At 62.1% G+C, this 57,157-nt stretch carries 53 protein-coding genes (2 of these 53 cut by a window edge); 12 read left to right on the top strand and 41 right to left on the bottom strand.

What is annotated here, in order from left to right:
* Positions 1-8,376, bottom strand: partial view of a prepilin-type N-terminal cleavage/methylation domain-containing protein gene (locus tag ACZO0A_RS01895; protein ID WP_486845979.1) — the 5' portion only. It extends 2,277 nt beyond the left edge of the window; 8,376 of the gene's 10,653 nt are visible here — the first part of the coding sequence; the start codon lies at positions 8,374-8,376; its stop codon lies beyond the left edge, outside the window.
* A 283-nt stretch (positions 8,377-8,659) separates the two neighbouring features.
* On the opposite strand from ACZO0A_RS01895, the gene ACZO0A_RS01890 reads away from it, so the two are divergent.
* The 8 genes from ACZO0A_RS01890 to ACZO0A_RS01855 all read left to right on the top strand — a co-directional run bounded on the left by ACZO0A_RS01890 (position 8,660) and on the right by ACZO0A_RS01855 (position 16,210).
* Positions 8,660-9,139 (top strand): hypothetical protein, encoded by a 480-nt coding sequence (locus ACZO0A_RS01890; RefSeq protein WP_291210991.1) that lies wholly within the window; start codon positions 8,660-8,662, stop codon positions 9,137-9,139.
* On the top strand, positions 9,126-9,917 hold the full coding sequence (locus ACZO0A_RS01885; RefSeq protein WP_302375839.1) for a prepilin peptidase: 792 nt from the start codon (positions 9,126-9,128) through the stop codon (positions 9,915-9,917). The genes ACZO0A_RS01890 and ACZO0A_RS01885 overlap by 14 nt, the downstream gene beginning before the upstream one ends.
* Positions 9,918-9,985: 68 nt before the next feature.
* Positions 9,986-11,197 (top strand): type II secretion system F family protein, encoded by a 1,212-nt coding sequence (locus tag ACZO0A_RS01880; protein WP_302375838.1) that lies wholly within the window; start codon positions 9,986-9,988, stop codon positions 11,195-11,197.
* A 22-nt stretch (positions 11,198-11,219) separates the two neighbouring features.
* Positions 11,220-12,113 (top strand): type IV pilus biogenesis protein PilM, encoded by an 894-nt coding sequence (gene pilM / locus ACZO0A_RS01875; protein WP_302375837.1) that lies wholly within the window; start codon positions 11,220-11,222, stop codon positions 12,111-12,113.
* Between the two features lie 35 nt (positions 12,114-12,148).
* The gene (locus ACZO0A_RS01870) at positions 12,149-12,715 is read left to right on the top strand and encodes a hypothetical protein (RefSeq protein ID WP_291230737.1); all 567 of its coding nucleotides are present in this window, start codon (positions 12,149-12,151) and stop codon (positions 12,713-12,715) included.
* Between the two features lie 13 nt (positions 12,716-12,728).
* Positions 12,729-13,472 carry a hypothetical protein gene (locus tag ACZO0A_RS01865; protein ID WP_302375836.1) on the top strand — a complete coding sequence of 248 codons (744 nt, stop codon included), beginning with the start codon at positions 12,729-12,731 and terminating at the stop codon, positions 13,470-13,472.
* Positions 13,469-15,157, top strand: coding sequence for a GspE/PulE family protein (locus ACZO0A_RS01860; RefSeq protein ID WP_291209744.1), 1,689 nt, complete (start codon positions 13,469-13,471; stop codon positions 15,155-15,157). Before ACZO0A_RS01865 ends, ACZO0A_RS01860 begins: the two co-directional genes overlap by 4 nt.
* Before the next feature lie 3 nt (positions 15,158-15,160).
* Positions 15,161-16,210 (top strand): type IV pilus twitching motility protein PilT, encoded by a 1,050-nt coding sequence (locus tag ACZO0A_RS01855; protein ID WP_215691461.1) that lies wholly within the window; start codon positions 15,161-15,163, stop codon positions 16,208-16,210.
* 50 nt (positions 16,211-16,260) lie between these two features.
* Here the strand turns inward: ACZO0A_RS01855 and ACZO0A_RS01850 are convergent, their stop codons facing one another.
* The 21 genes from ACZO0A_RS01850 to ACZO0A_RS01750 form a co-directional block, all read right to left on the bottom strand.
* The gene (locus ACZO0A_RS01850) at positions 16,261-16,704 is read right to left on the bottom strand and encodes a phage holin family protein (RefSeq protein WP_291209748.1); all 444 of its coding nucleotides are present in this window, start codon (positions 16,702-16,704) and stop codon (positions 16,261-16,263) included.
* Between the two features lie 20 nt (positions 16,705-16,724).
* On the bottom strand, positions 16,725-17,093 hold the full coding sequence (locus tag ACZO0A_RS01845) for a M23 family metallopeptidase (RefSeq protein ID WP_486845976.1): 369 nt from the start codon (positions 17,091-17,093) through the stop codon (positions 16,725-16,727).
* Complete coding sequence (locus tag ACZO0A_RS01840; protein WP_486845975.1) at positions 17,035-17,322, bottom strand: hypothetical protein; 288 nt, start codon at positions 17,320-17,322, stop codon at positions 17,035-17,037. The genes ACZO0A_RS01845 and ACZO0A_RS01840 overlap by 59 nt, the downstream gene beginning before the upstream one ends.
* Positions 17,319-18,167: a hypothetical protein gene (locus ACZO0A_RS01835; protein WP_302375834.1), complete on the bottom strand. Its 849-nt coding sequence runs from the start codon at positions 18,165-18,167 to the stop codon at positions 17,319-17,321. Before ACZO0A_RS01835 ends, ACZO0A_RS01840 begins: the two co-directional genes overlap by 4 nt.
* A gap of 23 nt (positions 18,168-18,190) precedes the next feature.
* A complete protein-coding gene (locus tag ACZO0A_RS01830) occupies positions 18,191-18,409 on the bottom strand; it encodes a hypothetical protein (RefSeq protein ID WP_215690734.1) in 219 nt (72 codons plus the stop codon).
* Positions 18,406-19,863 carry a hypothetical protein gene (locus ACZO0A_RS01825; RefSeq protein WP_302375833.1) on the bottom strand — a complete coding sequence of 486 codons (1,458 nt, stop codon included), beginning with the start codon at positions 19,861-19,863 and terminating at the stop codon, positions 18,406-18,408. Before ACZO0A_RS01825 ends, ACZO0A_RS01830 begins: the two co-directional genes overlap by 4 nt.
* Positions 19,860-21,443, bottom strand: coding sequence for a hypothetical protein (locus tag ACZO0A_RS01820; RefSeq protein ID WP_302375832.1), 1,584 nt, complete (start codon positions 21,441-21,443; stop codon positions 19,860-19,862). Before ACZO0A_RS01820 ends, ACZO0A_RS01825 begins: the two co-directional genes overlap by 4 nt.
* Positions 21,444-21,500: 57 nt before the next feature.
* The gene (locus ACZO0A_RS01815; RefSeq protein ID WP_302375831.1) at positions 21,501-21,848 is read right to left on the bottom strand and encodes a DUF6711 family protein; all 348 of its coding nucleotides are present in this window, start codon (positions 21,846-21,848) and stop codon (positions 21,501-21,503) included.
* 3 nt (positions 21,849-21,851) lie between these two features.
* Entirely contained in the window at positions 21,852-23,378 is a 1,527-nt protein-coding gene (locus ACZO0A_RS01810) for a phage tail family protein (protein ID WP_302375830.1), read from the bottom strand.
* A 5-nt stretch (positions 23,379-23,383) separates the two neighbouring features.
* A complete protein-coding gene (locus tag ACZO0A_RS01805) occupies positions 23,384-23,956 on the bottom strand; it encodes a Gp15 family bacteriophage protein (RefSeq protein WP_302375829.1) in 573 nt (190 codons plus the stop codon).
* A complete protein-coding gene (locus ACZO0A_RS01800) occupies positions 23,953-24,408 on the bottom strand; it encodes a hypothetical protein (RefSeq protein WP_294779768.1) in 456 nt (151 codons plus the stop codon). Before ACZO0A_RS01800 ends, ACZO0A_RS01805 begins: the two co-directional genes overlap by 4 nt.
* Positions 24,409-24,411: 3 nt before the next feature.
* A complete protein-coding gene (locus ACZO0A_RS01795; RefSeq protein WP_215690723.1) occupies positions 24,412-24,888 on the bottom strand; it encodes a hypothetical protein in 477 nt (158 codons plus the stop codon).
* The gene (locus tag ACZO0A_RS01790; RefSeq protein ID WP_302375828.1) at positions 24,885-25,328 is read right to left on the bottom strand and encodes a hypothetical protein; all 444 of its coding nucleotides are present in this window, start codon (positions 25,326-25,328) and stop codon (positions 24,885-24,887) included. Before ACZO0A_RS01790 ends, ACZO0A_RS01795 begins: the two co-directional genes overlap by 4 nt.
* 174 nt (positions 25,329-25,502) lie before the next feature.
* Positions 25,503-25,910 carry a DUF6751 family protein gene (locus ACZO0A_RS01785; protein WP_215690718.1) on the bottom strand — a complete coding sequence of 136 codons (408 nt, stop codon included), beginning with the start codon at positions 25,908-25,910 and terminating at the stop codon, positions 25,503-25,505.
* The gene (locus ACZO0A_RS01780) at positions 25,903-26,274 is read right to left on the bottom strand and encodes a head-tail connector protein (RefSeq protein ID WP_215690715.1); all 372 of its coding nucleotides are present in this window, start codon (positions 26,272-26,274) and stop codon (positions 25,903-25,905) included. The genes ACZO0A_RS01785 and ACZO0A_RS01780 overlap by 8 nt, the downstream gene beginning before the upstream one ends.
* A gap of 12 nt (positions 26,275-26,286) precedes the next feature.
* On the bottom strand, positions 26,287-27,141 hold the full coding sequence (locus tag ACZO0A_RS01775; RefSeq protein WP_215690712.1) for a N4-gp56 family major capsid protein: 855 nt from the start codon (positions 27,139-27,141) through the stop codon (positions 26,287-26,289).
* 131 nt (positions 27,142-27,272) lie between these two features.
* Positions 27,273-27,431, bottom strand: coding sequence for a hypothetical protein (locus ACZO0A_RS01770; protein WP_215690708.1), 159 nt, complete (start codon positions 27,429-27,431; stop codon positions 27,273-27,275).
* Positions 27,432-27,467: 36 nt separating this feature from the next.
* On the bottom strand, positions 27,468-28,841 hold the full coding sequence (locus tag ACZO0A_RS01765; RefSeq protein ID WP_302375827.1) for a hypothetical protein: 1,374 nt from the start codon (positions 28,839-28,841) through the stop codon (positions 27,468-27,470).
* An 86-nt stretch (positions 28,842-28,927) separates the two neighbouring features.
* Complete coding sequence (locus tag ACZO0A_RS01760; protein ID WP_291209771.1) at positions 28,928-30,172, bottom strand: PBSX family phage terminase large subunit; 1,245 nt, start codon at positions 30,170-30,172, stop codon at positions 28,928-28,930.
* A gap of 33 nt (positions 30,173-30,205) precedes the next feature.
* Positions 30,206-30,391 (bottom strand): terminase small subunit, encoded by a 186-nt coding sequence (locus ACZO0A_RS01755; RefSeq protein ID WP_215690698.1) that lies wholly within the window; start codon positions 30,389-30,391, stop codon positions 30,206-30,208.
* Between the two features lie 142 nt (positions 30,392-30,533).
* Positions 30,534-30,950, bottom strand: a complete 417-nt coding sequence (locus ACZO0A_RS01750) for a sigma factor-like helix-turn-helix DNA-binding protein (RefSeq protein WP_302375826.1) — start codon at positions 30,948-30,950, stop codon at positions 30,534-30,536.
* A 220-nt stretch (positions 30,951-31,170) separates the two neighbouring features.
* On the opposite strand from ACZO0A_RS01750, the gene ACZO0A_RS01745 reads away from it, so the two are divergent.
* Positions 31,171-31,548, top strand: coding sequence for a hypothetical protein (locus tag ACZO0A_RS01745; protein ID WP_302375825.1), 378 nt, complete (start codon positions 31,171-31,173; stop codon positions 31,546-31,548).
* Between the two features lie 25 nt (positions 31,549-31,573).
* Complete coding sequence (locus ACZO0A_RS01740; protein ID WP_302375824.1) at positions 31,574-32,743, top strand: S8 family serine peptidase; 1,170 nt, start codon at positions 31,574-31,576, stop codon at positions 32,741-32,743.
* Between the two features lie 46 nt (positions 32,744-32,789).
* Here ACZO0A_RS01740 and cls read toward each other — a convergent pair whose 3' ends face one another.
* Positions 32,790-34,346 (bottom strand): cardiolipin synthase, encoded by a 1,557-nt coding sequence (gene cls, locus ACZO0A_RS01735; RefSeq protein ID WP_302375823.1) that lies wholly within the window; start codon positions 34,344-34,346, stop codon positions 32,790-32,792.
* Positions 34,347-34,422: 76 nt separating this feature from the next.
* Entirely contained in the window at positions 34,423-34,575 is a 153-nt protein-coding gene (locus tag ACZO0A_RS01730; RefSeq protein WP_215690688.1) for a hypothetical protein, read from the bottom strand.
* A gap of 358 nt (positions 34,576-34,933) precedes the next feature.
* On the opposite strand from ACZO0A_RS01730, the gene ACZO0A_RS01725 reads away from it, so the two are divergent.
* Entirely contained in the window at positions 34,934-35,803 is an 870-nt protein-coding gene (locus ACZO0A_RS01725; protein ID WP_215690685.1) for a transketolase, read from the top strand.
* Positions 35,796-36,752 carry a transketolase family protein gene (locus ACZO0A_RS01720; protein ID WP_302375822.1) on the top strand — a complete coding sequence of 319 codons (957 nt, stop codon included), beginning with the start codon at positions 35,796-35,798 and terminating at the stop codon, positions 36,750-36,752. Before ACZO0A_RS01725 ends, ACZO0A_RS01720 begins: the two co-directional genes overlap by 8 nt.
* A gap of 191 nt (positions 36,753-36,943) precedes the next feature.
* Here the strand turns inward: ACZO0A_RS01720 and ACZO0A_RS01715 are convergent, their stop codons facing one another.
* From ACZO0A_RS01715 to ACZO0A_RS01635, 17 genes are all read right to left on the bottom strand, one after another.
* Positions 36,944-37,501, bottom strand: a complete 558-nt coding sequence (locus ACZO0A_RS01715; RefSeq protein WP_215690675.1) for an HAD family hydrolase — start codon at positions 37,499-37,501, stop codon at positions 36,944-36,946.
* On the bottom strand, positions 37,495-39,438 hold the full coding sequence (locus ACZO0A_RS01710; protein ID WP_302375821.1) for a lysylphosphatidylglycerol synthase transmembrane domain-containing protein: 1,944 nt from the start codon (positions 39,436-39,438) through the stop codon (positions 37,495-37,497). The genes ACZO0A_RS01715 and ACZO0A_RS01710 overlap by 7 nt, the downstream gene beginning before the upstream one ends.
* A complete protein-coding gene (locus ACZO0A_RS01705) occupies positions 39,438-41,069 on the bottom strand; it encodes a hypothetical protein (RefSeq protein WP_294718354.1) in 1,632 nt (543 codons plus the stop codon). Before ACZO0A_RS01705 ends, ACZO0A_RS01710 begins: the two co-directional genes overlap by 1 nt.
* The gene (locus ACZO0A_RS01700; RefSeq protein WP_302375820.1) at positions 41,066-42,673 is read right to left on the bottom strand and encodes a hypothetical protein; all 1,608 of its coding nucleotides are present in this window, start codon (positions 42,671-42,673) and stop codon (positions 41,066-41,068) included. Before ACZO0A_RS01700 ends, ACZO0A_RS01705 begins: the two co-directional genes overlap by 4 nt.
* A gap of 15 nt (positions 42,674-42,688) precedes the next feature.
* Complete coding sequence (locus ACZO0A_RS01695; RefSeq protein ID WP_294825741.1) at positions 42,689-43,441, bottom strand: glycosyltransferase family protein; 753 nt, start codon at positions 43,439-43,441, stop codon at positions 42,689-42,691.
* Positions 43,442-43,656: 215 nt separating this feature from the next.
* Entirely contained in the window at positions 43,657-44,685 is a 1,029-nt protein-coding gene (locus tag ACZO0A_RS01690; protein ID WP_291211167.1) for an NAD-dependent epimerase/dehydratase family protein, read from the bottom strand.
* A gap of 14 nt (positions 44,686-44,699) precedes the next feature.
* Positions 44,700-45,494 carry a glycosyltransferase family 2 protein gene (locus ACZO0A_RS01685; protein WP_486845970.1) on the bottom strand — a complete coding sequence of 265 codons (795 nt, stop codon included), beginning with the start codon at positions 45,492-45,494 and terminating at the stop codon, positions 44,700-44,702.
* 81 nt (positions 45,495-45,575) lie between these two features.
* Positions 45,576-47,327 carry a hypothetical protein gene (locus ACZO0A_RS01680; protein WP_486845969.1) on the bottom strand — a complete coding sequence of 584 codons (1,752 nt, stop codon included), beginning with the start codon at positions 47,325-47,327 and terminating at the stop codon, positions 45,576-45,578.
* Positions 47,324-48,169, bottom strand: coding sequence for a family 6 glucosyltransferase (locus ACZO0A_RS01675; protein ID WP_291211159.1), 846 nt, complete (start codon positions 48,167-48,169; stop codon positions 47,324-47,326). Before ACZO0A_RS01675 ends, ACZO0A_RS01680 begins: the two co-directional genes overlap by 4 nt.
* Complete coding sequence (locus tag ACZO0A_RS01670) at positions 48,166-49,698, bottom strand: oligosaccharide flippase family protein (protein ID WP_486845967.1); 1,533 nt, start codon at positions 49,696-49,698, stop codon at positions 48,166-48,168. Before ACZO0A_RS01670 ends, ACZO0A_RS01675 begins: the two co-directional genes overlap by 4 nt.
* A 217-nt stretch (positions 49,699-49,915) precedes the next feature.
* Positions 49,916-50,905 (bottom strand): glycosyltransferase family 2 protein, encoded by a 990-nt coding sequence (locus tag ACZO0A_RS01665; protein WP_302375816.1) that lies wholly within the window; start codon positions 50,903-50,905, stop codon positions 49,916-49,918.
* 171 nt (positions 50,906-51,076) lie between these two features.
* Entirely contained in the window at positions 51,077-52,027 is a 951-nt protein-coding gene (locus tag ACZO0A_RS01660) for an alpha-1,2-fucosyltransferase (protein ID WP_302375815.1), read from the bottom strand.
* Entirely contained in the window at positions 52,024-53,130 is a 1,107-nt protein-coding gene (locus tag ACZO0A_RS01655) for a glycosyltransferase (protein WP_302375814.1), read from the bottom strand. Before ACZO0A_RS01655 ends, ACZO0A_RS01660 begins: the two co-directional genes overlap by 4 nt.
* Positions 53,131-53,142: 12 nt before the next feature.
* Entirely contained in the window at positions 53,143-54,051 is a 909-nt protein-coding gene (locus tag ACZO0A_RS01650) for a hypothetical protein (protein ID WP_486845965.1), read from the bottom strand.
* Complete coding sequence (locus tag ACZO0A_RS01645) at positions 54,044-55,156, bottom strand: glycosyltransferase family 4 protein (protein WP_302375812.1); 1,113 nt, start codon at positions 55,154-55,156, stop codon at positions 54,044-54,046. The genes ACZO0A_RS01650 and ACZO0A_RS01645 overlap by 8 nt, the downstream gene beginning before the upstream one ends.
* Positions 55,157-56,164 carry a glucosamine inositolphosphorylceramide transferase family protein gene (locus tag ACZO0A_RS01640; protein ID WP_291211139.1) on the bottom strand — a complete coding sequence of 336 codons (1,008 nt, stop codon included), beginning with the start codon at positions 56,162-56,164 and terminating at the stop codon, positions 55,157-55,159.
* Between the two features lies 1 nt (position 56,165).
* Positions 56,166-57,157, bottom strand: partial view of a glycosyltransferase gene (locus ACZO0A_RS01635; protein WP_302375811.1) — the 3' portion only. The gene runs 178 nt beyond the window's last position; the window shows 992 of its 1,170 coding nt (coding positions 179-1,170); its start codon lies off the right edge, out of view — the gene reads right to left on this strand; its stop codon occupies positions 56,166-56,168.

The following is a 57,157-nucleotide window of genomic DNA, read 5'->3' as shown; positions in this document are numbered from 1 at the left end:
GCCTGCCTTGCGCACGATTTCCAGGCCGTCATAGTAGGCGACCGGGTTCGTGCCTCGCTGGGCAATCGCCGCCGTGACTTCCTCCTCGGTAGCTGCCCAACGGCTGTACGAGGGGCCGATGCCGCTTTCGACAGGAGCCGCGACGATTTTCAAATCCTCGTAGTCGCTGGTGAAGGCTTCCTTCGGCAGATTGCGGAAGGTCACGGTGGTGGCCGCAGCCCCAACGCGGGTCTGCTGTGCGGCCAGCGTGATATACTGGCCTGTCAGGCTTGTGCCGCTGGCCGTCGTCTCACTGTCGCCGACGTATTTGCCGACGAGCATGACGCGGTAGATGGGCTGGGCTTCCTGCATCTTGTTATCATCCCGCACAAACGGTGCATAGGACAAATTCAGGCTGATAGTCAGGTCATTGACCGTCGTTCCTGTAACAGTCGGATCTGTGACGGTCACATTGCCCTTAGCCGCCAGGCCGGTGTTCCACTCATTGTTCCTATCCGGATTTGTAAAGGGGCCGGCAATGGCGGTACGCTCGCTGAACTGTTCCGACCGCATGAACGGCGCTGTGCTGGTACTCGGGTTAGCAATAGCAGTCAGGGTTCTGATATTGTCCAAGCCGTTGGTGATGGTCTGCTCACTCTTGCCTTTGCTAAAGCTGCCGGAGCTGCCGCCCACATACTTAAAATCAACTTTCCACTGGTCATTGGCGATTCTGACATATTCGTCATAGTTTGTCAGCACAACTGTCTGATAGTATATGTTGCCCGTGCCGGTACGCTTGAGCCGTACTTCAATTTCCGGCTTGGGCAGTGTCTGGGCGAAGGTCTGCACCGCAGAATCGCGGGATGTACCGCCGCCCTTGCTGTTCATGGGGGTAATGCGCACGACAAAGTTGCCGATCCAGCCGTCGCGGTCCGGGTCGTTATCAAAGGTGTACTTCGTCTCGTAGACCATGGCCGTGTGTATGGGGGTGGCATCGGTCACAATGCCGCTTGCGTCGGTCTTGTACACTTCCAGCTTATAGTACATGGCCGGGCCGTGGGCGGCGTCCTGCTTCGGGGCGGTCCAGCTTACGAGATAGCGGCCATACACTGCACCGGTGCCGTCCTTAGTCTCCTCACTGCGCTGGATCGTGATGGATTCGGGGATCTGGTTCGGTTCATTGGCCTCCAACACATACTTATAATAATTTTGGATGACTTCATCGGTAATATCGCCATTGCTGGGGATGTTCTGGCCGCTTGAGCCCTTGATACTGTCGTTTGTCTCGGTAAAACGGAGCAGGATATTGCCCAACACATCGCCATCTTTTGTTTTCACTGTACGCTTCCATGTATCCGTTGCATCTACATGGATATAAGCCGTGTTGTAGACAACCCGGGACAGGTCATACGTTGTGTTATCATTCGTATTGTTTGGCACCGCCAGCATGGCAAAATAGCTGTTGTCTGTGGTGTCTTTGCCCAGGTTCAAACGACGACCGCCGCAGTTTTTGGTTTCCATGCTTTCCGTAAAGCGGCTGTCTGCACCAGACCATATAAAGTTTGTCAAATTGGTACTTGTGTGGCCCAACCAGCGTTCATTCCGGGCTTGCGCGTTCCAAGCGCTCTTGCCATCCTTACTATATGCGTCAATATAATAGTTATTTGAACCCTTGATGTTCTCTACGGCAGCAACGGGACTGTCATAGGCCAGCGGGTGCCAGTTATCACCGCCTACCAGCGAGAAGCAGTTGTTCAGCGTCGTAGGCTGCGTACTTCTGCCGCCGCCGCCACGGCTGCCGACGATGCCGACTATGTAGCCGGCGCTGGCGCTCATATTCGTACAATAGTTGCGGCAGCGGTCAATATTGACGATAACATTATCGATTGTAGAGCCGCGCGTATCCCACGGCCCCAGATAACCGAAAATACCAACCGCCATAGACTGTGCTTTGATTTCAACCGTACTGCCATTGACACAGTCGTATACATTGATGGTCATGGGGTCGGTCTTATCTGCCATCTGCACCTTGCCAAAGATACCGCCGATATCGTTCGCACTTTTATTATTCGTTCCCTTCATTGAGCCATGGTTCTGGCAGTGCAGGATATTGGCGGAGGTATTCTTGACAGGCGCATCAAAGTAGCCCGCGATACCGCCCATGGTGCCGCAGCTGTCCCAATTATCATTCATATTTGTCAGCAGGTCGCCGAAGTTGAAGCTGTACTCGATCGTGCCGCCATAGTCCGTCCAGTAGGAGACGATGCCGCCGATGTTGTTGGAACGGCTGTTGTAGACCGTGCCGTAGTTGACGCACTTGCTCAGCGCCCACAGGTCGTCGCGGTCGTTACCCTGGTGGCCGATGATGCCGCCGACATGGACCTCAATGCGCGTGGCCTTAGCGCCAATATGTTCATTTGTCGTGTTATCATCGTTTTTGTTGGAGCTGAGCCGTGTATACCGGCGCACCGCCGCGCAGTTGACCAGCGTGGTCAGGTCTTTGCTGGAAATATTGGTGCCGACAATGCCGCCGATGGTGGACGCCTTGCTGATGTTATCGCCGTAGACAAACCAGCGGCCGGTAGCGCTGTCGGTGATTGCACCCGCCACCGAGTTATAGCCGGTGATGCCGCCCAGGTAGCCGCTGCCGCGCTGGCTGTCATTGTTATCCACATTATTATTGCCGCGCAGCACGACGGTCAGGTCGTTGGCAGCCAGGCCCGCCTTGGTGGTGGTCGTCGTCCCCCACCGGCCGCCGGAGGTGGTCGCTTTGTTCTCGGTCAGGTACACACTGCCATAGCCGTAATCATCAGCGCCCACGGTATCCACACCTTTAAAGCCGGTGTAAGTACCGTCCGTCTTTGTCAGTTCGGCCACCATGGCGTTGATGCCTGTGTTGGCGTCGTCGGTGTTCAGGGGGAGCCACTCGTTGTTGACCTTGCTGACAAGTGCCTGCGCCTGCTGGCTGCCGCTGTTTGTGATGCTGCCGCTGTTGGAGCCTGCCACGCCTCCCACAAAGCCGTACCGCGCCGCAATGATGCTCTTGCCGTTTGCGTCGGTCGCCACATAGCTGGCGCTGATGGTGCCGTTGTTGCGGCCCGCAATGCCGCCTACGTGGGTGGCATTGTCCAGCTTCTGCGCGTCGGTCTGCAAAGAGCTTACGTTGTTGGAGCCGCGCGCCTGCAATACGATGGCCGGGACCGCGCAGCTCTGCACCGTGCCGTTGTTGACACCCGCAATGCCGCCGATGGTGTTGCCGTCCCTGCTGGCCGCACCCCAGGCAAAATCGCCGTCAGCCTTGGCGCTGGCCAGGCCCAGCGTGCCCTGATAGGTACACGTATCCAGGGTACCGTCGTTCTGGCCTGCGACGCCGCCCAAATTCTGATATCGTTCCAGTTTGTCGCCCTCGGTCACGCTGAGGGTGACGTTGGTGCCCTTGACCTTGCCCGCGTTGCTGCCCACTGCGCCGCCCAGGGTGACGAGGTTTGCGTTGACGGTCAGGCCGTTCAAGTCCAGTGCTCCCGCGTTGACGGCGGCGTTTTCAATCCATGCCGCGTCGGTCGTGCCCTCGCCCGGCTCATTGCGGCCCGCAATGCCGCCCACGATGGTGGCCGGGCCGTTGAGGTGCACCTTGGCGTCCTGCGCCACCGCCGTGCCGCGGATGATGCCGCCCTTGCGGTTGTAGGTCGCCACCGCGCCGATGGTGCCGCCGGTAAAGTTGATGGTACCGCCGCGGACCGTGCCGTTCTCGATCAGGCCGCTGTTCTCCGACGCAAAGCCGCCCGCCGCGCCGTTGGCGGCGGTGATGGTGGCCCCCGCCGTAATTTCCGCATTGCGGATGGCCGCACCCGCCGCGTTGGTGCCCGCGATGCCGCCCGCCACGCCGTTGGTGGCGTAGACTTCGCGGTTCGTATCCCGGCAGCCGTTAATGACGCCGCCCGCCGCGTTCTGGCCCGCAATGCCGCCCGCCAGCGTATCGTTGGCACGCACCGGGGCCTGGTTGTTGACATTGCGGATATCGGCATAGTTGATGCCCGCAGCGCCGCCCGCGTAGGTCGCAGCCGTGACCTGGGCCATCGGCACGCCGCCGGTGATAAGGCCCCGCGTGCTGCCCCGGGCGTTGTTGCTGCCCGCGATGCCGCCCGCGTAGGTCGTGGCCGTGACGGTGAAGTTCAGCTGGGTAGTGCTGCCCAGCGTGATGGTGCCGCAGTTGACACCTGCCACACCGCCCGCGCAGTAGGTAGCGACCACCGACGCGGCGGGGGTAGCGGCCTGGTCATACGTGACCGCCGCGCCGCTCATGTTGATGCCCGCGATACCGCCGATGACCTGATTGCCGCGCAGCACAACGCCCTGATCCGGGGCCGCGTTGGCGATGCTGCGGGTGTTGACGCCCGCGATGCCGCCCAGGTACAGGTAGCCCGCCTGCTGGCTGCCCAGCGAAGCGCAGGTCATGCCGCCGCTGATCGTGCCGTCGTTCCAGCCGGTCAGGCCGCCCGCCGCGCAGGCGTGGGCAATGTTGCCGTAGCTCGTACAGTTTTCCAGCGTGGTATTTTTGGCGGCAAAGCCGATGATGCCGCCCGCCAGGTAGCCGCGCGTCTCGCCGAACTCGTAGTTCTGGTTCAGGCTCAGCAGCTTGACGCCCTGGTACAGCCGGTGAGCTGTGTCGTCGGTGCCCATGCTCAGACCGCCGACGGCCAGCGCGTTGCTGCTGCTGCCGTTGACGGCATTGCGGACGGTCAGATTCGTCGCTGCATCGTTATAGCCAAGGATGCCGCCGACGTAGGCGTTGGCCTCGAGGTTGAAGGTATTGGTGAAGTTTTCAAGGCAGACCGCTGCGCCGCTGCTGGTCACGGCCGTGCTGTCGGTCAGCACATTATCGTCGCTGAAGGTGGGCAGCATGGCCGCATGGGTCACGTTCTGCGGCAGGGCTGCCAGCAGGCGGTTGTAGCCGATGATGCCGCCCGCCACGCCGTCCGCACGGACACGGCCCGCCGTGACCGTGGTGGTCAGTGCGCCCGCCTTGCCGAGGGTGTCCTGCACGGTGAAGCTGCCCACCGGCATATTTGCGCCGATGACGCCGCCGACGAAGTGGACGCCCTCGACGCGGGTAGCCGCCACGGTGGCGGTGGGCAGGACGGGTGCGGTGTTCAGGCCGATCAGGCCACCCACGGCGTCACCGTCGGCCACGATCTGGCCGCGGATAGTCAGGGGCTTGCCGCTGGTGTTGATGATGGCAGCGTTCCCATCGTTGTAGCCCGCCAGGCCGCCGACGAAGGTGTCGCCGTACAAGATCGCGCCCAGCGTCGGGGTGGCGTACTGATCCCAGGTCACGCTGCCCCTGGTGCCGTTATAGCCCACCAGGCCGCCCACATAATTGGCATACTCGGTGATGCCCGCGTGGGTGCTCAATGCCTGCAAAAGGCGGATGCGGCGGCTGTCGGTGGCATTGTCGCCGGACATACTGTTGGTGCAGTTGACAAGTTGCGCTTCTTCGGCCTGGGCGGCGCCGTCCGCGCCCCAGGTGGCGTCGTTGACACCGACGATGCCGCCGACGTAGGCTGCATTTTTGCCCAGGCCCGCAACGAGGCCGCTGTTGGTGCTGGTCTGGATGATGCTGCCGCTGCCGTTGACCGACACGATGCCGCCCACATAGCGGTTGCCGAACACATCACTGGTGTTGGCGGCGCTGTCTGCGTGGAGCGTGCTGCCGGTGAAGCCGCCCGCCAGGCCGCCGACAAAGCGGCTGCCCAGGACATAGCCTTTCTCGGTGCGGCTGTTCTGCAGCAGGATATTTTTGCCAAAGCCCACAAGGCCGCCGACGAAATCGCCCTTGAGGGGGCTGTTGTCGTTCAGCGTGCCGTCGCTGGCGTAGCCTGCATCCACCTGGCTGCGCAGGTCGGTCTCGGTCATCGTACCGTGGGCAGTGCTGGTGCAGTTGGCCAGCACGACATCCTGGGTGTAGCCCGCAATGCCGCCGAAGAACTGGCCCAGCACCAGGCTGTGCTCGGTCTTAGTGTTGTCGCCCTGATAGTTCACGCCCGCGCTGACCGTGCCGGTGCTGGCGAGCCTGTTTACGATTGTCTTTATCGTGCCGTCGGCAGCGGTATCGGTGCTGTACAGATTGCCCGCAACGCCGCCCACAAAGCCGCTGCCGGTGACATTGGCTGCGTTGGCAATGACCGTTTTATCGTCGGTTTTCAGGTTGCCTGCATCCAGCGTGCCGAACACGCCGCCCACGCCGACACTGCGCCAGCGGGTGGCCGTTTTCGTGTCGCCCGCGTCGGCGGCCACAGCGGTATAGCGGGCCTTTTCCCCTGCTTCGCCGGGTTCGTCGGTGGTGTCGGTGGTATCGTCGTCCACCAGCAGGCCCGCCACCGTAACGTTCTCGCCCACGGTCAGGTTTTCCAGCTTGGTGCCTGCATCGTTTTTGGGTATGGCAACGCCCACGAGGCCGCCAATGCCCTGCGGCTCGTGCTCGTAGTATTTGTTCGCAGCGTCAGGGATGCGAGTCTTTTCGGTCGTATCGTCGTCAAAATGCAGCGTGGCCAGCACCTGCGCCTTGTAGGCGTTGTTGGTGCCGTGGAGCAGCGTGCAGTCCTGCAGTGTGCCGGTGTTGACGCCGCACAGCGCACCCACGGCGCGCACACCGTCGCGGCGGGCGGTGTCGCCTTCCGGCAGTTCGGCTAAGTAGGTCGTGTTCGTCAGGCGGATACCGCCCTCGGGCACGTTCTGCCCGGTGGTCAGCGCCTTGATTTCGGTGTTGACCTGCACGTCGGCGTCGCGCAGCGTAATGTGGGAGATCGTGCCATTGTTCTCGCCCACCAGGCCTACATAGCGGTCCAGCGGGTTCTCATTCGTCTTGTCAACTGCCGCGACCGAATTGCCGCGCAGCTGCAAGTTGAGAATCGGCACGCGGGCCGTGCCGGCCACAGTCGTTTCGCTTTGCAGGGTGATATTTTCCCCCAGCGCGGGGATGGTGGGCCAGGCCACCGGGTCGGTCTGACCGGGGACCTTGGCCTCGGGGTTTTTGCCCACACCCGCCGCCGTGTAGACGGTGACGCCGCCGCCGGTCCAGTTCAGGCCGTTGGCGCCCATGCCCTGGCCTTTCAGGGTGTAGGTGGCTTTCGCATCGCCCCAGTTTTTGGCCCAGCGGACATTGTAAAGGTGGCGGAAATATTTCAGTTCTGCGTCGGTTTTGGTGCCGTCAATGGCAAACAGCGTGTTCTCGGCGTTGGAGTCCTCGCTCTTGCTGGCGGTGTAGCTGTCGGCATACTCGTCCCGCGGGGCAGCCTGCAAGCGGATGATGATATTCTCCGGCTCGGCCAGCAAGCGAGTGATGCTGTACAGGTCGTTGTCGGCGGTGCTGGTATCTTTCTCACAGGCGCGCAGCAGCGAGGCATCGGCCATGGCGTCCAGCGTCAGGACAAAGTTGCCCTTGTTGTAGCTCAGCGGATAGCGCATGGTGCGCTTGGTCTCGGTCCTTGTGCCGTCGGCGCTGTAAGTGTAGACGGTGGTTTCCAGTTCCGCCAGCACCTGCTGTTCGGTGTTGGGGCGCTTGATCTCGATGGAGAACAGCGGCTTCGATTCATCGGCAATTTTGTAGCCGGTCAGGCCGTTTTTCTCGGCCTGGTAAGCCACTGCCGTGTAGACAGTGTCCATGTCGGCCAGGTTGGAGTTGCCGCCCCAGCTCAGGGTCAACGTCTCGCCGTTGGACAGGCGCGGGTTCTTGACTTTCAGCTTCGTCTGCTGCAATTCCACCACGTTGACGCGGTCCTCGGCCGAGTAGTAACCCACCAGGCTGTCATTGCGGCGGTGGTCATAGCTGCGGTCGGTGATATCGGTTGCGTCGGCCACGCCGTCCGCGGCAAAGCGCAGCTTGTCGGAGTTCGTGTCATAGAACACCGAGTACACCTGCCCGCTGGCCCGGTCGATCTCCACGCAGATGGCGGCGTTAAACATCGAATCATCGTAGATATAATCGTCCAGCAGCCGCCGGACCAGCTCGTTCTGGCCCGTGCCGTCGGTCTTATCGTAGTACAGCGCGTAGATGCCGTTGTTCAGCTCACTGGCCGTGCGGCGGCGCACCTCATTCCCGGCGGCATCGGTGATGACAACATCATCGGTAAAGTGCGTGCCCGCCTTGCCCTGATCCTCAACATCGGCGCAGAACGCATCCAGCTCGCCCGCAGTATCCATGCGGGTCAGCGAGATTTGCGCCGCCTGGAACAGCGTGCGGGCGTTGGCCTCGTTTTTCTCAAACCGGGCCAGGCGGGTGTAGGCGATAAGGCCGCCGCCCACCAGCGCAGCCAATATGCCCATAATGGCCAGCACGACCATAAGCTCTACCATCGTAAAACCGCCGGTGCGCTTTTTGTTTTTGCGTTGATGCAGCATAGATGCTCCCTGCATATCTAAAAAATCCTGACAGATAGACACAATAACAGACTATATATGATGTTATTATACTAAGCCTGTGACGTTTTCGCAACAAGGAAGTGCGATATTTCAAAAAAATCACACTAAATATTGTGGTCTGCGGCAATATCCGCATGGATTCGGCCCATTTGGCGTTACTTTGCAACAAAAAATGAGGAAATTTTGCGGATTTTCTTGCAAACAGTGTCCTTCCACGGTATACTGAATAGTGCGTTATTATATAAAGTACAGGGGTGAAACGATGCTGGCAGCACGACTGGGCGCATGGCTGCGCAAAACCGGGGAACGGTGGGCCAAGGCCGCCTTCTCGGAAAAACTGGCTGTTGCGCTGGCATTGGCGGCGGTTATCTATACGGTCGTCACCGGCGCGGCAGAACTGCGCTACCAGGCCCGCGCCCGGGAGGCGCTGGCCCAGGTCAAGGCGGCTCGGCTGGCGGCGGGGGCCGTATCGGCCCAGTATTACGCCACAGGCCGCCCCTATGCCGACCAGACCAGCCCTGACGGCTTTGCCGACGGTGTGGCCGATGCCATTGAGACACTGGGCGCACTGCCCGGTACCGTGACGCTTTTGCAGATCGGCGGCAACGGCTACACGGTGGAAAAACTGCTCTACTGCGAAAACGGTATGTACGCCATCTACGACGCCGCCGAGGGCTACCGCGTGTTCCGCGCGGAGGATCGGCTGCAATACAGCGCGGAGGTCGGCCATGCTGCTTCTTGAGTGCCTGCTGGGTCTGATCCGGTTTCTGCTGGGCGCGGCGCTGTTCAGCTTTATGAATGTTGTGGCCTGGCGGCTGCCCCGGAACATGGACCCGCTGAAAGGCCGCAGCATCTGCCCCCGGTGCGGCCGCACGCTGGACGCGCCGGATCTGGTCCCGGTGTTCAGCTGGCTGTTCCTGCGCGGGCGGTGCCGCCACTGCGGCGCACATATTCCGGCGCGGTATCTGCTGGTGGAAGTTTTGGGCGGCGTGCTGGCGCTGGGGTGTACCCGGCAGTACGGCGCGGCACTCGGCCTGCCGGACGGGCTGTTCGGCATGAGTTGGGCGGCGTTGCTGGCGCTGGCGGTCTGCGGCATTCTTTTAAGCATTGCGCTCATCGATGCCGAGACGCAGACCATCCCCGATCGGCTGAATTTCGCGCTGGCGGTCTGCGGCGTGGCAGGCACGGTGCTCTCCCCCGCCGGTTGGCGGGGGCATATCATCGGTGCAGTCTGCGTCAGCGTGCCGATGTTTTTGCTCTGCCTTGCCATTGACGGTGCGTTCGGCGGCGGCGATATCAAACTGATGGCAGCCGCCGGGCTGTTTTTGGGCTGGCAAAATACCCTGCTGGCGATGTTTTTCGGCATCCTGGGCGGCGGCGTGTACGGTATGTACCTGCTGGCCGCCAAAAAAGCCGATAAAAAAGACCATTTTGCCTTCGGCCCGTTTCTCTGCGCCGGCATCGTGCTTGCCATGCTGTTTGGTGAGCCGGTGCTGGGGTGGTATTGTCAATTTTTGTAATGCAGCGCAGGGGCGGGGCGTCGAGGACGCCGCCCCCTGCCACTCTATCCTTCGGAGGTTTCTCCCCTATGCCACGTTTCCGCTATACTGCCACCAATGCCCAGGGCAAGACCGTCCGCGGCGTGACCGACGCCCCCAGCGAGGAGGCGCTGTACACCAAGCTGCGCGGCGACGGCCTGTACATGACCGACGCGCAGGAGGCCCAGAAAAGCCACTCCGCCTTCCGCCCGCTGAAAACTGCCATGCTGGCGGATTTCTGCCGCAACCTGGGCACGCTGCTGGCCGCCGGTGTGCCGCTGGTACGCGCTATCCGCATCATGGCGGATGAGCGCAACATCGACGCCCGCCAAAAAGCCCTGTATGAGGCGATTTTGGGCGAGCTGCGCAAGGGCGTCCCGCTGTCTGACGCGATGGAGTCCTGCGCCCCGGCGTTCCCGAACCTGCTGCTGGCGATGATCCGCAGCGCCGAGGGCACCGGCAGCATCGACCACGCCTGTATGCGTATGGCGACCTACTACGAGCGCGAGCACAAGATGAACCAGCAGGTAGGCAACAGCCTGATGTACCCCATCATTTTGGGCGTGCTTATCGTGGCAGTCCTTGCGATTTTGATGACATTTGTGCTGCCGCAGTTCAAGCCGATGTTTGACCAAATGGAGACGCTGCCGTTTTTGACCCAGCTGCTGTTTGACATCAGCGACTTTGTGGGTGCGAACTGGCCGGTGCTTATCGTGGTCGTGCTGCTGCTGATTTTGGGCGGCCGCATTTTGCTGGCCCAGCCGAAGGTCCGCCGCCAGTGGGACCGCTTTATCCTGCACGCGCCGGTCGTGGGTGTGCTGAACCGCAAGATCTGCACGGCCCGTTTTGCCAGCACTTTGTCGAATCTTTACGGCAGCGGCGTCCCCATCATTACAACGTTGGGCGCGGCGCGGGACGCCATCGGCAACCGCTGGATCGAGAGCCAGTTCGGCGACGCGCTGGACAGCATCCGTGCGGGCCACAGCTTGTCCCAGGCGATCGCGGGCATTGACGGCTTTGAGACAAAGCTCTCGTCGTCCATCGCCGTCGGCGAGGAGACCGGCAGGCTGGACAGCCTGCTGGCGACCATCAGTGAGACGCTGGACTATGAGGCCGAAATGGCAACCAAGCGCCTGGTTACGCTGCTGGAGCCTGTGATGATCGTGATCATGGGCATTGTGGTCGGCGGCGTTGTGGCGGCCGTTATCGTGCCCATCTACCAGTCCTACGGCACCATCGGCGGCTCGTCCGGGGCGATTTAAACTAATTTTTTCGGAGGTCCACATGGCAACACTTACCTCTTTGTATCTTTGCAGCCGCACGGTGTATGCGGCGGTGGGCAGTCCTACGGCGGGCGGTGCGCGCATTACCGCCGCCGCGCAGATGCAGCTGCCCGAGGGCTGCCTGATCAACGGTGTTATCACCAACGAGGCTGACCTGGCCGACGCGCTGAAGGCGTTTTTCGCCCAGAACAAACTGCCTGCAAGCCGCGTGGCGCTGATTGCGGGCGGCAGCCAGTTTATGCACCGCATCCTGTCGCTGCCCGCCATGAGCGAAAAAAAGCGAATGGCCGTGCTTTCCCACGAGCTTTCCACTGGCGGTGCCGAGACAAAAGCCCCGCTGGATGATTATATGCTGCTCTCCCGCGATGCCAAGACCCGCACCGATACCGTGCTGGCCGCCCGCGTAGAGCAGAGCGTCATTGCCGGGTACGATGCCCTTGCCAAGGCGGCGGGCTTCAAGCTGACCTGCATTGATCTGGGGCTGGCCGCACCCATCAAAGCCGTGCGCACGATTCCCGATTTGCAGCAAAAGACCTTTGTTCTGCTGCAATTTGACGATGATACGATCTCTGCGACCCTGTTTGTGCGGGGGCAGTACAGCTACTCCACCCGCAGCCGCCTGTTTAACCCGCGCGGCTCGGTCGAGTCCGGCACCGAGATTGCCCAGAAGCTCTCGGGTATTCTGCAGTTCCACATCGCCAACAAGAGCGAGCACCAGATCGGCACGGTCTACTTTGCCGGTTCCACAGCGGAGGACTTTGCCGTCTGCCGCCCCGGGTGTGAGGCCCTGGGCCTGGCGGTGGAGATTTTCCCGGATTCACCCGCTGTCAAGCTGCCAAGCGGCACCCACCTGGCCGACGTGCTGTACGCCGCCGGCAATCTCATCGCCCGCTGATACCTTATATAAATAGCCTTGGGGATTTATCGATTATGGCAATGAAACAAAACAACTTTTATCTGCGCTGGCAAAAAGCTGCCGGTGCCGCCAAGACGGAAAGCCGCAGCAAGGATCTGCGCGCCGTTGTGCCCGGCATCGCCGTGGTGGCGGTCTGCATGGCGGGCTGGGGCGTGATGGTGCTGCACACCTCGATGCTGAAAAGCCGTCGGCAGAATATTCTGAACTGGTGCGCCGACAACTCCGCCACCTACCTTTCCTCGACCCTGGACGCCGAGGAGGCCGCGGAGTTCCGCAGCCTGACGGACTACGCCACTGGCATGACCAACCTGCTGAACAGCTACCCCGACGTGACCAGCACGCTGCTCCACCGCATCGAGGCGGCGGGCGGCGCGTCCATCACCATCCAGTTCACCAGCTACAATGCTTCCACCGGCGAGCTGCTGTTCAACGCCAATTCCAGCCAGGTCATTGACATCCCGACCTACATCCGCTCCCTGCAAAACTGCGGGGTCTTTTCCACCGTGAGCTACACCGGCTACACCGCCGATGACAACGGCTATTCCATCGACCTGCGCTGCATTCTGGCAGCGCCGCAGTAAGGAGGGGCGCGCCATGGAAATTGCACCGATGACAAAGCGCGACAAAATTTTACTGTATGTCGTGTCGATGTTCGCCTTTATCGTGCTGTTTGTGCGGTTTTTGCTGATTCCTGGCATCGAGAACCACCAGCAGGCCGCTGCTGATTTGACCGAGGCGCAGGATGCCCAGATCGCCATGCAGGATACCATCCTAAAGGCCGAGTTCAACGCCAACACCAAAAACACCAACTGGGGCGAGCTGCAATCCGCCAATGCCCTGTATTACAGCATCCTGACCAGCGACGAGCTGGACACGCTGGTGACAGGCCTGGAACTGAGCCACAGCTTGCAGCCGACCTCCTTGAACATCGGCCAGCCCGCCACCCAGAATTTGAGCTGGTACATTGCCAGCGAGAGCGCGGGCCAGGGCGCCGCGCCGAGTGCCGGCACCACCGCCGCTGTGACGGCGGACGATGTGGGCACCACCGCCGAGGGCAACGCCATTTTGCAGCAGTTTCTGGCGGCGGACCTCATCCCTGACTATGACCAGCCCGGCTACTTTAAGACGGCAGCCGTGACCTTCAGCTGCACCGGCAGTGATACGGATTTCATCGCCATGCTGGACGATCTGGCCGCAGGGTATCCTTCGGTCCAGCTGCAGACCTTTACCATTTCCACCCGCAGCTACGCCAATCCCGACGGCACGTCGGAGGAAGGCTCTGTGTATACCGTTTCTCTGAATGTGATTCTCTGCGACAAAGGAGGGGTGCAGCCGTGAAGAACATCCGACTGGGCGATCTGCTGATCGAGCTGGGCTACATCACGCCCGATCAGCTGACCGCCGCCCTGGCCTACCAGAAGGAGCACCGCGACCTGCGCGTCGGCCAGGCCCTGCAGGAGCTGGGCTATGTCAACGAGCGCCAGGTGCTGGAAGCCCTTGCCAAGCGTTTGCAGATTCAGCTCATCGACATTGAGCATACGACCGTCGATGTGACCGCCGTGGAAAAGGTCCCGCAGGAGCTGGCGCAAAAGTACGATATGCTCCCCATTGCGCAGAGCGCCCGCACCCTGACCGTGGCCGCCAACGACCCGCTGAACTACTACGCCATCGAGGACATCCGCCAGCTGACCGGCATGGAGCCGGAAATTGTGCTGGCCGAGCTGGAGCCCCTGCGCCGCGCCATCCGCTACTATTACGCCGAGGTCCGCGCCCGCAAGGCCGCCCGCACCGCCAATGACAGCGACATGGCCGCCGCCCAGACCGAGGATTTAGCCATCGACATGACCGCCGAGGGCGGCGATTTGGACGCCCCCATCATCCGCCTTCTGAACAGCCTGGTCCAGCGCGCCGTCACGACGACCGCATCGGATATCCACATTGAGCCGTTTGAGGGCGAGACAAAGGTTCGTATGCGCATCGACGGTGTCATCATCGATTATGTGACGTTACAGCGCGCATTGCATCAGCCGCTCATCGCGCGTATCAAGATCATGTCGAATCTTGACATTGCCGAGCACCGCATCCCGCAGGACGGCCACTTCCGCGCACGTCTCGAGACCGGCCCCGACGTCAACGTCCGTGTCTCGATTTTGCCGACGGTCTTTGGCGAAAAGGCCGTGCTGCGTATTTTGTCGTCGAACACCTACATTAAAAACGCCGACCACTTCGGCATGAACGACGCGACCTACAAGCGGTTCCAGCCGCTGCTCAACCGCCCCAACGGCATCGTCTACCTGACCGGACCGACAGGTTCCGGCAAAACGACGACGCTGTACATGGTCTTGCAGGCCATCGCCGAACGGCAGGTCAATATCTCGACGATTGAGGACCCCGTGGAACGCAACCTGGCCCGTATCAACCAGACGCAGGTCAACAACATTGCGGGCCTGACCTTTGAGAGCGGTCTGCGCGCCCTGCTGCGCCAGGACCCCGACGTTATCATGGTGGGCGAGACCCGCGATGCCGAGACGGCGTCCATTTCGGTCCGCGCGGCTATCACGGGCCACATGGTATTCTCGACCCTGCACACAAATGACGCACTATCGTCCATTGTCCGTCTGGAGGATATGGGCGTGGAGCGCTACATGATAGCGAACTCCGTCGCGGGCCTCGTCGCCCAGCGTCTGATGCGCCGCGTCTGCCCGCACTGCGCCAGGCAGATGCCCGTCACCGAGGAAGAACGCGCCTACCTGGGACCTGCTATCCCGTTTGTGCGGCGCGGCACCGGCTGTACCCAGTGCAACGGCACGGGCTACCGCGGCCGTGTAGCGATCCACGAGCTGGTCATCATCAACCGTGAGCTGCGGGAGATGATATCCGCCGGGGCCACGCAGGAGGAACTGACCGCCGCCGCCCGCCGCAACCAGGGCATGACGAGCCTGCGCGAAGCCGCCCTGCAGCTGGTGCGTGAGGGCGAGACCACCCCGGAAGAGCTGCTGAAAATTACGTTCTATGAGGAATAAGTGATGCAAATCCACGAACTCACCGCGCTGGCGCGGCAGATGAAGGCCAGCGATATCCATATTTCCGAGGGGCTTCCCCTGATGTTCCGCATCGATGGCCGCCTGGTCAACGCGCCGGTGCAGATGAGCGCCGACGAGACCCGCTCGCTGATTCTGGGCCTGATGGATGAGGCCCACCGCGAGGCTGTCATCACCGAGCGCATCGACGCGGACTTTGCCCTCGTCGCGCCCGACGGCACCCGCAGCCGTGTGAACGTGTTCTACCAGCAGAACAAGGCCGCCGCGACCCTGCGTCTTTTGAACAACAGCATCCCGACACTGGCCGAGCTTTCGATGCCTCCGGTGCTGACGAAACTGGCCGACGAGCCGCGCGGGTTGATCCTCGTCACAGGCCCCACCGGCAGCGGCAAATCCACGACGCTGGCCGCCATGATCGACCACATCAACGAGACACGCAGCGACCACATCATCACGATCGAGAATCCCATCGAGTATGTCTATCAGGGCAAGCAGGCGCTCATCCACCAGCGCGAAGTCGGGCAGGATGTGTCCAGCTTTGCCGCCGCCCTGCGCAGCGCTCTGCGTGAGGACCCGGACGTCATTCTGGTCGGCGAGATGCGCGACTATGAGACGATCTCCGCCGCCGTTACCGCCGCCGAGACCGGCCACCTGGTCATGAGCACACTGCACACCATCGGCGCGGCGCAGACCATCGACCGTATCATCGATGTCTGCCCGGCCGGGGCACAGAACCAGATTCGCGGTCAGCTGGCCGCCGTGCTGCGGGGCGTTATCACCCAGCAGCTGCTGCCGCTGGCAAGCGGCCAGGGCCGTTGCGCCGCCACGGAAATTCTTGTGGGCACCGACGCCGTGGCAAACCTGATCCGCGAGGGCAAGTGCTACCAGATCCCGAGCGTTTTGCAATCCGGCGCGGCGCTGGGTATGCACAGCCTGAACGCTGACCTGGCCCGCCTGGTCAGCCTGGGCCGCATCACCCGCGAAACCGCCGAGCGCTGCGCGACAGACAAGAGCGATCTGCGGAATTATTTGTAATAGCAACCGAAAAAAGGGTATCTGCCGATTCGACAGATACCCTTTTTGTTTTATTTCTCCACTTTTTCCTTTCCTTCCGCCAAGATCTTTACCAGCCAGCCTGGCACCGGGGCGCCCATGGCGGCGGCGTTCTCGGCAATGGAGCCTAGCTCGGTAAAAATATACCACACCAGCACTACCGGCAGCACAACGCCGTCAAAGGGCAGTTCCAGCCCCGGCAGGTTGGCAGCGGCCATGCCCAGCACCGCATCGGTCAACGCGCTGACCAGCACGACCACCAGCATTCCGGCCTTGTGCCAGATGCCCGCCCGCGCCGCTGCGCTGGACCACTGCCCCCGGCTGGCCGCAGCGGCACTGCCGCTGAGCCAATCCAGCGCCATGCAGGCCGCCCACGCTGCGATGAGCCACCCCAGCCAGCCGAAGGCCGCCGTAAACGCCCCGCAGGCGGCGCAGACCGCCGCCTTGCCCCACAAAAACACATTGCGTTCTTCCACTCCTTGCTCCTTTCCGGGCGTTACGCCCACTTGCTTGTGTACAGCCCCGCCGCCGTCAGACCCCGGGCGTCGCACAGGGCTTTCACCGCGTCGGCGTCACCCTGGCTGACGGGGCCGATCGTGATGGTTTGCAGCTTTGCCGCCACGCCGTAGATTCCCACCGCGTTCTCACACCCGGCGTAGGCCGTGGGGTCCAGCCCGGTGCCGCACGCCGCGGCCCGCACTTCCAGATGGCAGTGCTTGTAGCCGCCTGCCGCATTGCCGGTATTGCCCATCACAGCCAGCGCGTCGCCGCTGGTGACCGTTTGGCCCGCCTGCACCAGCAGTTTTTCACAGTGGGCAAAGCACGGCGTCGGGCGTCTGGGCGCTGTCCAGCTGCACGCAGACATACCAGCCCCACTCCCAGGTTTTGTCGCGGCGGTCGGTCACAATGCGCGCCCGCACCACGCGGCCGGTGATGCGCTTACCCTTATAATAGGGCATCCGCACGGTGGTGTCGTCCAGCCCCACCAGGTCCAGCCCGCCGTGCCAGACTTTGCCGCCGCCCCGGGTCCAGCCGTAGCGGCCATAGGGGTACACCACCTGGGCGCGGCCCGCAAAAATACCGGTCTGCCTCACGCCTTCGCCTCCAAAGCGGCAATGCGCTTTTCCAGGGCGCGGCGGGTGGCGCGGGGATCCTCGTACCCGGTCACGGTCAGGGTGCCCCCGCCCTGCACGGTACACAGGCCATCGGCATCCGGTACGGCGCACAGCGGTTCGGCGGTGCGTTTTGTCACCGTCGGCGTTTCGGTGGCGGGCGTCAGCTTGTACACAAACGTCACCGGCGTGCCCGCGTCGGCCTGGGCTTTCAGGTATTCTTTGAACAGCGCCAGCGTCTTGAAGCCGTGGCGCAGGATGACTCGCGTTTTGCCCGGCTCGGCGGTTGTGTTGGTGCTGACCGTGTACAGCCCCGCGTCCGAGGACAGCGTGCCCGCCAGCGGGCTGTAATGGCTGCACAGGATGTCCCCCAGGCTGCCGATGGTGCCGGGCACGGTGATATCCGCCGTGTCCCGCGGGTTCGTCCAGGAGATCCAGTTCTCGCTGCCGTCCACGGTCAATTTTACGGCGCGGTGCGTCTCGGTCACGCTGCCGTCTGCCGCCAGCGCCACCATGTCCCCGGTGTACAGCGGTCCGGTCAGCGGGATTTCCACTTCCCGCGTCTCGCCGCCTGCGGCGGTCAGGGTCAGGCTGCCGTTCTCCCCCACGCCGCCCAACGCGCGGATGTTCCCGGGGGCGGCGGTGCCCCCGCCCGCCTGGGTCGTCGCGCCCGCCGCCGCCACGGTCAGGGCACGCCCGGCCAGCGGGCTGCAAACGACCGTCCCGCCGCTGGCGGTGAACGGCGCACAGACAGCCTCGGCCCAGTCGCCGCCCGGGCCGCTTTGGCCGCCAAACAGCAGCGCGGCCTGTATCGCTTTCAAATCCATGTTACACACTCCTCTTCCGGGCTTTATTGGCCCACGAACCGGCCGGACTCGTCGGCCACGTAGAACTTATGCGCTGCCGCCGGGTCCACCACATACAAAACCGACATCGGTGCAAAGGTGTGGGCGTCGTTCATGCCGTCCACGTCCTTGCCGCTGGCGGGCAGTGCTGCCGGGGCCTTGTCTGCCACCAGCAGCACCTCATAGGCGGTGCCGGTTTTCCAGGTTTCTTCGATCAGTTTCATGCGTCTTCTCCTTTCCGCAGGGTGTAGATTACTTTCATCGTCTTATCGGCGGTTTTCTCCACCGCCTTGGGCAGGTCGTTGATGGTGGCCAGGTAGTTGGCCCGCAGCACCCGTTCCGTGCGGATGCGGTTGTCGCTCAAATAGCGGCGCAGCGGTGCGGCAGGCTCCCCCAGCACCGGCACGGTGGTCGAGAACCCCGAACTGGCCGTGTCATACCCCGCCGCCTCGCAGGAGAACAGCTCGTTCTTCTCGGTGTTCAGCACGATGCCGCGGGTGCGGTAGTAACAGTAGAGCCGCCCGTCGTGGGCGTCGCACAGCGGCTGCATATAATCGCTGTGCATCGTGACGGCCTGCACGTCGGTGGGATCGCTAAGCGGGAAGCGGTAGATCTGGTAGGTCGCCGGATCCGTCATGTACAGGCTGCCGCCGTAGACCGTACCGTTCAGCGGCGTGGCCCGGCTCTCGCTGACCAGGCCGCGCAGCGTGCCGCCGGTGTTGTTGGGCACGGTATAGTCCTTGGCGGCCAGCGTCTTTCGGTCGTACTCCCGCACTTTGATACTGGCCCCCACCGCAATGCTGCTGCCCGCCGGGATGGAGACAAGATACAGCTTGTCGGCCTCGGCGTCAAAGCAAAGACGGCAGTACCGCCCGGCGTTGGCCGAAACATCCTGCAAAAATTCGGTGATATCCAGCGTCTCGGTGCGCAGCAGGCTGTCCCAGGTGCCCGCCGTATCGCGGCGGAAGAGGTCCAGGGTATGCAGCCCCAGGCAGTGGTGGCGCAGTTCCAGCGCAGCGTTCTCCACATCCACCCGGCCCGCCACGGCCTCATCTGCCGCCGGGTCCGCGTAGAGCAGCACCCCCTTCTCGTTCGTGGGATAGCAATCGGTCGCCAGCAGCCCGGTCAGCAGCTGGTCGCCGCCCAGTGCCCCGCCGAAGGCCAGCCGATCAATGTTCGTCGGGCTGGCGTCGGGAGCCTCCGTCATCTCGGAGTAGAGCGCTCCCATCGGGTGGGTCAGGCAGACCGAGCGGATGATGCCGTTGGCCTGGTTCGTGGCAAACTCATAGACGTAGCTCACCACGCCGCCCGCCGGGTCGATGTTCGTCTCGGTCAGGTTGGCACTGCCGCGGGTCGTGTTTTTGGTGGTGTTGACGACATTGCACCGCGCCGTGCCCACCACGCCCGCAGCCGCCGGGGCAAACAGGGTGCCCGGCTCGGTCCCCAGCGCGGTATCGTACAAAAGCAGCCCGCCGTAAAACATCGAGACCAAATCCTTCGGTGCGTCGGTGTAGCCGGTATCGCCGCGCCACAGCAGCATGGCCTTGTTCAGGCTGCCGCCGTAGCCGTTGAAAATATCGCTCACCGCGTTCGTGATGAGGTTGTCGCTCTCCACCACCTCTACTTCCCCGGTGTGCACATCCGTCAGTTCCAGGCGGGCGTGGCCGTGCAGTTTCATTCCAAAATCACCTTTCTTTCTGTCAGTTGCAGCGGCATCAGCAGCTCCTCAAATTGCAGCGTGCCGTCCCAGGGCAGCTCGCTGGCCATGCCCTGGCCGGTCACGGTGGCCTTGATGTTATAGGGCGCAATTTTTACCGTGCCGCCGGTGCAGACCAGCCGCACCGAAAGCCGCTTGGCCGCATTGGCTTCAACACTGGCGAAGGGGTAAAACAGCGCCAGCGTGTGCGCCCCCGCCAAAAGCCGCTGCTGCGGGGTAAAGTTTTCCACCCGCACTTCATTTACATAGTACCGCACTTCCAGTGTCAGCGGGTCGTTGCCCTCCGGCTCGGCGGTCAGCAGCAGCTGGGCCAGGAACATGGCGCTCGTGTCCTCCACCGCCGCAAAAGCGATGGACACAGCCGGGGCCTCTGCTGTGCGCACGGTCAGCGCCGCCGTGTTCGTAAAACTGTAATACACCAGCCGTTTGCTCTCGGCGCTGTTCTGCACTTTGCGCAGCAGCTTTTCCGTCGTACCATCGCTGTTGTTGGTCAAGTAAGGGTTGCGCCCCACGCTTTTCAGTGTCTGGCGGCCATGGTAGTGCCAGACAAAATGCGTCACCAGCATTTCGGGGGCCGTACCGTCAGCCTGGGGCAGCGCCACCCGGTCGCCCGGTTCCAGCGCCGGGTCGCCGGGCATCGTCACGGTGGCCGGGGTGTAGTCCAGCTGCCGCAGCTCGGCAAACAGGTTGTCGGTGATGCCCTGCCGCGTGTCGGGCAGGCCCTTCTCGGCCAGCGGCATATCGGCAATCGCCATCGTCAGGCCGGTGTCCTGCCCGCCGCCTGCGGCGTAACTGCCGCTCTGCGTTGCCACGGTCAGCGCCGCATAGTGGCAGCGGAAGTCCGACACGCCCGCCTCGCTGCGGGCATCGGCCCCCAGCGAAACGCAGCTTGTCTTGGCAAACTGCCGGATAACGAGCCGCCCGGCGCGGTCCACCGTGCCAAAGCCGCCCAACAGCTGGGCGATGGCCGCCACGCAGTCCCGCCAGGTCGTCAGGCCGTCGGCGGCGCTCAACTGGCAGGCTAGGGCAGCGTTGGGGTTCAGCGCGGCGATTTCCTCCGCCGTCTGGCCCAGTTCCAGCCCGCAGCCGTCGGCGATCTGCGCCAGCATCTCATAGGCATTGCCCTGGATGGCCGTGCCGTCCCAGCGGCTTTGCAGCGGCAGGATGTTGTCATACGCCTTGATGCTCACATACAGCGCCCTGCGTTCGGCCTCGGCCACCGTGTAGACGCCCAGAGGGACGGCCTCCCAGCTGCCGCCGGGCAGCTGCAATTCGTACCGCAGCACAAGCTTGGCATCGTAAAAGGCGTAACGGCTCAAACTCGTGCGCAGGCTGAACGCCGCCTGCCCCAGGTAGACGCAGCCGAAGGCCAGTTCCTCCCCGGTGACGCACTGGTTATCCAGCGTGAGCGATCCGCTCATGAAGTCCTGCACGCCCAGCGCCAGCACCGTGCCGTCGGTCAGGGTCAGCGTGCCGGCCACCCGGTCCGTCCGCGCCCGCGCCCGGATGGCGGTTTTGTATCGTTCCGATACAGGGTACATGATGGTTCACCTCCCGTTTGGTTGCAGGGGCGGATGCTTGCATCCGCCCCTGCAAAATCAGTATTCGATCAGATTCACCGCCACCTCCCACACGGCCCGGCCCTCACGGGCGGCCTTCAGGTCGGCGGTGCGGTCGCCCGCGTACATCTTGGCGGTGCGCGTCCCGCCAAAAAAGTAGGCCACCTGCATACTGTCCGGGGCGGTGGCGTTCAGCACCCTGGCGCAGTCCGCCGTGCTCAATGCGGCCCAGCTGACGCTGATTTTCGCCACGCCGCCGCGCACCCGCTCGCGCACCAAAATTCCATCTTCGGTGCGGCCGGTGCCGCTGCTGTCCAGGTCGGAGAGCTGCACCTTGTACTCGTTGGGCGTGGGCATCGCCACGCCGTCAATGACCAGAATATCCATGAGTTACCTCCCACCGCTGCGCAGGGCACGGCGGTTCTGGCTGTTGGCGATGACGCTGTCCAGCAGCTCCTCGCCAATATAGATGTTGATGGGCTGGCCGTCGCCGCCCTGCCACCCGGCCAGCGTTTCCGCCACGGCCTGCTTGATGGTAGACAGCGGCGCTTCGACGTTCGTGCCACCGGTCTGGTCGCCCAGCATGGCGAGAAAGCGGCGGTTGGGCGGGATGACTGCGCCCTGCGCCAGCGCCGGGATGGGCATCGACGCAGCATACCCCAGCCCGGGCAATGCCGCCTGCGCCGTAAGCAGCTGCCCCGCACCGTTGAGCACACTGCCCGCCATCGACTTGGCGCGCCCGATGGCCGACAGCAGCCCATTGATGGCCGCCGCAATGGCGCTGACCATGCTGCGCACGACGCCCAGCACCGTGGAGACCGCCGTCTGCACAATGGAGACGATGCGTCCCCACACGGTCGAGACGGTCGCGGCCATGGCGTTCCAGGCAGCATCCCACTCGCCCCGCAGCACAGCGGTCAAAAAGTCGGCCAGGCCGCGCAGCACCGCCAGCGCAAGGGTGATGGCATCGGCAATGATACCCGCCGCGCCGGTCACGGCAATGCCCACCGCCGTGAACACCTGCACGGCCACCGGGGCCAGCGTGGCAATAAGCCACTGCACCAGCGGGGCCAGGATCGTGTTCCAGACCGTCAGCAGCAGCGCTGCCACCGCGCCCAGGCAAGCGGTCAGCTCGTTCCAAAGCGGCTGCAGATGCGCCGACCAGAGCGCCGCCAGCAGGTCAAGCAGCTGCAAAAACACAGGCTGCACCACGCCGCCCCACAGCGCCGAGAGGATGCTCACCACGTTCTGCCACCCCTGGGCCAGCCCCTCCAAAATCGGCTGACCGTAAACGGCCCAGGCGTTTTGCACCCCCTGCCAAAGCCCCTGCCAGACTGTGTCCAGCAGCTCCACCGCAGGCGTGACCACGGTGGAAAGCTCGGCCCAGAGCGGCTCCCAAGCGCTGCTCACCGCCGCGCCAAGGCCCGCCCACACCGTCTGCCAGGCCGCGACGAACGGCGCGAAAAAACCTTGCAAATAGGCCCAAAAATCCGCCCAGATACCGCGCAGCTGGGTGAGTACCTGCTGCCACACGGCGGAAAACTCGGCTGCATCCGTCCCAGCCTTACCGCTGCGGCGGGTGCTGCCCGCCGTGGTGCCGGCGGTGGATTTTTCCGCTCTGGCGGCGGCTTGGGCCGCCTGTTTTTCTTTGGCGGAAGCGGCGGTCTTTTCCGCCGCCGGGGCGGACAGGCGGTTGATCTCATCAAATTTGGCAAGGCTGCGGGCAGACTTTACGCCCTGCACGGCGGCTGCCTGCAAGGACGCCCGCAGCTCGTCCACTACCTGCCGCGCCTGCTGCCCGGCATCCCCCACGCTGCCCAGCGCCGCGGCCACCTTATCCAGCGCCGTCTGCAAGCTGCCGGACGGCAGCCGCAGCGTCGATAGTTCGTCAAAAATTATATTTGTCGTTTTGTTCACTCCTTTCACCCCAACATTGCCAACAACCGCCGCTTCTCAGCCTGCTCCTCTGCGGTGGCCGCCGGGCGCAATTCCACCAGGGTGCGGTGGGTGCGGTAAAAATCCAGCTCCCAGTTTTCCAGCCGTCTGCCGCGCCGCAGCTTGTCCCGGATGGCCACCACCGTGGCAAAGCTCCCCTCGCCGATGGCGTCAAACAGCGCAAGGAAGCTCCACCAGTGCAGGTAGGGCAGCGTACGCACATCCTGCCCCGCCGCCCGGCCAATGCCGGCCGCAATCAGCGGCGCGTCCTGCTGCCAGTCCATCAGCGCGGGGCCGGGGCGGGGTTCCTCTCTGCGGCCCGCCGCCAGGAACTCCGCTAAAAAGCGCGTTGCCTCCGGCCAAACATCCTGCGTCATGGCGTCAAATTCCGGGTAGAACAGCTCCATCGCCACGTACCACCGCTCGGCCTGATCCAGCGCCGGGTCGGCCTGGCCGCCCAGCCAGCGCAGCAATTCCAAAATGTCCCGGTAGTCGGTGCGGATGGCATATGCCCCGCCGCCCAGCGCGGCCTGCGTCGGCAGCGTCCAGGGGCCTGTCATACCGCGCCCCGGGCCGCGCGGGCGGCAGCGGCCTCACGTTCTGCAGTGTCGGCGGCGGCTTTCAGGCGGCGTTCAGCCCCCTCACGCAGAATCGGCGTCAGGGCTTCCAGCAGGTTTTGCACCACGCGCTTGCCATTGGCCCCCACGCCCGCCAGGTTCACACCGCCAAGAATCGCGTCAAAGTCGTTCTCGGGGCCAAAGATGCCGGTCAGCAGCGCCTTGATTTTGCCGTCGTACTCGTTCAGCAGGCGCAGCCCCGCCGCGGCGCAGGCCTGCTCGTCGCCCTCGACAGCCTGCAAGGCCTTCGTCAGGGCGGCATCGTAGTCGTTCAGCGTCCGGCCCGCCGCAAAAAAGCGGTGGTAGAGGTTCGGGTCAGCCGGGTTGAACCGCAGTACGCCCTGCCCATTGACGGAAAATTCCTCCACGCCGGTGTCAATGTTCAGCTTTTTCATTCATCATGCCTCCGTAAATTTCTTGCTTGCCGGGTCAAACGTGCCCTTGGTCTTGACGCCGGTGTAATGGATGTTGAAGGGGATCTGGTAGCCGGTGGTATCGCCGCCGTAGCTGACGATCTCGATGTAGCATTCCTCGCGCACGGCGGGGTAGGCCCCGGCCGTGTCCTTGCTCCAGAGCTTGACCTCGACGATGTCGGTTTTCAGGTCGTCCAGTACCAGGTCGCCGTCGATGATCCCCTGCAATTTTTCAAACAGCGGGTCGCCCTCCTCGGCGTAGTAGGGGCTGACCTCACCCTGCTTCTGGTAGCCGTCGATGACCACCGACGTCTGGCCCAGGATGTTGGACTTTTTCTCAACGTTGGCAGTCAGTTCGGGGGCGTACTCTTCCAGGTCCTGCCCCAGGCGGGTGTAGTCGGCCTCGCCCTTGCCAAAGGCGGCGTTCAGGTAGTGGGCCATGTATTTTCGTTCAATTTTCATGGGGTTTCCTCCGTATAAAGTTGTGTGTATTCGGCGCGGATGCGCAGGCTGTACACGGCGGTGCCGCCTGCGTCGGCGCGTTCCAGTTTGCCCTGCTCGGCCCGCAGGGTCTCCCGGGCCGGGTCGGCATTGCCAAAGAGCGGGGCACGGCCCGCCGCACACTCGGCGGCCACCCAGGTCTGCAAAGCCAGCAGGTGGGCGGCGTTTTCGGCAGCGGTGGCACTGTCCCCGGGCGGCAGCGGCAGGCAGAGGCGCAGCGTGAACTCGGCGCGGCAGCGCTGGCGCACGGTGCCCAGCAGGTTTTCCCTCTGTTCCAGCACCGTGACGCCCTTGCACCACAGCCCCGCCGTGCCTGGCGCGGGACCTGCATCCCCCACCGCCAGCGTGATCCCGGTCAGGGCCGGTGCCCGGGCCAGAAATGCGTAGAGTTTTTGCAGCATGGTAGTCCTCCTATCTCTAAGCCTCCCTCCTTCGGGGGAAGGTGGCCCCGCAAGTCCGGATGAGGGGCAGCCTGCCACCCGGCGTCCCTTTCCCGTGCAGCAGCGGCCGGCTCGCCCCTCATCAGCCGCCTGCGGGCGGCAGCTTTTCCCCCGAGGGAGAAGCCAAAGGTTTTTTCACCTCGTCAAGCTGTGGGCCCCGGTGCCGCTGGCGTTCCACCAGGCACCGGCCTCCACATGATGCACCCGTCCGCGCAGGCGCAGCGGCAGCACATAGGCCACAACCGCCAGCCCCGCCACAGCAGCGGGCACAAAGCCGGGCCAATCGGCCCAGGCCACGCCCGGCCCCTCGCCCAAAAGCACCCGGTCGCCGGGGTCCAGCGTGTAGTCCGCGCCGTACTGCCCCGCCGCTTCGGGGATGACCAACAGCAGCGCCGTGCCTTGCTTTGTCCCGGCAGCATCGGGCTTTTCGCGCCGGCCCTGCTGCCAGCTCACGCCCCGCAGCACCCGGCGGCAAACGGTCTGCGCCGCCGGATCCGGGTGGTAGAGCGTCACGGTCTCGCCGCAGAGCCGGTTTTTACGCATGGGGCAGCCACCGTCCGATCTCGTAGTAATAGCCCGCTTCGTGACGGTAGTGGCCCGCCCGCAGGGCCAGCGTGGCGGCGCACAGCTGGGGCGGTGCGGTGTAGGTCTCGCTCACGCTGCCCACGCTGACCTTCGCCAGGCCCCGAGCCTCGTCCTCCTGCGCGAACTCATACATCGCATCCGCGATGCTGCACACCGCCATGGCGTAAGCCGTGTCCGGCTCGATGCCCTTGCACGGGGCCATGGGGTAGATGTTCTGCATCCGGGCCAGTTCTTCCGCCGCACGGCGGGCAAACCGCGGGAAGGCAGCCTCAGGGATATCCTCGCCCAGGTATTTCTCGGTGTAATAGGTGTAATCCGGCACGCTCCCGCCCCCTTACGCCTTGAACTTTGCCAGCACCACCTTGGCCTCGTTGGAGAGCACAGCGACGTAGAATTCATCAGCCGTGATCTCGGTGGTGCGGGTCTTGGGCTTGCGTTCGGTCTCGATGTTGACTTCACGCTTGCGGTAGATGGTCAGGGCCGGAATCTCGTCATCGACCTCGGGGTCGGCCTCCAGCTTGACGATGGGGCAGGCGTAGACGCCGCCGGTGAGCGGGACCTTCTTGCTGGGCACCAGGCGGCAGCCTGCAATCATGCCGATCTCGCCGGTCAGGCTGACGCCCGGGGTGTACTTGTCGGCGCTCAAAAAGTCGGGATTCTTGCGCAGCTGGGTCACCTGCTTGGGGTGGATGAACAGCACCTTGTCGGAACAGCCCATCTCCTCCTCAAACAGATCCACGGCGTCCACAATGGCGTTGTAGCTGATGTTCTCCTTGCTGCCGTCGTAGACAAGGCTCGCGGTCTGCAAAGCGTCCATGCAGTCGCTGTCGATTTTCGCAGCGATGGCCAGCGCCAGCTGGGTATTGGCCTCGCCCACCGGGTTGCCATAGCCGGACAGCACCGCCTCGTCGGTCAGACCGATGCCCTTCATGGCCTTCTTGATGGTAGCCTTGCGGGTGGAGGTCGTCATCTTCTCGATGGCGACCTCGCCGCCCTCGGCCACGTCGGCAGCGTCGCCGATGTAGGTGTAGGCGGGCACGGTGATGGTATCGCCGGGCACGCCCGCCAACGTATCGTCAATTTTAGCAAAGGGTGCGACGCGCAGCTTCTTCGGGATGCGCGCGGACACCATATCCCCCATGACTTCCGGGTCGATCATATCGGACAGTTTGGTAATAAAATCAGACATAAAATTTTCTCCTTTTTGATAATCACATGGTATGGGCCGGGCATACCCGGTCCTCACCTTTTTGATAGCTGCCTCATTTTCGGTCGCATTGTAGGGGGGGCCATCCCCCTCCGCGGCAGGGGGATGGCCCCCTACTTCTTCAATTCCTGATACACCTCCGGGTTTTCCCGCTTCAGTGCCAAGCGCTCGCGGTATCCCATCCGGTCAAACGCGGCACGGTCGGGGGCTACCGGCACACTGCCGGTGCCTGCCGCATAGGGCGCGGGGGTCTGCCTGCTCTGCTCGTCCATCTTGTCTCACCTCCCTCTTCTTTCTTCTCTCTTCTCTCACTTCGGCATAAACTTCTCCCTCACCTCCTTCAGCTCTGCCTCGCTGCCGCAGGGCAGGTCAAAATACCAGGCCAGCGCCAGCTCGGGGCGCAAAAGTCCGGCGTCCACCATCTCCCGCTGTTCGGCCCAGATGCGCGCCCGGTCATACAAAACGCCGTCGCCCCAGTCGATAGCCGGGACAACGGCGTCGGTATGAAATTCCAGTCCATACAGGGCTCCCAGCGTGCCGCACAGCACCATGGCGTCCTGCACCGCAGCACCCCACGCGCCCTGCAAATCGCGGATGGTCAAATCGTAGTCCACCGACGTTGCGGCAATTTCGGTGGCCGTGCGCGGGTCGGCGTTGGCTTCGGTCTCGCTCAAAATACCGCGCCGCAGCCCCAGCAGACTCTCACACCCGCGCAAAAGGTCCTGCTTGCGGGCCAGGTAGCTTTGCTCCCGCAGGGCGGGGCTGTACACGGTCACGCCCACATTGGCCGGGTCGTCCGGCAGGCCGATGAACAGATCATCTCGCAGCGCGCGCCGCCCCTGGGCATCGGGCCGCAGCAGGTCCTCCGACGCAAACACCCGGGACGCGCCGTTGGCGAACTCGGTGTTCAGCTGTTCCTCGCAGCGGGCCAGGGCGTGCAGCAGGCCCGCCGCCGGGGCGTAGATACTCACCGCGTCGGCGCTGCCGTCCACGCAGTTCATCAGCGGGGTGCGCAGCACAGCCAGCCCCACGCCCTGCACGCCGGGCAGCATCAGCTGGGGGACCAGGTCGGCACAGGCGGGCAGTGTGGCCAGCGGCACGCAGCGGCCCAGCGCCTGACCGTTCAGCTCAAACAGCCGCGTCTCGATGGTCAGACCCTCAGCCCCGGCCGTGCGGCGTTCCAGAAGCGCATATTGGCGGCCGTCGCAGCTGTGGCGCTCCATCGTACCCACGGCCAGAATGCGCCCGTGGGCATCCCGCGCCAGTGGCACATAGCAGTCGCGCCGGATGGGTACAAAGTCGAATGCGCCGTCCTTCGGTACAGGTTTCAGCAGGCATTCACCGCCCACCAGTGCGTACTGCATGGCGGGCTTTGCGATGGCGTTCAGTGCAGCCAGGCTGCACCGCATAGGCTGCCCGGCGTTTTCGGGCAGCCGGGTCTCGTACTCGGCAAAAACGGTGCGGCATAATTTGCCCACGATCAGCGCCGCCAGCCGAGGCGCAGCGTCCTCGCCCGCGCGGGGCGTGCCGTAGTACAAGTCCAGCCACTCCCGCAGTGCCGCCCGCATCTTCACCGATGTAACGTCACTTTTTCCAAACGCTTGTTCCAGATACGATTGCAATTCATCCTCTCCTTTCAAATCTCTTTGCCTCCCCTTCCCTGCTTCGTAGGGGTCGGGCATACCCGGCCCTCCGCTTTCCCATAAGCGGTCGTCTGCCTTACACTTGCGGGCCGCACATAGGCGGCCCCTGCATTCTCTGCGCCTTTTCACGCCCCTCTCCTCCTCCACACCCCTTCCACTGCGTACCGCACCGCGTCAATGTGGTGGTTGTTCACATCCGGGTAGCCCGCCAGTACCTCGCCGGTGCGGGGGTCGCGGTCGTACTCGTACTCGCTGAACTCCGCCGCCGTGGCCGGGCAGCGCACCGGGTCAATGACGATAGCCGCCAGCCCTTGCAGCCATTTCATGCTTTGCCGCACACTGCCGGGGCCTTTCTGAGCCGCGCGGCAGGGCAGTCCGGCGGCGCGGTAGTCGGCGCAGGATTTCGGCTCGGCGGCGTCCGCCGTCAGTGTGCCGCTGTCCGGGTCGGTCAGGCCACGCTCCACCAGCAGCTGGGCCGTCTCGCGGTTGGGCGTGCGGTTCCGCGTCAGTTCGTCAAAAATCACCAGCGTGCGCCGCGCGGCGTCATAATACACCGCATTGTAGGCCCAGGGGTCGGGGTACCAGCCCCAGTCCACGCCGTGGTACACCCGGTCGAACCGCTCGATCTCGGCATCCGTCACGGCCCGCAGCTGCAAGTTCTCAAACACCGCCGCGCCGCTGCCCACGACCTCGCCGCCGTACTCGTGGCGATAGGCCGCCGGGTTCGTCCTTTGCAGGTGTTCGGCGTCGGCCCAGAACCGTGCGCCCAGCATTTCCTGCGGCAGATCGCGGTAGGTGGAGTGGTGGACCAGCTTGCCGGGGCGCTGCTCCAGCGCGTAGCGGTTGGCCCAGTTCCGGGCCATGGCGGGCGGATTGAAGCTTTTCAGCGTCAGGTTCCAGCTGCCGCCGCGCAGGACAGTCTGCTCGACGTTGCGCACTTCCTCGGGACCGTCGAACTGGTCAAGCTCCTCAAACCAACAAAGCCCGACAGCGCCAAACGGCAGCTTGAGACTTTTGAGCTTGCCCGGGTCATCCAACCCGAAGAACAAAATCTTCTGCCCGGTGGGCAGGTAGGTACACTCCATCGGGCTGACCGTACAACGGAAATACCCCGCGCAGCCCAGCTCGCCGATGGCCCATACGATCTGGTTGTACACGCTGTTGCGCAGTGTGCCGCCCACTTTGCGCAGCACCACGGCGTGGCAGTCCGGGTGGCGCAGCAGCTGCCAGACCAGCTCCATCGAAAGATAGCTTGACTTGCCCGACCCGCGCCCACCCTTGGCCACGACCTCCGTCACCTCGCCGCGCCGTATCGCCTGATGCACCGGCCAGAACACCGCCGGTATCTTCTCTTTCAGCCGGATCTTCACCCCCGCGCCCCCTCTCTTTTCTTTCTTCTGTCTTTACTCATCCACAATGACCACCCCCTCATCCTTCGCGCCGTCGCCCAGACCCAGATGCTTGTACAGCATCTCCAGCGCCCGCAGCTTGTCGGCCACCTTGACCGGCAGGCCGCCCTCCTCGCCGGGGGTGGCAAAGGCGATCTCCGCCAGCTCGTCCAGGACGTGCTCTTCATTGATTTCGCACAACGGCATCCCTCCTTTTGGGCATAAAAAAACTCGCGGGAGGATTTGGTTCCTCTCACGAGTTTCGATGCTACCATGTTACCACCGTTAGTTGTGAAATGCAATGAAATTCCGCGAAACCTTTGCGAAATTTACTGAAATGTTTTCAGCTCCGCAGCTCCACCTTCTCCACACCCGCCTTGTGCAGCTGGTAGACCCGGCGCTGCACTACGCCCATCGCATTGGCAATGTCGGTGTAGCTCTGGCCCATCACATAGCGGCGGCGCAGTACTTCCTGCTCGGCGGTATCGCCCAGGGCCATGATGCTGTGCATGACTTCCATCCGCGTTTCCAGGCAGCTGTCCAGCTGCTGCGCCAGCTTTTTCTGCGCCTTTTCGATGCGTTCCACCGCCCGCGGCAGCCGGTTGACGTTCGGCCCGCCGCGCCCGGGCATCCCGCTCATGCAGGTGGTCACACGCTCGGCATCGCTGCGCAGGACCTCGATCTCATCCTCCAGCATATGCTGGTAGCTCAGCGCCGCCTGATACCGCCCCAGCCACTTCATCTTTTCTTGGTATGTCATTGTCCGTCCTCCCTTATTTGCACATTTCGCTTCCCTGTCAGGCTTTGTTGGTTATCTCCATCCTATATCAACAACCATCAGTTGTCAATAGCTTTTCCGCATTTTCTTTTTGGCAGTACCAAAAAAAGGACTTCTACTCCATGTTTCATTTCCCGTGCTTGACACCCGCTCCTATCCATGCTACGATGACGATACTACGAGAAAAAGGGAGTGTTCCAACATGAAGTGTGCAAAAGGTATTTGGCTCCGCTGCGGTCTGCTCCCATACCGCCTCCGGGGGCAGCAGCTCGCCCTGGCCCTCCTGCTCAGGGATAAGCCGCGCACCGCCGCTCAGCTCGCGGCGGCCCTCACCGAAAAGGGCTATCCCTGCGACTCACAGATGCTGGAAAAATCGCTGGCCCGCCTGTCAAAGCGTGGTATCCTCTCGGTCTCCGACGGCGTCTACCGCTGCACGTCCCCTAAGCTGGACGCTACCCCCTACACGGAAAACCAGCTGCTCGACCTCGTCGGCATGACACAGAGCACCGTAAATGGCACCGCCTTTTACACCGCCGCCCCGCCTGCAAGCGTCAGTTCCCGCGGCCCCAGCGGCTCCTGACCTTTTTATAGCGAGGGATCTCTCCATGAAACGCTTTTTTCTCCTCACCGCCTGTCTGCTGGCGCTGACTGCCTGCACGGCCGCGCAAACCTCCGTCCCCGCGGCCTCGCCTGCGCCGACCGAAGCACCCGCAGCGACACCCACCACGGTGCCCTTCTCCGTCCCGGCCCCGTACAGCGACCTATCCTACCTGCCGGAACTGTCTTGGGACGCCGCGCATCAAAAGCAGACCTACCAACCGGACGAATACGATCGCCTCAGCCTCAACACCTACTCTTTCAATGACCGCACCGTCCTTGCCGGGACTGAGGAGGAAACCGCCGCATTACTGGAAGCGGGCAGAGACCCCGGCCTCGGTGTGCGGTCACTGCAGGCCCGCAGCATCACCGGGCAGGGCGTCAATGTTGCCATCATCGACCAGCCACTGCTGACGGACCATCCCGAAATTTCCGACGCCATCGTTGACTATTACGACGCAGGCGGCTACACGGACGAGGGCACCATGCACGGCCCCGCCGTGGCCAGCATTCTGGCGGGAAAAACGATCGGCGTTGCGCCGGGCGCACATATCTATTACGCGGTCACGCCCGGCACAGCCGACAGCCGCCCCTACGCCGACGCCCTTCATTACATCCTTGCCTTAAATGATACCCTGCCGGAGAGCGAAAAAATTCGTGCCGTGTCGGTGTCTGCCAATCCGGGGAATGCCAATTTTTTTGAAAACGCCGACCTCTGGCAGGCGGCTCTTTCCGACGCCGAGGACGCGGGCCTTCTGGTACTGACCGTGCAAGGCGCATGCGCAGGCTCCGCGCGTTTCGTGCCGGGTCTTGCCGCCTTCGACCCAGCCCAGCGGGATAACCCAGCAGCCTGCCGGATGGGCCAGCCCGGGGCTTTCCTTATCACACCCCTCGCCAGGAAAAATCCAAACTATGTGGGCGTGCCCTGCGCCTACCGCACCGTAGCCGAGGAATACATTTCCGGGCAGTGCGGCTACCGATATGACGTGCAGGGCGGCTTGAGCTGGGGCATTCCCTACTGCGTCGGAGTAATGGCGCTGGGCTGGCAGGTCGCCCCCGCCCTCACCAATGAGGAAATGCTTACCCTGCTTGTCTCCACCGCAGCCCCAACCGCCGACGGTGCCCGCATGATCGACCCCGTAAAATTTATAGAAGCCGTAGAAAGCCGATACACATAAAAAATTGCAGGGGCGAACATTGTTCGCCCCTGCAAAGCGTTCTTCCTCAGCACAACGGTGCCACCAACCTCAGCACCGCACTATACATTGTCCCCACAAACCCGGTGCGGCAATCCCCCAGCGTCACCTCTTTGCTCTCCCGCTCAATTTCCGCCAAATCTTTCCGCACATCTTCCAGCACAGCCCCGCCGTAGATCAGCACACTGTTCTCAAAGTGTAAATACAAACTGCGATAATCCAGGTTCACGGTACCCACTGCCGCAATGCGGTCGTCCACCAGCCAGGTTTTGGCGTGCAAAAAGCCCGGCGTGTAGCTGTAAATCTTTACCCCCGCCCGCAAAAGATGCGGGAAATAACTCCGCGTCAGCTGATAAATTGTCGGCTTGTCGGGCACGCCGGGCGTGTAGATGCGCACATCCACGCCGCGCTTGGCTGCCAGCCGCAGACAGGTCAGCAGGTCGTTATCCAGTATCAGGTACGGCGTGCAGATGTACAGCCGCCGCTGCGCCTGGTTGATAAGTTCCAGGTAGACGTTTTTCGCCACGGCCTCGCGGTCCACCGGGCTGTCGGCGAAGGGCTGCACCAGGCAATCCGTTTTGACCGGCGCGGCCAGCGGCAGGTCGCGGTCCATGTCGATTTCCTCGTCGGGGTACTGCGCCTTCCAGAACGTCAAAAAGATGTTCGCCAGCGCAGTCGCACCGGGGCCTTCCAGCCGCACGCCGCTGTCCTTCCAGTAGCCGAACCGCTCCAATTTGTTGATATACTCGTCCGCCAGGTTCACGCCGCCGGTAAAGCCGATTTTGCCGTCAATGACCATGATCTTTCGGTGGTCGCGGTTGTTCATGACCAAATTCAGCAGCGGCACGCAGCGGTTGAAGCTGAACGCCCGGATGCCGTCGGCCCGCATCATTTCAGCGTAGTTGTGGGGCAGCAGGCTCAGGCAGCCCGCATCGTCGTAGATAACCCGCACGTCCAGCCCTGCGGCGGCTTTCTGGCGCAGGATCTCGTGAATTTGCCCCCACATCTCGCCCATGCCGATGATAAAGCTCTCCACATAGATGCTGTGCTCGGCACTTTGCAGCGCGGGCAGCATATCGGCAAACATACTCTGGCCATCGGGGTAGTATTTCACCGCTGTGTCCCCGCACAACGGCGCGGGGGCGTAGTCGTGCAGATAGCGCGCTGTCTCGGCCGCGCGGGGGTTCTGCTCCCGCAGGGCGGCCACAGCGGCAGGGTCCTCGCGCCGGGTGTGGGCCATGGCGGTCTCGGCGCGTTCCAGCCGGTGGCGCAGGCCCAGCGCCGGGCGCTTGTTGCCCCACAGCAGGTAGAGCAGCCCGCCCTGTACCGGCATAAGCATAAAAATGATCATCCAGCTGATTTTAAACTCCGGCGCGGTGGAATCCTGCCGGATAAGCGCCAGGCACATAATGACGCTGAGCGCCAGCCCCACGCCGTTGAGCCAAGTCGAATAGGCGTCGAGCCAGTGGAACACCGAGAACAGCCAGAACACTTGCAGCAGCACCAGTGTTATCGTGATGACCAGGCGGCTGAACACCAGGTTCAGCACCCTGCGCAGCATCAGCCGCCAATTCCGTTTTTTCATAAGCACACCTCAATAGCAAAAAAGGCCGCACCCATCCCACAGAGGGGACGGCGTGCGGCCTTGCATTCAGAATTTCTTACAGACGGTCAATGGCAGCCATGCAGTCCGTCATAGACAGAAACGTCACGGCGCAGTTGGAGCCGATAAACCAGCGCTCGTCCCCATTGCAGACGATTTTGCGGATAAGTTTGCCGTGGTACTCAGTCTGGATATAAATTCCATTGGGCACGCTCTTTCCCTCCCAGATATAGTAGTGTGGGCCGGGCGGATGTGCCACATCATGGCGTCCCGCACCGCGGCTGTACCCCAATTATGCCATAAAATCCGGCCGGGCGCAAGGTATTTTTCGCCGTAGTTTATGTACGATTCGCCCCATTTTTTGGCACAACGCACAAAGACCGCATAACAAAAGGCTTTGCTGTCCCTCACTTTTTGCACTTTGGATGCAAAGGGGCTGATTTTCCACGAAATTTGTAAAAAAATGTTGCGAGATTTTACGAAACGTGTATAATATATAGTAGTATATTGTGTAGCAGTATCTCTCAATACTGCCCAATTTCAGCATTAGTGACCGGAGGAGCTTAGCTATGACAAAACTGGAAACGCTGCAGTTGAAACTGACTGCGACCCGCGTGCGCATGGGTGTGATCGAAGCCACCCACGGTGCCGGGTGCGGTCATCCGGGCGGCAGCCTGTCCGCGGCGGACGTCCTTACTTACCTGTATTTCCGTGAGATGCGCATTGACCCCGAACAGCCCCAGGATCCCAACCGGGATCGTTTTGTGCTGAGCAAGGGCCACTGCGCCCCCGGCCTGTATGCCACGCTGGCGGAGCGCGGCTTCTTCCCGGTCGCTGACCTGCCCACGCTGCGCCATTCCAACAGCTATCTGCAGGGCCACCCCAACATGAACACCGTGCCCGGCGTCGATATGAGCACCGGCAGCCTGGGCCAGGGCGTTTCCGCCGCCTGCGGCATGGCGCTGGCCGCCAAGCAGAGCGGCTCCGACATCAACGTCTACACCCTGCTGGGTGACGGCGAGATCGAGGAAGGCGAGTGCTGGGAGGCTTTCATGTTTGCCAACCACTACAAGCTGGATAACCTGTGCATCATGGTCGATGTCAACGGCCTGCAGATCGATGGCGCGACCCGCGACGTCATGAACTCTGAGCCGCTGGACAAGAAGATGGATGCCTTCGGCTTCAACACCATCGTCTGCAACGGCAACTCTTTTTCCGATTTGGAGCAGGCTTTCAAGATGTTTGACCTGTCCCACGGCAGCGGCAAACCCACCTGCTTCCTGCTGCGCACCACCAAAGGTCTGGGCGTCAGCTACATGGAAAATGCCGTTGACTGGCACGGTAAAGCCCCCAACGACGAGGAATATGCACAGGCAATGACTGAGCTGCGCGCCGCTCACGCTTCGCTGGAAAAGGAGATCGAGTTCAACAATGGCTGATATCAAGAAAATTGCTACCCGCGTCAGCTACGGCAATACGCTGGTAGAGCTGGCCCAGCAGGGCGCTGACAATCTGGTGGTTTTTGACGCCGACCTGGCCGCCGCCACCAAGACCGAGATTTTCCGCAAGGCTTACCCCGAGCGCCACTTTGACTGCGGCATTGCCGAGCAGAACATGGTGGGCGTCGCCGCCGGTATGTCCACGATGGGCTATGTGCCCTTTGTTTCCAGCTTCGCCATGTTCGTGGCAGGCCGCGGCTTTGAGCAGATTCGCAACTCCATCGGCTACCCGCACCTGAACGTGAAGATTGCCGCCACCCACGCCGGCCTGTCTGTCGGTGAGGACGGCGCCTCCCACCAGTGCTGCGAGGATATCGCCCTGATGCGCTCCATCCCCGGAATGGTCGTCATCAGCCCGGCCGACGATGTCGAGGCCCGCGCTGCCGTTATCGCCGCCTACAACTACCAGGGCCCTGTCTACCTGCGCTTTTCCCGCCTGGCCACACCGGTTTTCCATGACCCGGAGACCTATGAGTTCGAGATCGGCAAGGGCGAGAAGCTGACCGACGGTTACGACATCGCCGTCATCTCCACCGGCCTGATGACCAACGAGGCACTGCGCGCCGCCGTGCTGGCCAAGCGCCAGGGCATGAACGTCCGCGTCATCAATATGCCCACCATCAAGCCCATCGATGAGGAGCTCATCCTGACCGCCGCCCGCGAATGCGGCCGCATCATCACCGTCGAGGAGCACAGCGTCATTGGCGGCCTGGGCGAGGCTGTCTGCGCTGTTGTCAGCGAGAAGCTGCCCTGCGTCGTGCGTCGCATCGGCGTCCAGGATCAGTTCGGCCACTCCGGCCCCGCGAACGAGGTCCTGCGTGACTACGGCCTCTCCGCCGAGAACATCGTCAACGTCATCCGCGAGATGGTCCGCCCCGAAAACAAGTAATTTCCCCAAAATAACCCAACAGCCCTTGAGGATAAGTTCCTCAAGGGCTGTTTTTTGTTGTAGGTGGCAGCGTCCTTGACGCCCCCCAGGAGAGATGCCGAGCGAAGTGAAGGCGGAGGGGCTTTGCCGGGCCTTTCCGCAGCCGCCGGAGCGGTGCTTAAGCCGTAAGGCGGGAATTGTGCGGTGTTGCCTTAGAACTGCTCCACCCTAAATACGGTCGCTCCGCTGGCCTTGGCTGCTTCCAGCCCAATGCCCGAATCCTCAAAAATCATCGTCTCGGCAGGTGTCACGCGGAAATGTGCCATCGCCTTGCAATATCCTTCAGGGTCGGGCTTCTGCTTTTCCACGTCCTCGCCGGTCACGATCAGCCCAAACAGTTCCCGTACACCGAAATGCTCCAGCACCTCGGTGGCGTTCTGCTTGCTTCCGGTGGTCACACAGGCCAGGTCATGCCCGGCGGCCTGCATCGTGCGCAGTATCTCCATCAACGCCGTATTAGGCCGCACCACGTCCAAAAAGTCACTGTACAGCGCCTTTTTGCGGTCGTGTACCCGCTCTACATCGGCGGTGCTGGGTGTACCGCCCATCAGCGGCGGCAAAAACCGCGTGTAGTGCCCGCCGTTGCAGCGCTCGGCGTAGTATTCATCGGTCACGGTAAAGCCCAGCTCTTCCAGCGCCGCGCGGTAGGACGCCGCGTTGGCGGGTACGGTGTCCAGCAGCGTGCCGTCCAGGTCCACACAGATCAGCATAGTTTTCCCTCTCCCTGTACAAAATCGGCCACATCGTTGGCCACCATCACCAGCCCGGCGTAGAACATCGGCGCGCGTTTGCGGTCCTTCGCCAGCTTGTAGGGCATCAGCCGCAGCCAGTGGACAACCTCGTGCATCAGGATGCTCTCCACCTGCTCCCGCGGGTAGCGGGCTTTCAGGTCGTCCAGCATGGCCGTCAGCAGCGCGTCATAGGCCGCCGACCGCGTCAGCTGGAAGTCGATGCGGTCATCCTGCACCGTCACCCGGGGTGTTTTCATCATGAACTCATAGCTGCCGTGCAGGCTTTGCAGCAGTTTGCCATAATCCAGGAACGGACTTTCGTGCAAGTTGCCAGTGTTCGGGTCGATGAGGTACCATCCGTCCGTGTCAGTGCGGCAGATGATGTTTTCAATGGTCAAATCGCCGTGGATGGTGCCCACCGGGTCCCCCGCAAACAGCTTGCGCAGTCGCTCATGGTCGAACATCCACCCCAACTGGTTCAGGTTGCGGTAGGTCGTGCCGTTGATGCGCAGCGTGTCATAGCCCATCAATTCCCGCAAGATGCGGTCGTCGTGCAGCTTTTTCAGGTTTCCGTCCACTTTTGTTTCGATGTACCGCTCAATTTTTTCCGCATCTGCCGGGCAGGCCGTGGGCTTGTAGAGCTTTTCTTCCAGCGTGTCCAGTACTTCCCGCAAAATGCGCTGGCTGTTCGCCACGGGGTTGGAGTGCAGGTAGCGGAACATACCCACCGCCTGCGGGCTGTATGTCATGTCATACCAGCAATAACCGTCGTCCTCGCCGCTGCGCAGGATATCACATAGCGGCAGTCGGCTCTGCTGCGACCGCAGCCAATCCAGCTGCTCAGCCAGCTTGTCACCGTCCTTGCCAAAGGCATATTTGCGGTAGAACGTCGTTTCCTTGTCCATGCAGAGCATCGTCGTGGCGTTGGATCCCGCCGAATAGTCCTGCAAAATCGTGATATCCCGGTTCATCTGCAAGAACCGCTTGACATAATCCTTGTTTTCCAGGCCGAAATACTTGCTCAAAAACGCCGCGCGGTCGTGCTCGTCGGCCTGGGGCAGCAGATTTAAGTAATTTTCCCCCACCGGGGCCGCCTGGGTAGCGTGATTCACTGCGCCGCGCACCGTTTCGGGCAGCAGCGTCGCCGCCCACATGATGACCAGCGGCAGCACCGACCACAGCACCAACAAGCCGCGCACCATCGGGGCCGCACCGCCCAGCATCCCGCCGGGCAGCAGCGCCGCCAAATCTGCCGCGTTGCGGCCAAACAGCAGGTCAAACACATCCACCAGCTGCATCGGCTGGCCCGCCGCCGTCAGCGCCGCCGCCAGCGCCCCATAGGAACCCAGGTACGCCGCCCACATGACCAGTGTGTTCACCACAAGCCGCCCGATCTTGACGCGGCCCAGGTCCTTGAAGGTGTTGATGAGGCTCCAAAAGAACATCATGCCATCCAATTTCAGCGTATCGTTGAAGATACCGCAGAACGCCAGACAGATTTTTTTCAGCCAGTCGCGCAGCAACACCACCAGCACCAGCCCCACGGCCAGCACCAGCGAGAACACCAAGTAATACCGCGCCGCGCGGTGTACGACCTCGCCGCCAAACCCGGCAGCCCAGAAACCGATGAACCCCAGCGCCACGAACCACACATCCAGAAAACGGTCCATAATGACGGTAGCCAGGCTGAACCCGATGCCGCTCTTCATCCTCCGCCCGGTGAACACCGCGCGGAACACATCGCCCAGGTGGAACGGCAGCACAAAGTTCAGCGCATAGCCGCCCGCCATACCGCGCAGCATCCGCCCACGCATCGGCCGCTCATAAATGCGGATGAACTGCTCCCACCGCAGCAGGCGGAAGGTATGGCCCACCAGCACCAGCGCCAAAGCCAGCAGTAAATACAGTGTCCTCATCACCCAGGATTCCTTTCCACTTTCAATTTCCGGCGCATCACTTCATAGACAACGCCCGCCGCCGCGATTGCATAGCCTGCAATGTAGGGCGTCAGATAATACATAAAGAACGAGTCCGGTGCCGTCAAAAACACCAGCACAACACGTAGGCAAAGTGTGCCTGTCACCAGGAACAGGAACCACTTTTTTCGTACCGCCAGCACCAGCGCCTCCACAAACAAAAGCAGCAGCGGCGGCAGCATGAACCATGTGGTCGAAATCAGCTTGCCCAGCGGCGTCTCGGTGTCATACACCATCGTGCCAATAACCGCCTTGCGCAGGTCTTGGTTGATAGGAAATGCCAGCGGACTCTGGTAGGCGATTTTTCCGGCACGCTCAATGCTGGTCAGGTAATAGCCATCCAAATCGTAGCAGACATAAGCAAATCCAAAGAAATCCTTCTGGCGGGAACCCCCGTAGTCCGCCTGCATCGTCGCCCGGAACATGCCCAGGCGCTCCCGCAGCAGCGATTTGGGATATTTAAGCGCCAGCTTCACAATGCCTTTCTTGCAGGCGCTCCAGCCCTCCTCCGTCAGGTTCGGCTGTACGACCGCTCCAAAGAGGTCGCTCTTATGCAGGTTGCTGTTTTCCCGGCATTTCTGGACGGAATACACGTTGTCGATCATGGCAAATTCTTCCACATCGGAAACCGGGTCCGCATCCTGCACCAGTGCCGCCGCCTGGCTGCACAGCGCCAACGTCTGGTACTGCAAATCATTTCCCATCAGGCTCGCATTATAGCGGGAGCAAGCCAGCGCACCCACCACAATGACCGCGCTGGCCGCCCCTGCCGCGATGGGTTTCAGCAGCCCCTTACGCATTAAAATCAGCAACAGTATCGGCAGTGCCGCCGCATAGTAAATAGCCTCGCTGCGCCATGCCGCAGCCACCGCGCCCAGAACCGCAAAAAGTACAAGCTCCCAGCGCTTGATTGCCGTGTTACGCAGGTACCACCGCACCAGCAAAAACAGCACCAGCAGCTCCACCCAGTTTGAGTAGACCATGCGGAACAGCTGCATATCGTGCATTACGACCGGCGGCAGCAAGAACGGCAGGTACAGCAACACAAACCAGCCCGATTTCAGGGGCTTTTGCAGCCGCTGTTCAGCCAGCGTCTGTGCCTCTGCGATAAACAGCCCGACGATTCCCGCAATGAGTATCGTCTGGATCAGCACAATGCCGCCCACCATCGGCAAAAACATCAGTGAAATGATAAACCACACCGACGTCAAAAAGTGATGCCACGCAAACGGCTCCAACGTGCGCGCGTAATCCAGAATCGTTTTATCGTCGTTGCCCCAGATGCCCGGCCACAGCACCAGCAGAAGCAGCAGTGTGACCGCCAGATACGGCAGTGTCCACCGCAGCCATCGCAACGTAAAGCTGTCCTTCTCGCGCACCTTCTGCACCAGCGTCACGACGCCGTGGATGACCCCGAACGCCGCCAGAATAAACAGCGCCTTATAGGCAAAAAAGCGCCAGCTGTGCCAATCATACCAGAAAAACAGCTTATCCGTGAACAGCGTCACCAGGCACCACAGTACCGCACCGCCCAGTTCCAGCCACAGGGTGTGCTTCTTTCTTTTCATCATAAAAGACGTCCTCTTTTGCTTTTATGTTTCATCACCGCATACAGCACCCCGGCGGCCGCCACGGCGTAACCGGCGATAAACGGCGTCAGATAGTACAAAAAGTAGGTATCCGGCGCGGTCAGGAATACCAGCGGTATCCGCGCAAAGAAAGTCCCCGCCGCGAAAAACAGCATCCACTTCCGCTGCACCAGCAGCACGATAACTGCCGCAAACAACAGCACAAAGGGCGGCAGCATCCACCAGGTCCAGTCGATTATCCCGTCGCCGTTTGCCACCTTGATGATAAACGCCCTGCGCAGTTCTTTATTCAAGGGCTGCACCGCCACGCTGTCCGCAAAGAACTCCTTTTGGTCGGCTTTTGTCGGCTCGGCATCGTACAGCAGGAACGACGAGGAAAACACGATCTTCTGGTTCGACATACCGGTCTTGCGCTGACGCAGCGTGTTGTAGAACACGCCCATCCGCTCGCGTAGCAGGCTCTTGGGGTATTTCAGCGCCAGCTTGAAAAATGCCTTCTGACAGGCGCTCCAATCCTCCTCGGTCACGCCTGTCTCGCGCGTCATATTCGTGCGCATTTCCGGGCCGTGGATATTGGAATTTTCGCGGCAGTACGTCACATCAAACACTCGGTCGATGGCGGCCAGCTCGTCCGCATCCGCCACCGGGTCAGCATCCTGCACCAGCGACGCCGTCTGGTAGCACAGCGCGATCATCTTATATTGCCACGCCTCACCCATCAGGGTGCTTGTGTAGCGTGAGCAGGCCAGATACCCGGCAAACACCAGCACGGTGGCCGCCGCCACCGCCGTGGGGCGCAGCAGCTTCCGGGCGCACATCACCAGCAGCAATACCGGGATGGCCGCCAGGTAGTAGACGCACTCGCTGCGCCAGGATACCGCCAGCGTGCCCAGCACAACGATGGCGCACAGTTCCTTCTTGTTCAGCTTTGTGCCCCGCAGGTACATTGCCACCAGCATAAACACAAGGAACAGCTCTGTCCAGCCGGACCATGTGGTGCGGAAGGGCTGCTGCGTGTGCATAACGACCGGCGGAAGCAGAAACGGCAGGTAGACAATGGCGAACCACGCCGGCTTCACGGCATGGCCCAGCCGCTTTTCGGTCAGATCCTGCGCCGCAGCCGCAAAGCTGCCTACAATGGCGCTAATAAGCAGATTCTGCACCAACACCACGCCGCCGGGCATCGGCACGAACATCAGTGAAAGAATAAACGCCCCGCTGGTCAGAAAGTGTTGCCAGGAGTTTGGCTGCAGCGTCCGCGCCAGAGACAGCACCGCCAAGTCGTCGTTGCCCCAGATACCGGGCCAGACGATGAGCAGCACCACCAAGTTCACGGCCAGGTACGGCAGCGTCCAGGCCAGCCAGCGCCGGGCAAAGCTGTTCCCCGCCCGCACTTTCTGCACCAGCGTCACAACGCCGTGGACCAGCAAAAACGCCAGCAGCACAAACAACGCCTTGTAGACGAAAAATGCCGGCGTTTTCCAGTCATATTTAAAAAACAGCCTGTCCGTTCCCAGCGTCACCAGGCACCACAGCACCGCCGCCAACAGTTCCAGCGCCGTCCGCTTTTTTGCAGGTATCTTCATTCGTACTCCTTTGCGTCAGACAAGCTCGTCAAACCCGGCGCGATTTTCAGGCGCTTCGGCGGTGCGGTACTCGTCCGGCGTGCCGAAAGGCAGGTGCAGGTCGCAGGCAAAGCCCGCGATTTTTGCGCCCTGCGCCGCCAGCACATTGTAGATGCCGGAGACAAAAAACTCCTTGTATTCGCAGTTTTTCAGGTACTCGGCGCAGGCGTCGGCGTAGGTTTTTTTGTCTTTGAAATAGTACGCTCCACAAATCGCGTCGTGGCTGACGACCTGCTTTTCCACCGTGTGGCAGACATTGCCGTCCGCGCCGTACTGCAAGTAGCTGTATGCCGGGGAATCGCTCTCAAACGTCAGCAGCGCCCCCGCCGGGCCGTCGGCAAAGTCGCCCTTTTCGCAGAACGCATTGAACGCGCTGCAGATAAACAGGTGGTCGCAGTCATTGAACAGGATCGGCTCACCGTCGGGCAGCCCCTCGCAGCCCTTCAGCGCCGTGATCGCCGCACCCTCAGTCACTTCTGGCAGGGCAATGATGCGTGCCTCGGGCCAATACTGTTTAATTTTGGCGTCGATGCCAAAGTCTCGGATGTGTTCTTCCAGCACAACAAAGGTGATATCGGCGCAGTCCACATATTTTTCCACGCTTCGCGTCGCCCAGTAAAAGAACGGCTTGCCGCCAATTTCAATCAGCGGTTTCGGGCAGACGAACCCATTTTCAAAAAATCGGCTTCCCCGCCCGGCCATGGGTAAAATCAAATGCAGCTTGCTCATAAGAAGCTCCTTTTTAGATAAAAGATAATAGATAATAAAAATGGTGGTTCGCGGTGCCGGCGCATCGCTTCAAAATTTCTCTACGACCATAGGGGCGGATTCCATATGCGCCCGTTCTGCTTTGGGCAACGCCGCGGGCGGATATGGAATCCGCCCCTACAATTTTGTTTTGACCTTCAGGTCAAAACTCCACATTTTTTATTCTCTTTTATCTATTATCTCTTATCTTTTTCCGCCAGCATCTTCGTCTCGGCCTCAACGACCCGGCTCAAGCCGGTCTCAATATCCACCTTCGGCTCCCAGCCGTAGGCTTCGCGGGCGTGGGTGTTGTCGCACTGGCTGAACTTGTTGACCTCGTGATCCAGAATCTCCGGTTTGATGCCGTAAGCCCCACCGTACAGCTCGGGGTACTTGGCCCAGTAATGGCTGCTGGGGCAGTATTTGGCCTCGATGTTCTTGCCCATCAGCTTGTTGGCAATGGCGTACAGTTCCCGCACCGAGTAGCTCTGGTTGCTGGACACATTCACCGCGTCAAAGCCCTTCTGGGGGCGCTCCACCACGCGCAGCGCCAGCGCGATCAGGTCATCCACATAAATATAATCCCGGCGCTGGTTGCCGTCGGAGTGGAACTCCGGCGTGCGGTCATAGTACAGCTCGCGGATCATGTAGCCCACAAACGGCGGCTGCTTGCGCAGGCAGTCGATGTGTGGGCCGTAGACGTTGGCAAAGCGCAGGCAGGTCACGGTCATGCCGTAGGTATCGGCAAAGCTCTGGGCAAAGCGCTCGCCGCAGTACTTCGTGTTGGGGTAGATCAGCGTCGGCGGGTTGAATTTACTCTCCACCGTCGGGAACTCCGTCTCATTCTCGTACATGGCGTTGGTGGACGCCTGCACCAGCTGCCTGATGCCGGTGCGGCGGCCTGCTTCCAGCAGATTGACCAGGCCCAGGGTGTTGACCTCGATGGCCTGCACCGGGTCGCTCTGGCAGTCTGGCAGCGGCGCAATGCCCGCAATATTGTACACAACATCGAATTTCTCCGCCTCAAACAGGGCCAACATCCCGGCCTTGTCGCGGATGTCCATTTTCCGCACTTCACCGCCGAAATCATGGTCGTCGAACTTCAGATTGTCCATGCTGCCGTAGGAGAAGTTGTCGATGCCGACGACCTCGTCCCCGCGCTTCCACAGCGTATGCCACAGCTGGCCGCCGATAAAACCGGCTGCACCCGTTACCAGAACTTTCATACTTATGACCCTCCTTACAGGTTGGACGCTACGACCTCGTAGCTGTAATTCTCAATGATGTTGTCGCGCCACTCGCGCTCTACAAACGCCTTCGGCCCGGCCAGATACTTACCGCAGAGCTTGAGCAGGCTGACGCCGAAGCTGGTCAGCTTGTTGTTGCTGACCTGATCCTCCTCGCGCCAGCTGATGGGGAAGAACAGCACCCGCTGTTTCATCTGGCAGAGCGCCAGGATCATGCAGTCGTTAAAATACAGCGTATCTGGGAACTTTTTGTAGTACTCGGTTTTCAGCGGCTCGACTGCGTACAGGTTCAGCCCGCTACCCAGATCGGTAATTTTCTTGCGGGCCACTACACTGAACAGCCAGTTGAAGCCGTGGTTGCCCACGACGCGCAAGGCGCTGTACCCGCCGATCTTGCTGCCCTTCATAAAGCGGGAGCCGAGGCAGCAGTCGTAGTTTTTGTATGTGCCATCTTCCAGAATCGGGAGCAGGTCCACAATGGCCCCCTGGTCGTCGCCGTGCAGCACCACCAGATGCTCATACCCATGGGCCGCCGCATAGCCGAAGGCCACCTTATGGCTGCCGCCCAAGCCGTAGTTTTGGTCGTTGCGCAGCAAACGCACCGGGGCGTCAGGGTGGCGGGCCATCCAGTCCTTCACGGCGCTCTCGGTGCCGTCGGTGGCGCGGTTGTTCACCACGATGCACTCCCCCACCCAGGGGGCAATGCGCTTATCCAACAGCTGGGAAAGCACACGCGTGACCTGCTTTTCGCAGTTGTAGGCAGGGATAAATACCAGCAGTTTTTCCATGTTCTGCTCCTTTGCATCATTATCGGGGCGGGCATGCCGCTCTGCATTATTATACATCACACCGGGCACAACTACAACCCATCACCCGCAGACCAGCACCTGCAAACTCGCGGTGCCATGCTGCACGGTATAGCGCTGTGTGATGGTAAAATTCGTTTCGATCCACTCGTGGAACTCCGTCATATCCCGCACCTCGGCGTCATCGTACAAAATGACGTCGGGCTGTTTATCGGGCAGTTCGGTGTAATACTGTTCAAACCGTGGGTCACTGTCGGTGCCGGAAATGACTGACGCCTGCGCCACGGTCAGCGTGCCGTCCGCCATCAAAAAGCCCAGGCCGTGCTGCTCGCCGATGGCCTGCAATACGGCCTGCCCGGCGTAGGGTTCCAGCGCCTCGACCAGGCATTCCTGCATATCGGCGGCCTTCTCGTCGGCGCAAATGCCCTTTGCGGGGCCGCTCTCAATGCGCACCAGCGGCGTGTCGGCCACGCTGGCGGGCTTCCAGCCGGTCACCTCCACGCACCAGATGCGGCAGACCAGCAAAAACGCCAGTGCCGCCGCCAGACAAATAGCCCCCTGCGCACGGCGGGCCGCGCCGCACTTGTCTCTCGCGTTCAGCATTGCCAGCGCACCGCAGACAGCGGGCCACATCAGGTACATAAAGGTCGGGGCCAGGCCCAGCAGCGTCGAGCGCAGGATCATTGCGTAGGCCGCCAACCCGGGCAGGTAACCCAGCCAGAACAGCGCCGCGCTGCCCGGCGTGCCGCGGCCTTTCCGGAACGCTGCCGCGCCCGCCAGCACCAGCACCGGCACAAACTGTCGTTCGTCAAGGCTGCGGTCCGCCACCGCACGCACCAGACATTGCAACGCCGTCAGTGCCGCCCACAGGCTCAGCACCCGGCACAAAGCATCCCCTTTGTCATAGAGGGCGGCGTCCCCGGCGCCCCGCAAACGGAGCGCCCACATCAAAGCACAGACGAGTGCCGCTGCCGCCAACGGCCACACCAGCGATTTTGCCACGCTCCACGCCTGGGCGGCCAGCGCCGCCAGCCGCGCACCGGTGGTAAAATCATACTGCGGGTCGTGTAAAATCAGCTGCAAACGCGCCGCCAGCAGCGCCGGGTCAAACCCAACGCCCCACAGCGCGTAGAGCAAAAACGCCGCGCCGCACCCGGCACAGCTGCCGGTCAGCAGCCAGACGCCGCGGGGAATGCCCCAGCGGCAGCGCTCGCCGCCGCGCCGCCCCAGCACAAACAGCCCCACCCACAGCACCGCGAACGCCGCAATACTCTGGGGGAACGCCAGATAGCCGAAGCAGGCGCAGACCGCTCCCACCGCCACGAGCCACGGTTTTTGAAACCCGCGGCTCACATAATGGTGCAGGCACAAAAACGCCGCCACAGTCCAATGGAACTGCTGGCCGGTGTAATCCGGCCCCAAAAACCACTTGGGCACAAAGGCAAACAGCACCAGCGCCGCCAGCAGCGCCCCGCGCCCGCCTAGATCCCGGCGGAACTCCCGGTAAAACGCATAGCTCATCGCGGCCTTGCACACCAGCACCACAAGCCGGAAAAACAGCAGCACGCCGGTCGTGCCGCCGGTCACAGCCATAAACGCTGCCAGCAGCGCCGCCGACGGCAGGCTGGAAAGCTGGTGCGGCTCCCACATCGAGTAGAACAGCCTGTCCCCGCTGACGAGCCGGAACCCCAGCGACAGCGCGTACTCTTCGTCGATTTCCAACCCCACAAAGGCGCTGCGCACCATGACCGCCGCACACACCAGGCAGAGCAGGGCCGCACCGCACCGGCGCAGCCGCGCACTCTGCGCCGTCATCGGCCGGCCCCCAGCGTTTTGTGCAGCAGGGTATCCCGCAGGCAGTACCAGCAGGGCAGGTAATTTTCGCAGAAAGCGCCCCATTTTCGTGCCAGAAATCCGCGCTGCTTCGTTTCTTTGTTTTTCACCGCCGCCACATCAAAGTAGCGGGCCTTGTCCCGCACCGATATCTTTTCCTCAAACGGCATATCCCAGCCCTCGGGATACCAGTAGGCCGGGGTCAGCAGGCGGTAATCGCTGCGCTCAGCCGCGTAGCGGTTCAGCTGGCTTTCGTCATGCCACAGGGCGATCACACCGTTCTGCAAGTCTTGCTCGGTGCGGCGTTCCAGCTCATGGCACAGCACCAGAAACGCCGCCGCCGTGCCGCCGTTCAGCCCGCCGGAGACGTAGTCCTTCCCGCAGTTGTAGGGGATGTAGGCCGTGCTCTTGGGGTTGCGGTCGTAGGTATAAAACGGCGGCTTTTTGTTCCAGAAGCCCGGCTGCTGCACGAGCAGCAGATTTTCGCCCTTCTCGGGCCGGGGCAAAAATTCCTCCGCTGTAACGGTCTTTTTGCAGGTAAGATTCGCATTAAAGAAAAAGAGATAATCCATCCCCCGCAGCGCGTCCTCCTGCGTCAGAAAGATGGAGAACCGCTTCAGTGTGCTGTACGGCCAGGGGTAGGCCTCCTGGTAAATGCGGTGTACGCGGGGCGCGTCCTCATACTCAATGGCGGGGGCATCCGTAAAGACAAAGTATTCCTTCTCGCACCCGGGCAGGAACTTTTCCTCAAAGCTGCGGTAAAACTCCGGCCAGAACACCGTGTACTTGCCGGTACAGATGTACAGCATCCCGATTTTTGTCATGCGGCATCCCCCTTTCGTTTCAGCTTGCGCAGCACCTTCGCGCCGTACTGGCGCAGGTAGGCGGCGTCTTTGCCCCAGCCGTAGACGGCCAGGTTCAGCAGGTTGGGCACCACCAGCACCACCAGCACCCGGGGCGCCAGGCCCAGCCAGCCGCCGGGCATTCTGGCGCACAGCGCGTAGCTGCCGCCCATGCAGGCTGCCAGCGTGACCAGATGCAGCGCCTGCACGGCCAGGTAATGCCCCAGCCCGCCGCACATATACTGGCGGAACACGACCTGGATACGCCCGGCCCACATGATGCAGTGGGCCACCACCGTGGCGATCAGTGCGCCGGTGATATCATACAGCGGGAACAGAATAAAGCTCAGCGCCAGGTTCACCGTGGCCGACGCCACCATGAACCACTGATCCTCCTCAAAATGGCCAAGCACCGCGCGGTAGGACCCCAGCATCCGGTGGTTCCAGCCGACATACTCATTCAGGCAGAACACCAGCACAAAGCTCAGGGGCAGCAGCCATTTTTCGCCCATCCACGCGCCCATAAACGGCTGAAACAGGCAGAAATACGCGGTCGCCACAAAGCTGCCGAACAGGTAGCTGAACAGATCCATGCCCCAGAACACCTGCTTGTCGTGGTCGTTGGCGGCGGCGGATTTGTCGTAGACAATGTTGCCGATGGCCGCCGCAAAGCTGTCCATGACCTTGTTGCCCAGGTCGGTGGCGGAGGTGGAAATGGTATTGTAGTTGCCCAAAAACGTCGTCTGGGTCGAGCCGCCCATGCGGGACGTCACGATGGTATCCGACGAGCCGTAGATCGTGTTGGAGAGACGGTGTACCAAAAAATACCGCAAATCGTGGAAAATACCCAGCTTTTTAAAGTCGTTGACCGTGACTTTTACGTCATGCACATAGGGGAAGTCCTTTTTGAACCGCCGCGCAATGATCAGGTTTGCCATGACGTTAAAGAAGATCGTCACGCTGAAATACAGCACATAGTTCGGGAGCCACAGCGAGACGGCAATTTTTGCCAGACTTGTCGCCACGTTGCAGCAAAAGTCAATCTGGGTGCAGCGGTAGCCCTGCTGGGTGCAGGTGTACATCAGGCGGCGGGTTATCAAAAAGTAGCTGCACAGCGTCGAAACCACGTTCAGCCCGTACACGGTGTAGGCCGTGGCGGCGGGCACATCGGGCATGATCCACCGCAGCACAGCCGCGCCGATGAGTGCCAGCCCCGCAATGACCATGCCGACGACGCGATACGCCCATTTGTACATCGACATGTACTTGCTGATTTTTTCCTCATTTTTCGCGGCGATCTGCTCATACAGCCGGTAGCTGATAACGCTGCCGACGCCGAACTCTGCGATTGAGAAAAAGTTGAACAGCTGGCTGACGACCTGGGACGCCGTGGTGATCTGCGGGCCGAAGTTATCGACCAGCAGCCGCCGTGTGACCAGCCCCAGCAGCAACAGCAGCAGGCTGGAGCCAAGGGCGTAAGCCATATTTAATAAGGTACGTTTGGTACGCAAGGCAGTTCCTTTCACAAAAGCCTTCCCCCGAGGGGGAAGGTGGCCCGGAGGGCCGGATGAGGGGAGAGTATGAGTTGTAAGCCGTTAATGGGCGGTGATGGCGAGGTTAGCCCTCATCAGTCGCCTACGGCGACAGCTTCAGTCTCCGCGTCAAGAGCCGCCTACGGCGGTTACGCTTCGACACGCGCCTGCGGGCGCAGCCCCTTGGGGGAAGCCTTTAGCGGCGGCTCGCCGCCCACAGGGTAAATTTCGGCCCGAAGGTCTGCATCAGCTTTTGGAACACCCGCCAATCCCGGCGGGTCTTTACCTCGGTGCCGCAGGCATACAATGGCCGCAGCTGCTGGATGTAGGGCAGGCAAGCCTTGCGGATGGCGGCATCCTTCACCGCCGCTGTGCGGGCCTGCGGCCAGAACACATCGGCCGCCGCGTTCTCCATGGCGGCATAGGTCGCGGCATCCACCGCGCCGCTGGCCGAAAGCTTCGCCAGCCGCCTCTGGGCCGCCGCCAGCCCCTTGAACCGCTTGGGCAGGTTTTTCGCGTCAGTCAGCAGGCTGCCCTGCCGCCCCACGCGGTAGTGGGTGAACACCACATCCAAAAAGTACAGCCGTTCGCACTTTGTCAGCAATTCCAAATCAAAAGGCCAGTCCTCGGCCCAGACGCAGTCGGGCAAAAATTTCACGCCGCTTTCGGTCAAAAACGACCGCCGGATGCAGTATTTCCACACCGACCAGTGCCCCGCGCCGTACAGCGCTTTCAATCGGGCGGCGTAGTCGCTGCTGTCAAACAACCCGGGCACCAGATGCAGCCCCGCGTGTTCGGTCAGGCTGTCGTCGAGCTGCCATTCCAGATGCTTGCCGATGAACCAATCGTACTCCGGGTGGGCGGCCAGCTCGGTGCGCAGCGCCGCCAGCAGCCCGGGGGCCATGGCGTCGTCGCTGTCCAAAAACAGCACCCACTCGCCCTGGGCGTGCTTTAGTCCGGTGTTGCGGGCAGCGGCCAGGCCGCCGTTTTCCCGGTGGACGACCTGTATGCCGGGGATCTCGGCGGCGAACGCGTCGCACATTGTCCCGCTCATATCGGTGGATCCATCGTCCACAAGGATGCACTCCCAATCGCGCTCCCCCGCCTGCTCCGCCACGCTCTTGACACACGCCGCGAGGTAATTCTGCACATTATACACCGGTACAATAATAGAAAATCGCGGCATAACATTCTCCTTCTCTATGCCTTCCCCCGTCGGGGGAAGGTGGCCCCGCAGGGCCGGATGAGGGGCAGCCTTGCCCCGGCAGCCCCCTTGCCTTGTTGTAGGGGCCGATGCTCACATCGGCCCGCGCAGCACTGTCCCAACAGCGGCCAAATGCGGTTCACGCGCCCCTCATCAGTCCGCTTCGCGGCCAGCTTCCCCCAAGGGGGAAGCCTTTATAAGCTTCCACCCATCCAGATACAGCGCACTATCCTTCGTGTGCGCGTACCACCTGTCCGGGGCCCAGACCTGCTTATCCGGGGCCTCAGCCAGGTATTGCGCCCACCAGCTGTATGTGGAGTTGCTCACCACAAACCCATGGCAGAGCTGCATCAGCGCCAGGTCGTCCACCGCCGCGCCCTGGGGCATAAACACTGCGGGCAGCCCCGCCGTGTCCAGATGCTCCTGCGCCCAGGCGATATCGTCCGAGAACACGAACAGCTCCGCCTCGGGGCGGGCCGCTTTCACCTGCGCCGCTGCCCGGGCGTAATACGCGGGCGTGCAGACCTGCAAGATGGCGTTCTCCGGCTTCTGATAGTCGCCGCGCCGCAGATGTACGCAGACCGGCCAGGCCGCGGCACGTATCCTGTCGGCGCACTCCCCCGCCGGGACTGCTTTGCTTCGCAGCTCGGTTTTTACAACATCAGCAAAATCGTCAAAATATTTCTCACTCTGGAAATACCCCCACGCGAGGAAATCTTTACTTTTTCCCCGCCGCGCCGGCGTGTAGCCGTCGGTGGCAAAGTGCAGGCCCAGCGCGTTCAGCAGCGGTGCGGCGGCGGCCTCAAAGCCGTGCCAATCCCGGGCCAGCAGGCCGCGGCGCTGCTCGTATTTGATCATCAGCGCCTTGGCGGCGTTCTGCCGGGGCAGATGCGCCTTGGCAAAGCCGGAATCGGCCAGAATTTCTACCTCGGGGCTGATGTTCAGTGCCCCCAGCGCGCAGACCGTGTGGGCGGGCGCACCGTCGCGCCAGTCCTGCCGGTCCAGCAGGGTCACACCCTCGCCGCAGCGCAGGCCCAGCGCCCGCGCAAAGGCATAAATGAACATCTGATTGCCCAGGCCCCCGGCCAGCTCCGCGTAAATCATGCTCGGCCTCCCAGCTTGTCGTACAGCTGCTCCATGCGGCGGGCAGCGGTCTTTAGCTCATACCCGGCGGCGGCAAGGGTCTGCCAGTGGTCGGCGTGGTCGCCGCCCACGGCAATTTCATCGGCCTTGGCCGCCCACTCGGTCAGGGGGGCGGCCAGCGGCAGAAAATGCACCAGCTCCGTCACCGAGCCATCGTCGGGCACATTGGTCGATGCCAGACACGGCACGCCGCAGCCCTGGGCCTCTACCAGCGTGACCGGGCTGCCCTCAAAATTGCTGGGCAGCAAAAACAGGTCAAAAGCGTTCATAAAAGCGGGCACATCGCTCTGCACGCCCGCAAAAATCACGCGGTCGGCCAGACCGTGGGCCTCAGCGGCGGCACGCATTTCCGGCTCTTTCTCGCCGGTGCCGACAAGCAGCAGTTTCCACCGCACATCCTGCGCGGCCATAGCTGCAAAAACCTCCATCAAAAACAGCGGGTTTTTTTGGTGGTTCAGCCGCCCCACAAACCCGGCCAGGCGGTCGGTGTCGGCAATGCCGTAGTTGGCCCGCGTGGCAGCCCGCGCGGCGGCGTCCGGGTGGAACCGCCCGGCATCCACGGCGTTGCAGGCCACGGAAAAGTTTGGTTTTTCGTCGATATGGTCGCCAAACACAAATCGCCCTGCCGCCACGCCGCAGCCGAGGAAATAATCCGCAAACAGCTGGTAGACGCCGTGGGCGGCCCTCCAGGTCAGCGTCAGCGGCGGGTAGACAATGTGGCTGTGTACCACGATCTTGGCCCGGGGGCAGAGCAGCCGCATCATGCCGCAGACCGGTGCGCCGATCTTGCTGGCCGTGTGGTAGTGGATGATATCGTAGTCCTTGTGGGTGCGCAGGTGCGCCGCCAGTGCCCGGATGCGGTCCTTTTTATTGTCCGGCACCGCAATGATATGCACGCCGTGCGCTTCCAGCGCGGGGGCGGTGCTGGCCTGGTCCGCCGGGCACTGCCCCACGAACAAGTCGATATGGTATTTCGTTGTATCGAGGTTCAGCAGCAGATTTTGCACATACCGCTGCACCCCGCTCTGCACCCCAAGGTGGTTGCTGATCATTAAGATACGCATAAAGTTCTCCGATTACCAGTAGCTCCCGCCCTCGACCTTTTCTTTATGGGTGATGCCCTCCGTCTCGTCGGGGCGCACCCAGGCATCGTTGTACAGCTTGCCAATGACGGGGTGGCTGTCCCACCGTTTGCCCTTGATGCCAAACAAAAGCTGCGTGGCACCGCTCATTTGGATGGCGGCGTGGCCGGTGTCCCGGGCGTGGGCCGCCAGCGGCAGGCCGTAGGCTCCCGCGCCGACGATGGCCACATCGTAGTCGGCGGCGTCCATCTCGCGCTCCATGGCGGCCAGGGCGTCAAACCAGCTGGCATAGCCGGTGTCCTGCCCGCCCAGGCCCTGCACGGCCTGCACCACGGTCAGTGACGCAAACTCCGGCAGGACATTCTTGCCGGGGAACAGCTGCGCCCGCCGGGCATACTGCGCTACAATCGTCTTGCGGAAGGGATGCACCACCAACACCCGCTTGCCCGCCAGTGCCGCGCTCCACGGCTTGGCGTGGTAGTAGGGTTCCAGTGCGCGCAGTTCGGTAAAGCGGGTGGCATCGCAGCCGCGGATGACCTCCCGTTCGGCCCCCACGTTCCACAGGGCCAGCAGCTCCGCATTCTGGGCGCATTTGACGTAGAGACGGCAGAATTTTTCCAGCGTCGCATCATCCGTGGGGAACACGCCAGACAAATTGCGGATATCCTCCCGCGTGCGGTCGTCAAAATTTTTGCCGTCGTTCTGCAAATAGTCGGCCACGGTGCGCATTTCGGTCGCGCCGCAGCGGCCAAACAAAAACGGCTGGCCGCTTTCCAGCAGTTCCCGCGCCAGGTCGTTGCCGGCCCCGGCGGGTAAGATATCCACGCCGCGGTACTTCATCTTGAACCGCAGACTGCGGTAAATGTCGGCGGCCTTTTGCAGCAGAATGTTGTCGTTATCCATTGGTCTTCCCCTTTTTCGGCAGCAGGGTCAGGGCCAGTTCGGCGCTGTTCTGCCACAAAAAGTGTTCGTTCACGCGGTTCTGCGCCGCATGGCCCATGGCGTCTGTTGTCTTGTCCAGCGCGGCGGCCATCTCAGCGACAGTATCACACAGATACCCGCTGATGCCGTTTTCAATAATTAAATCCGGTCCCGGCGCATGGCGGGCCACCGGCGGGCAGCCCGCGTACATAGCCTCCAACAGGCTCATACCGAAAATCTCGTTTTCGTTCAGGTTCACAAAAGCGTTGCAGGCATGATAATAAATATGCACCTGCGCGTTGGGCAGCTGGGGGATCAGGCGGCAGCGGCCCATCAACCCGGCCTCGGTCAAGCGGCGGGCCAGCTCATCGCTCTGCGCCCCCTGCCCAATAATGACTGCGTACCAGTCGGGCGCGGCCTGCAGCAGCGGTACCAGGTCGAGCGGCTGCTTGTAGGCGTCCAGCCGCCCCACAAAGGCCAGCACCTTGACCTGCTCGTTGATGTTCAGCTCCCGGCGTATCATGGCCTTGCTGCCCGGTATCGTCGGGATGATGGCCGTGTCCAGCCCCACCGGCATCAGCCCGCGGCAGGGCACGCCCAGGCTTTCCAGTTCGGCGGCCACAGCCGGGGTCTTGGCATAGGTGGGCGTCTTGCGGTACACCGTTAAATTTCGGTGCAGCAGCAGGTCCATCACCCCGCGCACAATAGCGTGGTTGGAGGTACTTTTCAACGCCCCCAGCTGGCTGTAAAACACGATGCCGTGCTTCTCGCAAAAGCGGTACAGCCCCGGTACGCCCAGGGAGTTATCCCCCATGACGTGTACGGCATCGGCCTGTTCGTCCAGCAAGATCTGCCAGCTTTTGTATAATGCCTGGGTGCCGAAAGCCACGGCGGGCAGGTAGCAGATTTTCACGTTCGGCTCGGGTGTCTCCACCTTGGGCGCTTTTGCACCCGGTTCGGGGTAGAGCACCACGGCGCGGCAGCCCAGCGCGGCAAACGCCCGGGCCAGGCCAACCTCCTGTCGGTTGTACAGCCCTTTCTGGCCGGAGGGGCCGCGGTAAAACTGCGGTATGACAATGGTTTTCATTTACGCTTCTGCCTCCGGCTTTGCGGGCTTGGGGATGCGCGTCAGATACCGCGCATCGATGACTTCCAGCACATCATCCCGGCAATAGGTGTGTACGCCGATGACATCCGCCGCGTTCAGTCCGGTGATCTCCACATTCTGGGGCGTCGCCGCGCAGAGCGGCACCTCAGAGCTGCCGCGCCGCGCGAGAAATTGCAGGTAAACGCCGTAGTCCACGCTGGTGCTGACCTGCGTGGGGTGGATGACCTGCTCACCCAGCACAAACAGCGGCCCTGCATTGCGGCTGACAAAATCAAAATCTCGGTGCTGCAAATTGTACGTCTCGTCGGGCAAAAGTTCAAAGGGGCCTGCGGGCGCGGCAGCGGGCAGGGTGTCTGCCTCAGCCAACGGCAGGGCGGCAGTCTCCTGCACGGCATGGCACAGCGTGTAGCGGCGGTAGCGCACATACAGCTGGTTGTCGGGCTTTGTCTCGCTGCACAAAATCGTCAGTGCCTCGGCTCGACGATCCACCAAAATCGCGTCGCACAGTTCCTCATCGGTGGCAAACCGCTGGACCAGTTCCCATTTTGTAGGGAACACCCGGCAGCGGTAAAGCCGCAGGCTGTGGTCGTGCCCGGTCTCGGGAATCATCCAGACCTCGCCGTTCCAGTCAAACACCATCGGGAAGGAAAGGTGAAAATCCTCCTCCAGTGCCACACGCCAGCCGTCAATGCTGCCGTCGTCGTGCAGTTCGCACACTTCCAGCCGGCCCTTGCCGGTGGAAAGGTCCATCGCCTCGGCAAACAGCCAGCGCTTGCCGCCCCGGTGGCAGAGCAGCGGGTCGGCGAACCACCAGCCCTCGCGGCCGGGCAGCATCGTGTAGGGGCCGGCGCCCAGGGCGGGCAGCGGCTCGGTGCCCTCGGCCGTGGGGCGGGGGCGCACTGCAATCGTATACACTTCTTTTTCGCCCATCACTTTGCGCAGCAGCCGTTTTGGCGGCATATGCAGGGCGCGGTAAAACTGGTTCATGTCATTCCTCGGCGGCGCTGCGGCCGTACAATCTCATCAACGTCTTGTAATTTTCTTCCTCGCCAAAGCGGCGGCGGGTGGCGGCGGCGATGGCCGCGCAGTCAAACTGCATGGCACTCATGGCCCGCACGGCCCCGGCCAGCGCAGTGGCATCCCCCGGCGCAAAACACAGGCCGTCAAACCCGGGCCGCACCGACGCCCCCATATTGCCGATGCCGCTCGCCAGCACCGGCGTACCCAGGGCGTGGGCCTCGGCGGGCACCAGGGCAAAGCTCTCATAGCACAAGCTGGCACCCACCACAGCGCGGCTCTCGCCGATGATGCGGTGCAGCTCGTCCCGGGGCAGCTGGCCCAGAAAACGCACCTTCGGCAGCTTCTGCGCTTTCGCCCAGTCGGCCAGCGGGCCGTCGCCCGCCACCAGCAGTTCCGGCGCGTTTTTATCGAGGATACGCCACGCTTCGATAACGGTGCGGATGCCCTTCAATTCTTCCAGCCGCCCGGCAAACACAAACTGCCGTTTGCGCTCGTCCCAGGGCGTCACCGGGTCGTTCGGCACGCAGACCGGGTTCGGCTTGACGACCAGGCGGTTTGCGTCGAACATCGGGTAGATTTTGTTGAATTCCAGCAGCTTTTCGCGGTCGAACTCGGTGGGGGCAGCCATCGTCACGCCGCGCCAGGTCCCCAGGACCCGGTGCAGCCAGTAGGCTGCCACAACCACCAGCGTCTGCGCCTTGCTGCCCCGGTAGCAGCTGTGCTTCAAAGCGCAGTGCAGGCCGTGGTGGGGGCACTCCTCACAGACCTGGCCGTCCCGCAGTAAAATCCCGTTGGGGCAGAACAGGCGAAAATTGTGCAGCGTCTGCACCACCGGCACGCCGCAGCTTTTGGCGGCCCGCACCACAGCGGGGCTGAGCAGCAAGAGAGTGTTGTGGATATGCACGGCCTCGACGCCCTCGCGTTTTATCAGGTCTTTCACCTCGCGGGCAGCGCGACGGT

The organism is Gemmiger sp. (assembly GCF_057431175.1).
Note: the sequence above shows the minus strand (reverse complement) of the source record. Positions and strands in the feature narration are given on the sequence as shown.

Excerpts from the sequence above, each read along its gene's own strand:
- ACZO0A_RS01890 (WP_291210991.1), top strand. The coding sequence starts at position 8,660 with ATGCTGGCAGCACGACTGGGCGCATGGCTGCGCAAAACCGGGGAACGG.
- ACZO0A_RS01885 (WP_302375839.1), top strand. The coding sequence starts at position 9,126 with ATGCTGCTTCTTGAGTGCCTGCTGGGTCTGATCCGGTTTCTGCTGGGC.
- ACZO0A_RS01880 (WP_302375838.1), top strand. The coding sequence starts at position 9,986 with ATGCCACGTTTCCGCTATACTGCCACCAATGCCCAGGGCAAGACCGTC.
- pilM (WP_302375837.1), top strand. The coding sequence starts at position 11,220 with ATGGCAACACTTACCTCTTTGTATCTTTGCAGCCGCACGGTGTATGCG.
- ACZO0A_RS01870 (WP_291230737.1), top strand. The coding sequence starts at position 12,149 with ATGGCAATGAAACAAAACAACTTTTATCTGCGCTGGCAAAAAGCTGCC.
- ACZO0A_RS01865 (WP_302375836.1), top strand. The coding sequence starts at position 12,729 with ATGGAAATTGCACCGATGACAAAGCGCGACAAAATTTTACTGTATGTC.
- ACZO0A_RS01855 (WP_215691461.1), top strand. The coding sequence starts at position 15,161 with ATGCAAATCCACGAACTCACCGCGCTGGCGCGGCAGATGAAGGCCAGC.
- ACZO0A_RS01845 (WP_486845976.1), bottom strand. The coding sequence starts at position 17,093 with ATGTCTGCGTGCAGCTGGACAGCGCCCAGACGCCCGACGCCGTGCTTT.
- ACZO0A_RS01835 (WP_302375834.1), bottom strand. The coding sequence starts at position 18,167 with ATGGATTTGAAAGCGATACAGGCCGCGCTGCTGTTTGGCGGCCAAAGC.
- ACZO0A_RS01830 (WP_215690734.1), bottom strand. The coding sequence starts at position 18,409 with ATGAAACTGATCGAAGAAACCTGGAAAACCGGCACCGCCTATGAGGTG.
- ACZO0A_RS01825 (WP_302375833.1), bottom strand. The coding sequence starts at position 19,863 with ATGAAACTGCACGGCCACGCCCGCCTGGAACTGACGGATGTGCACACC.
- ACZO0A_RS01820 (WP_302375832.1), bottom strand. The coding sequence starts at position 21,443 with ATGTACCCTGTATCGGAACGATACAAAACCGCCATCCGGGCGCGGGCG.
- ACZO0A_RS01815 (WP_302375831.1), bottom strand. The coding sequence starts at position 21,848 with ATGGATATTCTGGTCATTGACGGCGTGGCGATGCCCACGCCCAACGAG.
- ACZO0A_RS01805 (WP_302375829.1), bottom strand. The coding sequence starts at position 23,956 with ATGACAGGCCCCTGGACGCTGCCGACGCAGGCCGCGCTGGGCGGCGGG.
- ACZO0A_RS01800 (WP_294779768.1), bottom strand. The coding sequence starts at position 24,408 with ATGAAAAAGCTGAACATTGACACCGGCGTGGAGGAATTTTCCGTCAAT.
- ACZO0A_RS01795 (WP_215690723.1), bottom strand. The coding sequence starts at position 24,888 with ATGAAAATTGAACGAAAATACATGGCCCACTACCTGAACGCCGCCTTT.
- ACZO0A_RS01790 (WP_302375828.1), bottom strand. The coding sequence starts at position 25,328 with ATGCTGCAAAAACTCTACGCATTTCTGGCCCGGGCACCGGCCCTGACC.
- ACZO0A_RS01785 (WP_215690718.1), bottom strand. The coding sequence starts at position 25,910 with ATGCGTAAAAACCGGCTCTGCGGCGAGACCGTGACGCTCTACCACCCG.
- ACZO0A_RS01775 (WP_215690712.1), bottom strand. The coding sequence starts at position 27,141 with ATGTCTGATTTTATTACCAAACTGTCCGATATGATCGACCCGGAAGTC.
- ACZO0A_RS01770 (WP_215690708.1), bottom strand. The coding sequence starts at position 27,431 with ATGGACGAGCAGAGCAGGCAGACCCCCGCGCCCTATGCGGCAGGCACC.
- ACZO0A_RS01765 (WP_302375827.1), bottom strand. The coding sequence starts at position 28,841 with ATGCCCGACCCCTACGAAGCAGGGAAGGGGAGGCAAAGAGATTTGAAA.
- ACZO0A_RS01750 (WP_302375826.1), bottom strand. The coding sequence starts at position 30,950 with ATGACATACCAAGAAAAGATGAAGTGGCTGGGGCGGTATCAGGCGGCG.
- ACZO0A_RS01745 (WP_302375825.1), top strand. The coding sequence starts at position 31,171 with ATGAAGTGTGCAAAAGGTATTTGGCTCCGCTGCGGTCTGCTCCCATAC.
- ACZO0A_RS01740 (WP_302375824.1), top strand. The coding sequence starts at position 31,574 with ATGAAACGCTTTTTTCTCCTCACCGCCTGTCTGCTGGCGCTGACTGCC.
- cls (WP_302375823.1), bottom strand. The coding sequence starts at position 34,346 with ATGAAAAAACGGAATTGGCGGCTGATGCTGCGCAGGGTGCTGAACCTG.
- ACZO0A_RS01725 (WP_215690685.1), top strand. The coding sequence starts at position 34,934 with ATGACAAAACTGGAAACGCTGCAGTTGAAACTGACTGCGACCCGCGTG.
- ACZO0A_RS01720 (WP_302375822.1), top strand. The coding sequence starts at position 35,796 with ATGGCTGATATCAAGAAAATTGCTACCCGCGTCAGCTACGGCAATACG.
- ACZO0A_RS01715 (WP_215690675.1), bottom strand. The coding sequence starts at position 37,501 with ATGCTGATCTGTGTGGACCTGGACGGCACGCTGCTGGACACCGTACCC.
- ACZO0A_RS01710 (WP_302375821.1), bottom strand. The coding sequence starts at position 39,438 with ATGAGGACACTGTATTTACTGCTGGCTTTGGCGCTGGTGCTGGTGGGC.
- ACZO0A_RS01705 (WP_294718354.1), bottom strand. The coding sequence starts at position 41,069 with ATGATGAAAAGAAAGAAGCACACCCTGTGGCTGGAACTGGGCGGTGCG.
- ACZO0A_RS01700 (WP_302375820.1), bottom strand. The coding sequence starts at position 42,673 with ATGAAGATACCTGCAAAAAAGCGGACGGCGCTGGAACTGTTGGCGGCG.
- ACZO0A_RS01695 (WP_294825741.1), bottom strand. The coding sequence starts at position 43,441 with ATGAGCAAGCTGCATTTGATTTTACCCATGGCCGGGCGGGGAAGCCGA.
- ACZO0A_RS01690 (WP_291211167.1), bottom strand. The coding sequence starts at position 44,685 with ATGAAAGTTCTGGTAACGGGTGCAGCCGGTTTTATCGGCGGCCAGCTG.
- ACZO0A_RS01685 (WP_486845970.1), bottom strand. The coding sequence starts at position 45,494 with ATGGAAAAACTGCTGGTATTTATCCCTGCCTACAACTGCGAAAAGCAG.
- ACZO0A_RS01680 (WP_486845969.1), bottom strand. The coding sequence starts at position 47,327 with ATGACGGCGCAGAGTGCGCGGCTGCGCCGGTGCGGTGCGGCCCTGCTC.
- ACZO0A_RS01675 (WP_291211159.1), bottom strand. The coding sequence starts at position 48,169 with ATGACAAAAATCGGGATGCTGTACATCTGTACCGGCAAGTACACGGTG.
- ACZO0A_RS01665 (WP_302375816.1), bottom strand. The coding sequence starts at position 50,905 with ATGCCGCGATTTTCTATTATTGTACCGGTGTATAATGTGCAGAATTAC.
- ACZO0A_RS01660 (WP_302375815.1), bottom strand. The coding sequence starts at position 52,027 with ATGATTTACGCGGAGCTGGCCGGGGGCCTGGGCAATCAGATGTTCATT.
- ACZO0A_RS01655 (WP_302375814.1), bottom strand. The coding sequence starts at position 53,130 with ATGCGTATCTTAATGATCAGCAACCACCTTGGGGTGCAGAGCGGGGTG.
- ACZO0A_RS01650 (WP_486845965.1), bottom strand. The coding sequence starts at position 54,051 with ATGGATAACGACAACATTCTGCTGCAAAAGGCCGCCGACATTTACCGC.
- ACZO0A_RS01645 (WP_302375812.1), bottom strand. The coding sequence starts at position 55,156 with ATGAAAACCATTGTCATACCGCAGTTTTACCGCGGCCCCTCCGGCCAG.
- ACZO0A_RS01640 (WP_291211139.1), bottom strand. The coding sequence starts at position 56,164 with ATGAACCAGTTTTACCGCGCCCTGCATATGCCGCCAAAACGGCTGCTG.